The organism is Nitrospirota bacterium (genome assembly GCA_015233895.1).
Lineage (GTDB): Bacteria > Nitrospirota > Thermodesulfovibrionia > Thermodesulfovibrionales > Magnetobacteriaceae > Magnetomonas.
Genome location: JADFXG010000016.1, coordinates 1 through 57,671, shown reverse-complemented (window position 1 = coordinate 57,671; position 57,671 = coordinate 1). Strand labels below are relative to the sequence as shown.

The 57,671-nt window shown below is 41.1% G+C and carries 50 protein-coding genes (1 of these 50 running past the window's edge); 23 read left to right on the top strand and 27 right to left on the bottom strand.

The window, feature by feature from the left end:
• Together HQK88_11355 and HQK88_11350 are read right to left on the bottom strand one after the other, a co-directional pair.
• Nucleotides 1-86, bottom strand: partial view of a response regulator gene (locus HQK88_11355; GenBank protein MBF0617398.1) — the 5' end (the start) only. It extends 280 nt beyond the left edge of the window; the window shows 86 of its 366 coding nt (coding positions 1-86); it begins with the start codon at nt 84-86; the stop codon falls past the left edge of the window.
• A gap of 35 nt (nt 87-121) precedes the next feature.
• The gene (locus tag HQK88_11350; protein ID MBF0617397.1) at nt 122-1,450 is read right to left on the bottom strand and encodes a hypothetical protein; all 1,329 of its coding nucleotides are present in this window, start codon (nt 1,448-1,450) and stop codon (nt 122-124) included.
• 122 nt (nt 1,451-1,572) lie between these two features.
• Between HQK88_11350 and HQK88_11345 the strand changes: the two genes are divergently transcribed.
• Nucleotides 1,573-2,994 carry an FAD-dependent oxidoreductase gene (locus tag HQK88_11345; protein ID MBF0617396.1) on the top strand — a complete coding sequence of 474 codons (1,422 nt, stop codon included), beginning with the start codon at nt 1,573-1,575 and terminating at the stop codon, nt 2,992-2,994.
• Nucleotides 2,991-4,007, top strand: coding sequence for an NAD-dependent epimerase (locus HQK88_11340; protein ID MBF0617395.1), 1,017 nt, complete (start codon nt 2,991-2,993; stop codon nt 4,005-4,007). The genes HQK88_11345 and HQK88_11340 overlap by 4 nt, the downstream gene beginning before the upstream one ends.
• A gap of 16 nt (nt 4,008-4,023) precedes the next feature.
• Here the strand turns inward: HQK88_11340 and HQK88_11335 are convergent, their stop codons facing one another.
• The 4 genes from HQK88_11335 to HQK88_11320 form a co-directional block, all read right to left on the bottom strand.
• Nucleotides 4,024-4,785 (bottom strand): hypothetical protein, encoded by a 762-nt coding sequence (locus HQK88_11335; protein MBF0617394.1) that lies wholly within the window; start codon nt 4,783-4,785, stop codon nt 4,024-4,026.
• Entirely contained in the window at nt 4,754-5,977 is a 1,224-nt protein-coding gene (locus HQK88_11330; protein ID MBF0617393.1) for a radical SAM protein, read from the bottom strand. Before HQK88_11330 ends, HQK88_11335 begins: the two co-directional genes overlap by 32 nt.
• Nucleotides 5,965-7,068, bottom strand: a complete 1,104-nt coding sequence (locus tag HQK88_11325; GenBank protein MBF0617392.1) for a universal stress protein — start codon at nt 7,066-7,068, stop codon at nt 5,965-5,967. The genes HQK88_11330 and HQK88_11325 overlap by 13 nt, the downstream gene beginning before the upstream one ends.
• A gap of 311 nt (nt 7,069-7,379) precedes the next feature.
• Nucleotides 7,380-7,634, bottom strand: a complete 255-nt coding sequence (locus HQK88_11320) for a hypothetical protein (protein ID MBF0617391.1) — start codon at nt 7,632-7,634, stop codon at nt 7,380-7,382.
• Between the two features lie 296 nt (nt 7,635-7,930).
• Between HQK88_11320 and HQK88_11315 the strand changes: the two genes are divergently transcribed.
• From HQK88_11315 to HQK88_11305, 3 genes are read left to right on the top strand one after another with little or no spacing between them, the layout of a single operon-like run.
• The gene (locus HQK88_11315) at nt 7,931-8,353 is read left to right on the top strand and encodes a hypothetical protein (GenBank protein MBF0617390.1); all 423 of its coding nucleotides are present in this window, start codon (nt 7,931-7,933) and stop codon (nt 8,351-8,353) included.
• Nucleotides 8,337-9,953, top strand: coding sequence for a murein biosynthesis integral membrane protein MurJ (gene murJ / locus HQK88_11310; protein ID MBF0617389.1), 1,617 nt, complete (start codon nt 8,337-8,339; stop codon nt 9,951-9,953). The genes HQK88_11315 and murJ overlap by 17 nt, the downstream gene beginning before the upstream one ends.
• Complete coding sequence (locus HQK88_11305; protein ID MBF0617388.1) at nt 9,950-11,107, top strand: amidohydrolase; 1,158 nt, start codon at nt 9,950-9,952, stop codon at nt 11,105-11,107. The genes murJ and HQK88_11305 overlap by 4 nt, the downstream gene beginning before the upstream one ends.
• On the opposite strand, the gene HQK88_11300 is transcribed toward HQK88_11305, so the two are convergent.
• Together HQK88_11300 and HQK88_11295 are read right to left on the bottom strand one after the other, a co-directional pair.
• Nucleotides 11,102-11,503, bottom strand: coding sequence for a response regulator (locus tag HQK88_11300; GenBank protein MBF0617387.1), 402 nt, complete (start codon nt 11,501-11,503; stop codon nt 11,102-11,104). The two genes, HQK88_11305 and HQK88_11300, sit on opposite strands and share 6 nt — an antisense overlap.
• Nucleotides 11,500-12,855, bottom strand: coding sequence for a PAS domain-containing sensor histidine kinase (locus HQK88_11295; protein MBF0617386.1), 1,356 nt, complete (start codon nt 12,853-12,855; stop codon nt 11,500-11,502). The genes HQK88_11300 and HQK88_11295 overlap by 4 nt, the downstream gene beginning before the upstream one ends.
• Nucleotides 12,856-13,012: 157 nt before the next feature.
• Here HQK88_11295 and lpxK point away from each other — a divergent pair, with 157 nt between their 5' ends.
• Nucleotides 13,013-14,011, top strand: a complete 999-nt coding sequence (gene lpxK / locus HQK88_11290; protein ID MBF0617385.1) for a tetraacyldisaccharide 4'-kinase — start codon at nt 13,013-13,015, stop codon at nt 14,009-14,011.
• Here the strand turns inward: lpxK and HQK88_11285 are convergent.
• The 6 genes from HQK88_11285 to HQK88_11260 form a co-directional block, all read right to left on the bottom strand.
• Entirely contained in the window at nt 14,008-15,264 is a 1,257-nt protein-coding gene (locus HQK88_11285; GenBank protein MBF0617384.1) for an insulinase family protein, read from the bottom strand. The two genes, lpxK and HQK88_11285, sit on opposite strands and share 4 nt — an antisense overlap.
• Before the next feature lie 112 nt (nt 15,265-15,376).
• Complete coding sequence (gene pnp / locus HQK88_11280) at nt 15,377-17,464, bottom strand: polyribonucleotide nucleotidyltransferase (protein ID MBF0617383.1); 2,088 nt, start codon at nt 17,462-17,464, stop codon at nt 15,377-15,379.
• 11 nt (nt 17,465-17,475) lie between these two features.
• A complete protein-coding gene (gene rpsO, locus HQK88_11275; GenBank protein ID MBF0617382.1) occupies nt 17,476-17,745 on the bottom strand; it encodes a 30S ribosomal protein S15 in 270 nt (89 codons plus the stop codon).
• Nucleotides 17,746-17,866: 121 nt separating this feature from the next.
• Nucleotides 17,867-19,024 (bottom strand): glycosyltransferase, encoded by a 1,158-nt coding sequence (locus tag HQK88_11270; protein MBF0617381.1) that lies wholly within the window; start codon nt 19,022-19,024, stop codon nt 17,867-17,869.
• Nucleotides 18,979-20,583: a hypothetical protein gene (locus tag HQK88_11265; GenBank protein ID MBF0617380.1), complete on the bottom strand. Its 1,605-nt coding sequence runs from the start codon at nt 20,581-20,583 to the stop codon at nt 18,979-18,981. Before HQK88_11265 ends, HQK88_11270 begins: the two co-directional genes overlap by 46 nt.
• A 15-nt stretch (nt 20,584-20,598) precedes the next feature.
• On the bottom strand, nt 20,599-20,943 hold the full coding sequence (locus tag HQK88_11260; protein MBF0617379.1) for a hypothetical protein: 345 nt from the start codon (nt 20,941-20,943) through the stop codon (nt 20,599-20,601).
• A 458-nt stretch (nt 20,944-21,401) separates the two neighbouring features.
• Between HQK88_11260 and HQK88_11255 the strand changes: the two genes are divergently transcribed.
• Genes HQK88_11255 through HQK88_11245 form a run of 3 tightly spaced genes read left to right on the top strand, consistent with a single transcriptional unit; the run spans nt 21,402 to nt 23,822 of the window.
• On the top strand, nt 21,402-23,273 hold the full coding sequence (locus tag HQK88_11255; protein ID MBF0617378.1) for a carbamoyltransferase: 1,872 nt from the start codon (nt 21,402-21,404) through the stop codon (nt 23,271-23,273).
• A 29-nt stretch (nt 23,274-23,302) separates the two neighbouring features.
• Nucleotides 23,303-23,452 carry a hypothetical protein gene (locus tag HQK88_11250; protein MBF0617377.1) on the top strand — a complete coding sequence of 50 codons (150 nt, stop codon included), beginning with the start codon at nt 23,303-23,305 and terminating at the stop codon, nt 23,450-23,452.
• A 7-nt stretch (nt 23,453-23,459) separates the two neighbouring features.
• On the top strand, nt 23,460-23,822 hold the full coding sequence (locus tag HQK88_11245) for a hypothetical protein (GenBank protein MBF0617376.1): 363 nt from the start codon (nt 23,460-23,462) through the stop codon (nt 23,820-23,822).
• Here HQK88_11245 and HQK88_11240 read toward each other — a convergent pair.
• The 3 genes from HQK88_11240 to rsmA form a co-directional block, all read right to left on the bottom strand.
• Nucleotides 23,806-24,876 carry a glycosyltransferase family 9 protein gene (locus tag HQK88_11240; protein ID MBF0617375.1) on the bottom strand — a complete coding sequence of 357 codons (1,071 nt, stop codon included), beginning with the start codon at nt 24,874-24,876 and terminating at the stop codon, nt 23,806-23,808. The genes HQK88_11245 and HQK88_11240 overlap by 17 nt on opposite strands.
• Nucleotides 24,877-24,942: 66 nt before the next feature.
• The gene (locus HQK88_11235) at nt 24,943-25,611 is read right to left on the bottom strand and encodes a hypothetical protein (GenBank protein ID MBF0617374.1); all 669 of its coding nucleotides are present in this window, start codon (nt 25,609-25,611) and stop codon (nt 24,943-24,945) included.
• Nucleotides 25,612-25,716: 105 nt separating this feature from the next.
• On the bottom strand, nt 25,717-26,487 hold the full coding sequence (rsmA, locus tag HQK88_11230; GenBank protein ID MBF0617373.1) for a ribosomal RNA small subunit methyltransferase A: 771 nt from the start codon (nt 26,485-26,487) through the stop codon (nt 25,717-25,719).
• Between the two features lie 156 nt (nt 26,488-26,643).
• Between rsmA and HQK88_11225 the strand changes: the two genes are divergently transcribed.
• The 7 genes from HQK88_11225 (at nt 26,644) to HQK88_11195 (ending at nt 33,266) form a co-directional block, all read left to right on the top strand.
• A complete protein-coding gene (locus HQK88_11225) occupies nt 26,644-27,942 on the top strand; it encodes a beta-ketoacyl-[acyl-carrier-protein] synthase family protein (GenBank protein MBF0617372.1) in 1,299 nt (432 codons plus the stop codon).
• An 8-nt stretch (nt 27,943-27,950) separates the two neighbouring features.
• Nucleotides 27,951-28,694, top strand: coding sequence for a 3-oxoacyl-ACP reductase FabG (fabG, locus tag HQK88_11220; GenBank protein ID MBF0617371.1), 744 nt, complete (start codon nt 27,951-27,953; stop codon nt 28,692-28,694).
• A 2-nt stretch (nt 28,695-28,696) separates the two neighbouring features.
• Nucleotides 28,697-29,092, top strand: coding sequence for a holo-ACP synthase (acpS, locus tag HQK88_11215; GenBank protein ID MBF0617370.1), 396 nt, complete (start codon nt 28,697-28,699; stop codon nt 29,090-29,092).
• Between the two features lie 4 nt (nt 29,093-29,096).
• A complete protein-coding gene (locus HQK88_11210; GenBank protein ID MBF0617369.1) occupies nt 29,097-29,549 on the top strand; it encodes a beta-hydroxyacyl-ACP dehydratase in 453 nt (150 codons plus the stop codon).
• Nucleotides 29,550-29,568: 19 nt separating this feature from the next.
• Nucleotides 29,569-30,876, top strand: coding sequence for a hypothetical protein (locus HQK88_11205; protein MBF0617368.1), 1,308 nt, complete (start codon nt 29,569-29,571; stop codon nt 30,874-30,876).
• Between the two features lie 104 nt (nt 30,877-30,980).
• Complete coding sequence (locus tag HQK88_11200) at nt 30,981-32,765, top strand: trypsin-like peptidase domain-containing protein (protein MBF0617367.1); 1,785 nt, start codon at nt 30,981-30,983, stop codon at nt 32,763-32,765.
• Between the two features lie 21 nt (nt 32,766-32,786).
• Nucleotides 32,787-33,266: a hypothetical protein gene (locus HQK88_11195; GenBank protein MBF0617366.1), complete on the top strand. Its 480-nt coding sequence runs from the start codon at nt 32,787-32,789 to the stop codon at nt 33,264-33,266.
• A gap of 75 nt (nt 33,267-33,341) precedes the next feature.
• Here the strand turns inward: HQK88_11195 and HQK88_11190 are convergent, their stop codons facing one another.
• From HQK88_11190 to HQK88_11180, 3 genes are read right to left on the bottom strand one after another with little or no spacing between them, the layout of a single operon-like run.
• Nucleotides 33,342-34,736: a hypothetical protein gene (locus tag HQK88_11190; GenBank protein ID MBF0617365.1), complete on the bottom strand. Its 1,395-nt coding sequence runs from the start codon at nt 34,734-34,736 to the stop codon at nt 33,342-33,344.
• The gene (locus HQK88_11185) at nt 34,717-35,322 is read right to left on the bottom strand and encodes a hypothetical protein (GenBank protein MBF0617364.1); all 606 of its coding nucleotides are present in this window, start codon (nt 35,320-35,322) and stop codon (nt 34,717-34,719) included. Before HQK88_11185 ends, HQK88_11190 begins: the two co-directional genes overlap by 20 nt.
• On the bottom strand, nt 35,322-35,699 hold the full coding sequence (locus HQK88_11180; GenBank protein MBF0617363.1) for a hypothetical protein: 378 nt from the start codon (nt 35,697-35,699) through the stop codon (nt 35,322-35,324). Before HQK88_11180 ends, HQK88_11185 begins: the two co-directional genes overlap by 1 nt.
• Before the next feature lie 215 nt (nt 35,700-35,914).
• Here HQK88_11180 and HQK88_11175 point away from each other — a divergent pair, with 215 nt between their 5' ends.
• The 4 genes from HQK88_11175 (at nt 35,915) to HQK88_11160 (ending at nt 38,580) form a co-directional block, all read left to right on the top strand.
• Entirely contained in the window at nt 35,915-36,118 is a 204-nt protein-coding gene (locus HQK88_11175; GenBank protein MBF0617362.1) for a hypothetical protein, read from the top strand.
• Between the two features lie 108 nt (nt 36,119-36,226).
• Entirely contained in the window at nt 36,227-36,994 is a 768-nt protein-coding gene (locus HQK88_11170; GenBank protein ID MBF0617361.1) for a ParA family protein, read from the top strand.
• Nucleotides 36,979-37,623 (top strand): hypothetical protein, encoded by a 645-nt coding sequence (locus HQK88_11165; GenBank protein MBF0617360.1) that lies wholly within the window; start codon nt 36,979-36,981, stop codon nt 37,621-37,623. The genes HQK88_11170 and HQK88_11165 overlap by 16 nt, the downstream gene beginning before the upstream one ends.
• 30 nt (nt 37,624-37,653) lie before the next feature.
• The gene (locus HQK88_11160) at nt 37,654-38,580 is read left to right on the top strand and encodes an RluA family pseudouridine synthase (protein MBF0617359.1); all 927 of its coding nucleotides are present in this window, start codon (nt 37,654-37,656) and stop codon (nt 38,578-38,580) included.
• 7 nt (nt 38,581-38,587) lie between these two features.
• On the opposite strand, the gene HQK88_11155 is transcribed toward HQK88_11160, so the two are convergent.
• Nucleotides 38,588-39,796 carry an acetate kinase gene (locus HQK88_11155; GenBank protein MBF0617358.1) on the bottom strand — a complete coding sequence of 403 codons (1,209 nt, stop codon included), beginning with the start codon at nt 39,794-39,796 and terminating at the stop codon, nt 38,588-38,590.
• Between the two features lie 260 nt (nt 39,797-40,056).
• Here HQK88_11155 and HQK88_11150 point away from each other — a divergent pair, with 260 nt between their 5' ends.
• The gene (locus tag HQK88_11150) at nt 40,057-41,352 is read left to right on the top strand and encodes an adenylosuccinate lyase (protein ID MBF0617357.1); all 1,296 of its coding nucleotides are present in this window, start codon (nt 40,057-40,059) and stop codon (nt 41,350-41,352) included.
• Nucleotides 41,353-41,358: 6 nt separating this feature from the next.
• Here the strand turns inward: HQK88_11150 and HQK88_11145 are convergent, their stop codons facing one another.
• On the bottom strand, nt 41,359-42,306 hold the full coding sequence (locus tag HQK88_11145) for a glycosyltransferase family 2 protein (protein MBF0617356.1): 948 nt from the start codon (nt 42,304-42,306) through the stop codon (nt 41,359-41,361).
• Between the two features lie 112 nt (nt 42,307-42,418).
• On the opposite strand from HQK88_11145, the gene HQK88_11140 reads away from it, so the two are divergent.
• On the top strand, nt 42,419-43,993 hold the full coding sequence (locus tag HQK88_11140; protein ID MBF0617355.1) for an HDOD domain-containing protein: 1,575 nt from the start codon (nt 42,419-42,421) through the stop codon (nt 43,991-43,993).
• A gap of 307 nt (nt 43,994-44,300) precedes the next feature.
• Here HQK88_11140 and HQK88_11135 read toward each other — a convergent pair whose 3' ends face one another.
• The 5 genes from HQK88_11135 to HQK88_11115 all read right to left on the bottom strand — a co-directional run bounded on the left by HQK88_11135 (nt 44,301) and on the right by HQK88_11115 (nt 56,231).
• Nucleotides 44,301-45,605: a UDP-glucose/GDP-mannose dehydrogenase family protein gene (locus tag HQK88_11135; GenBank protein MBF0617354.1), complete on the bottom strand. Its 1,305-nt coding sequence runs from the start codon at nt 45,603-45,605 to the stop codon at nt 44,301-44,303.
• Nucleotides 45,606-45,643: 38 nt separating this feature from the next.
• Nucleotides 45,644-47,713, bottom strand: a complete 2,070-nt coding sequence (locus tag HQK88_11130) for a glycosyltransferase family 39 protein (GenBank protein MBF0617353.1) — start codon at nt 47,711-47,713, stop codon at nt 45,644-45,646.
• Nucleotides 47,714-47,833: 120 nt separating this feature from the next.
• A complete protein-coding gene (locus HQK88_11125) occupies nt 47,834-53,365 on the bottom strand; it encodes a glycosyltransferase (protein MBF0617352.1) in 5,532 nt (1,843 codons plus the stop codon).
• A gap of 10 nt (nt 53,366-53,375) precedes the next feature.
• Nucleotides 53,376-55,391 (bottom strand): ATP-binding cassette domain-containing protein, encoded by a 2,016-nt coding sequence (locus tag HQK88_11120; protein MBF0617351.1) that lies wholly within the window; start codon nt 55,389-55,391, stop codon nt 53,376-53,378.
• Between the two features lie 12 nt (nt 55,392-55,403).
• On the bottom strand, nt 55,404-56,231 hold the full coding sequence (locus HQK88_11115; protein MBF0617350.1) for an ABC transporter permease: 828 nt from the start codon (nt 56,229-56,231) through the stop codon (nt 55,404-55,406).
• 251 nt (nt 56,232-56,482) lie between these two features.
• Here HQK88_11115 and HQK88_11110 point away from each other — a divergent pair.
• A partial coding sequence (locus HQK88_11110) for a methyl-accepting chemotaxis protein (GenBank protein ID MBF0617349.1) occupies nt 56,483-57,671 on the top strand: 1,189 nt, incomplete at its 3' end.

The window sequence follows — 57,671 nt, the reverse complement described above, 5'->3', positions numbered from 1 at the left end:
ACGGTGTAGCCTGTTTTTTTCAAAGTCGTACCTAAAACCTCCCGTAAGGTTGCTGAATCGTCAATTAGCATTATGGTCTTTCCCATATAACCCCCTAAACTTTATTATCGTACCATATTTTTCAAAAAAACGTTACATCATCATTCTTGCTGTGAGAGACAGCCTTTTGTTTATTAGCCGTTTTAGGACTGTGCACGACCTCATGATGAATGTCCCGCTGTTTTTTCATCACATAATCTTTTATCATATCGTCTATATTGAAATCGGCAAATAAATTATCATAGAGCTCAGGGGGAGTTTTTAACATTTCATCCAGTTTGCTTATGTAGTTATCCATCGTGTCGTTTCCCTTAATAACTTGCTCAATCTGCTGGCGGGTTATGTCCTGAAACTGGATGTTGCTTAATGCCTCGATAATTTTCCCCTCCACCTCTTTACTGACCCCGCCTACCTGACCGATTATATTGTCGTTAAGGCTGCTGATTTTCTTATAACTTTCCCCTATGGCATCAAGCCTTTTTACAAAGCTTGTCAACAGATCATGCTCGGCTTTATGTGCTTGTTTATTTAAGTCAGCCTGAAACCTGTGCTCAATAATCTTAGCAACGTCCAGTATCGCAGTGCCTATCTCCACAGTGGATTCATGTGATTTCTGCGAAAGTTTCCTAACCTCATCGGCAACGACAGCAAACCCGCGCCCCATTTCACCCGCACGGGCAGCCTCTATAGCTGCGTTTAACGCAAGCAGGTTTGTCTGGTCGCTGATGTCTTGCAGGAGTTTTATTAGTCCCGACATGTGGTTGGATTTTTCCGTCAGATCTTTGCCCAGTTCAAAGTCCTTTTCTGCCTCTTCTAAACGATGGGTTATGTAATCATGTACGGTAGAGAGCGTCTTTTCGTTTTTTTCTATAGTAGTGCGGGACTCATCCGACAGCTCTTCAGATTCGCTTCTAAGTCTGGAAAGAGTCTGAAGCATCTCAGTTATTGACTCATCAATAGATTTAAGATGGGAAATTATCTCAAAAGATGCGGAATCCGTGGATTTAACAATGTCCTCCATCTGAGCGTTTGCAAGTTTGGTTAATTGCCTTTGTGAGGTAAAATAATTGCTTAACTTGGTTGTCATCAACTGGTAACAATGATCTGTTTTTCCAGTTTCATCCTCCATCCTTTTCTTACCCTTGTCAGAGGCCATCTTTAGCGCATAGTTGTTTACAAAATACATTAAGAAGAAAATGATAAGAAACCACAGTGCGTTATTGATGGTTTCTGCTGCGTTTTCTTTAATATTAAAAGTTTTGACGGTATATTCGGATAATACCGGATCCAAATAGTACATAACTATAAACGTAATTATTATCGTAGCAAAAGAAGCAAAGATAAAATGCCTCCTGACTGAGCTCAGTTCAACATACAATAAAGCACTTTCTCTGTCATTTTCGCTGATCAAAACATTGCCCCCTCAATAGAATAGTGTAATCATTTACTGCGACTCTTGTCATATTTTATAACACTAAAACCAGAAATTGTCAATAGGTAAAAATCAGTTAAAACAGATCTGGGGGTACGCTGTTGTTTGCCTCGTTTGACACTGATGCAACTGCTGTGTTAACCTCTATTCGTCTTGTGAGCGGTGTTATGGAAAATAAGCGGGATTTGACTCTGATAGTGGGAGCAGGTGTGGCCGGGCTCACTGCCGGATATCTGCTGGCTAAAGCCGGTAAAAGATGCTTAATAGTGGAGAAAGAGGGTGTGGCAGGCGGACAGTGCCGCTCATTAACGCTTGATGATATTATATTTGACTTAGGCCCTCACGTGCTGTTTCCTAATCCCGGAGCTGAGGCAGAGGATTTCATTTTCGATCTGCTAAAAAATGAGCCTTTGATTACCAGAATATGGAAATTTGGTATAGTTACCGGTAAAAAGTCATGGACCATGCCGGCAGGTTTTTTAGAATTATTGTTTTACCCATGGACCATAAAAAAACAGATACTTCAGTCATATCTTAAAAAAGGACATGTAAACCCAAAAGAGCTGATATCGGCAGAGTCAGACATAACGGCAAAATTCGGCCCTGTTTATTATAACGAGGTGCTTGGTCCTATGATTTACAAAAAAGCCCTTATGCCCGGCCATTTAGTACACGCCGACTGGATAGCAAGGGTGGACAGAGACATCCGTCACCGTAAGGAACCCTTTAAAGACCCCCACGTTGGCGGTATCCTGCATAAAATTAAGTACATCTTTAACGCTATGCGCAAAAAGTATGTGTATCCGGCTAATGGTTTTCAATCAATTCCGGATAAACTCCTGCAACGATATAAAGAAGCGGGAGGCGAGTTAGTTTTAAATTGTAAACAGTTAGAGTTTGAAAAAACTGAGGATCAAATAACTGCTGTAATTACCGGCGGCAACAGGTACAGTGTTGAAAATGTCGTTTGGACTGCTTCAGCAAATCAATTAAACAAGGTGTTGGGTAATGACTCTCTGAATTTCCATTATGCCGATATAACAAACGTATTTCTGACCTATGAGCAAAAACACCTCAAAAATAGACCTATGCTGTATGTTTACTACACTGAGCCCTCATTTATATTTAAGCGGGTTTATTATCCCTCAAACATTTTTGGCGATAAGACTCCTGACGCTAAAGAGGGGATATGTCTTACAATTCATGAGACAACGGAGAGTGCGGCCATGACGGATGTTCAACTTGTTGACAGGTGTGTGTCAGATATAGAAAGAGCAGGGATATTTAAAGCCATCGACCTGCGTAAGTCAATGGTGATCAGGCTTGGTAACTCCATGCCGCTATACGACCTTGATTACGAAACACAGTTGCAGAGAAATTTTAAGGAGATAGACGAAAAATATAAAAATCTGTACTCAATCGGGAGATTAGGCGGTTTTTTCTTTTGCATGACCCCCCCTGCCGTTTCACAGGGGATTAAGCTGGCTAAATCTCTGTTAAAAAAAGGAGTATCAACAACATGAACGATAAGGTACTTGTAACAGGAGCGGCAGGATTTATCGGTTATCACTTATGCAAAAGACTCCTTAATGACGGGAAATCTGTCTCAGGTATAGATAATATGAATGATTACTACGATGTTAAGCTAAAAGAAGACCGCCTTAGCCAGTTAACCAGGCACAGTAATTTCAGGTTTTATAAATATGATTTGACTGACAGGGCAAACATTGCTAAGGTCTTTGAGGAGGGTTTTGATACGGTTGTAAATTTGGCTGCACAGGCAGGGGTCAGGTACTCCCTGATAAATCCATACTCTTATGTTGATACCAATATAACCGGATTTTTAAATATCCTTGAGGGCTGCAAAAATACAGCCGTAAAACACCTTGTGTTTGCCTCATCAAGCTCTGTCTATGGGGCTAACACACTGATGCCCTTTTCAGTCACCCAAAATGTTGACCACCCTGTGTCACTGTATGCTGCAACTAAGAAGTCAAACGAGCTTATGGCCCATGTTTACAGCAGCCTGTATAGTTTGCCAACCACAGGGCTAAGGTTTTTTACCGTCTATGGCCCCTGGGGACGCCCCGATATGGCACTTTTTCTCTTTACAAAGGCAATTATTGAGGGAAACCCTATAAAGGTTTTTAACTTTGGAAATATGAACCGCGATTTTACCTACATTGACGATATTATCGAGGGGGTAATAAGAGTGATGGAAAAGGTTCCTGAACCATCTCCGGCATGGAGCGGTGAAAATCCCGATCCCTCCATAAGTTATGCCCCTTACAAACTCTACAATATAGGTAATAATAAGCCCATCAAACTGCTGAATTTTATAGAAATCATTGAAGAGCTGTTAAACAAAAAAGCCTTTAAAGATTTCTTACCGCTTCAGCCCGGTGATGTGTCCTCAACATATGCCAATATTGACGCTCTTACACAGAGTTTTGATTTCAGGCCACAGACTCCAATTCGCGAGGGAATTAAAAATTTCATTTACTGGTATGCAGACTATTACTGTGTGAGCCTGTAGTGTATTACTATATTACTTACTTAGCTCTTGACCACGGGGATTTGTCATGTACCTCTTCGACCTTTATCAGGTATCCAAACGGATAATCCGGCTGAAAGATATGGAACTTATCAAACTCAAATAGTTTCCGTGAGGCAAGCAGGTATCTGTAATACGCATTGTCTTTTTCAAGTATTTCAATAGCTCCGTTAACCTGAAAACTAATATATGAAATTCCGCCGTGCCCTGCCATGCTATGTGGGTGTTGATTCATATTGTGCGGGTGTGCTTCCGGGGCTGCCGCCGTTTCCTCCATCCCCACATAAAGTAGGCTTGTGTGGCCGTTGTTTCTTATATTTTTAAGCGCTTTGCCGCTAAATATTTCAAGTCCGCCAAGCAGTGCGGGGTCAAAATTAGCAGGGTTGTTATAAAGTGCTTCAACTGCCTCAACCCGCTCCCGTATGGTTTCACTGTGTGGCCTTGTCCGGGTATTTGCCGCTACTGATTCAAAAAGATCAGTAAAATGCTCAAGCTGTTCAGCCTTAGGGATTAACCCGATTCCTTTTACAGTCATATTGACAGGATATTCTGACTCAGAATCTTGCTCTAAATCCTCTGTCCATGTAATCATAACAGGTAAGTGGGCAGAAAAGTACCTTAGCATTTTTCCGTTCTTCATTTCATTTATAAACTTAAGCCGCGATGAGGCAAGCCAGTTGAGACAGAGCTCCGGCAGTCTGCTGTTTCTAACCGGTTCTTTTATAAAATTACCCTGGTCGGTGCATTGTTGAAAAATCACGTGATTTTATCTCCTCTACAAATGCCTCTGTGATTATTTTAACTCCCTTTTCCCTTGCCTTTTTCTCAATGGCTCCAATGACCATTTTTTTGATGAAAGCAGGCACCCTGTTTATTCTCTGTTTAGCGGCGCTTTCCCACGCTATATCGGATTGGGATTCATCTGTTAGCGTAAGTTTCCCCTTTCCCTGAGGCTCATAAAGACAGAGCGGGTCCTCGGCCATAAAGTCTCCGTGCTCTGCCCTTGCCCTCGCCCTGCATCCGCCGCATATTTCCGTAAACTCGCATCTGCCGCATCTGCCTCCGTACTCCCCGTCTCTCAGGGTTTGCAGCTTTTGAGAGTCTGCCCACAGTTTCTCTATGCTTGTATCTTTAACGTTTCCAACACTCTCTTCCATATACGGACAGGGAGTTACGTTTCCCACAGGGTCTATGCGCATGTAGGAGCGCCCGGCAAGGCAGCCCCGCGTGCCCTCAGGCAGTCTCACGCCATCCTCATGAAGCACCCGGTAGATGTGAGGAGCACACCGTGCCCTGACCATTGTCCGTGTCTCGGTTTTAGAGCGTCCAACAAGTTCCTGTATTGCAGCGTCATAGTGTTGAACCGAAATAAAAGTCCTCATGGCACGCCCCGTGCAGACAAGGAAAAAGAAGTTTAACGCTCTTGCTCCTAAACTTACCGCAAGCTCCGTAAAGTCCCCTATTTCTGTGTAATTCTCATCAGTAAGAGTGACATCCAATTGAGTCTCTATAGAAAGTTCTTTTGCAGCCTTTAAACACTCTATGGAAAGCTCCCATGCTCCCTTAAAATTACGAAACGCGTTATGGCTTTCAGGCTTTGTAGAATCAATGCTGACCCCAATGCCTTTTAAACCGGCACGCTGCAACTGTACCAGTTTCTCTTTGTTGAGCAGAGTGCCGTTTGTGCCCAGCACCGTTATAAAACCGGCATCCGAGCAGTATCCCACTATGTCACATATATCGTCTCTGAGGAGTGGTTCTCCGCCAGTTAACACTATCATCATGGCGGGATTAACTAAGGCAAGTGCATCTACAACCTCTTTTGCCTGTGCTGTTGTAAGCTCCCCGGCGCTGCGGCAACCTGCGTCCATGTAGCAGTGCGGACAGGAGAGATTACAGCCGTGCGTCAAATTCCAGGACACAATGTATGGCTTATGCTCTAAAGCTGCCAACCCCTGAAGTCCTCACTCCGTGTGACCACCACGTTACACGGACTGTAACGCACAACGTTTTCACAAACCGAGCCGATGTCAATACCAAGAGCGTGATGGCGTCCGGTTTTCCCAGTAAAAATCAACGACGCCCCCACCTCTTTGGCATAATCGCAAATCTTTTTGTATATATGCCCTGAGAGTACTGTTTTCTTTTTTGCACCGTTACCGTTGTCACCTATAAGGCCAAAACCGTGCATCGCTCCGTAAGCGGGTTGTGTGTCATGGGATGCGCTGTTGTTACCAAACACATCCTTTTCAGCCTTATTCAATATCATGTGTCCAACTCGTGCAAGGCCTTTATCAATAAATTCATCGTGGATTTTCTCTTGATCTTTTGTATTAAATTTAAACCCGCCATCATTAATTAAAGTGTCTTTTAACCGTTTAAACAAATCATTATGGAGGGCTGAGTCAAAGACATAGAGGAGGTGGAGTTTTGCCTTAAATTTTTCTGCCAAAGCGGCGGCAACCCTAAGTGAATAAATAGCTGATGAGCTGCCATCTAAAGCGACCACAAAGTCAGCGCCCTCTAATGCCTTGCCGTTTTTAACGATTAATAAATTTTTATTATCGCACTGCCTGAGCACCCTCAAGCAGACGCTTCCTACAAAACCGTCCCCGGTGTGATTAAACCCGGAGGCACCGATAACTACAAGGCTCTCTGAGTCCTCCTCATTAATTAGCTCAAGGAGGGCTTTAAAGTTTTTCCCCTCGCGCACTTTTGGGTTAAACGGGACATGAGCATCTCTAAATATCGGCTCAAGCGGCTTTAGATATGAAAGAGATATTTTTTCCATTCCGACACGAATAAGGCTTGCGTGAACCTCTCTTTGTTTTGCAAGGATCTCTTCAGTCTGGTACTCGGCAGGTAAAGTCGGCTCCATAATTCTAAAGGCACCCTCGTGCATAACAGCGTTGTAGCCGTGGAGGCCAAGCACAGGCAACTTAAATGTCCTTGCTATACTTAACGCAAGCTCTGCTGACATCTCAGAGATATCTCCATTGTCATGGCACAGGAGCACTTTGCTGATTTTAATAAAATCCTTCATAAAATAACTCTATAAATTCTATATTTATGATATTTTAGCCGTCAGTAACTTGTATCACAACCTCGGCAAATTAATAATAAGTTGAGAGCGTTGCGAAATCCTCAAAATGTAGAACGAGCATTTTCCAGTTAAGGGTTTTATTCAATTTACCTTCGGTCTCTATTCGGTATGATGCCTGTAAATTACGGTCTTGTCCTGGCAAAAGTAAAAAAAATGGGGAGTTTATAGAAACTCCCCATATACTAAATCCGGGATGGGGTCACATCCCTTTTGGGTGCAAAGGTTCCAAAAAAATACTAAACTAACTGTGTTTATTTAAGTCCTAACTCTGCTGCTGCTGCCTTAAGCTCGTCAGCTTTGTCTTTAAAAGACTTCATCATAGGGCTCTTTGACTCCTCTGCTGCTTTTACAAAATCAGCGGCTGTTTTGGACTTCTCCAACATCTTTGCTTTGTCAGGAGCTGTTTTGCCATTATGACATTTAGCGCACTTATCATCATAACCTGCCATTGCAACTGTTGCAAAAGCAAACACGAGGATAATCATTAATGCTACTGCTTTCTTCATTCCTTTCACCTCCTTTCGTAATTGAGCTGTTATCATAACAATGCTTTAACTACTATTACAAGCTTTAAATCACTCACACACACTCTCTACTATATATTGCATTTGCCGTGCCAAAACACATTTATCCTTTTTTTGCGCCTGTTCCAACATATCAGTAAGCTTTCTGATACTTATTTAAAGAATTTGTTCCTTATTTGAGGATTTCAATAATCCCTTGACATGTTAAATTCAAAATAAATATACTCTATCCATGCCAAAATCTTTAATACTGCTTTTGACAGAATACTGAGGTAACTATGGAATGGAATTTTACACCTTTTGAGGTACTTGCCGGTAAGGTATGCTACACACTGGAACAGTATAAAGCAGATCTGAGAGAGGATGTTGCCGAAACCCTGTCAGCATTAAATCTTGATGAGATAAGCATGAGTTTCTACAATAATTTTGTTTTTGTTTTCTTTTACTGGATGGCTACAAACCAGAGTATCCTTACATACAAAAAACTTGTGGAGCAGAACATTCCTGAGGACTCTCCTGTTAGGGAGGCTCTCACAAACATGGCTTTTCTTGAGTCAATGAAACAGGACAATGAAAACCTGATAGACATGTTGAGGGCCCTTATCGCTGATTTTACAGTAAACCGCTTGAAATCGGGCTTTGACATAGAACAGGCAAAAAAAGACCTCCAGTTGGAAATAGGTTTTGCAAGAACTCTCTAACGAGGGCAGCACAGCAAGAGCAGTTGAACCGTCATCGTCAGGTAAAATAGCCCGCAGCGCTTTTTCCATGTCGGTAGCCACTTCTCTTAGCAGGCTGCTTGGGTTTGTACGTGATATGCTTGTAGCCAGGGTTCTGGGCGCCTCTGACCTTTCCGACTCCTTTTTTGTGGCTTTCAGAATTCCCAACCTTATGCGTGAACTCTTTGCCGAGGGCTCTATGTCCTCAGGGCTGATTCCGGTTCTCACGGAAATCCGAACTAAGGACGGGGATGCTGAGGCAGCTCTTGTTGTCAGAAAGGCTTTCACATTTGTAGTCATATTTATAGGGATTTTCTGTGCTTTAGGGGTTGTTTTTGCTCCTCAGATAGTGTCTGCTATTGCGCCCGGTTTTTTACAAAATATTGTGAAATTTAAAACCACGATTATGCTTACTCGTATAATGTTTCCATTTTTGCTTTGCGTTAGCATTGCAGCTCTTGTCATGGGGGCTCTTAACACAAAAAGAGTGTTTTTTATCCCTGCGCTTGCATCGGCATGGTTTAATATCGCTATAATAGCCGCAATTGCAGTTTTTACCGCCATTAAAGTATCTCCGGCTGTGGCTGTTGCTCTTGGGGTTACGATAGGAGGAGTAGTACAGTTTCTGTGGCAGCTACCAACATTTTTTAAACACAATTATTCCCTTAAACCCAGCACCGGATTTAACCACAAGGGATTAAAACGTATGGGGAAATTGATTTTACCGGCAACAGTGGGAACTGCAGTGGCTCAGGTAAACATCTTTGTAAGCACCATATTGGCCTCATTTCTGCCCGTTGGCAGCATAACCTATTTGTACTATTCTATGAGACTGATACAGTTTCCGGTTGGCGTATTTGGAGTGGCAGTGGGGATGGCTGCCCTTCCTGCACTATCAGAACATGCGGCAAAGAAAGACTTTGAAGCTCTTGCCGGAGATTTCGCATTCTCTCTAAAACTCCTGTTTTCTGTAACCGTTCCTTCAATGCTTGGGCTTATTGCCCTGTCAAAACCCATAGTGGCAGCTTTGTTTGAGCATGGTAAGTTTGGACCGGAGGCTGTTAAGGGAACGGCAACCGCACTTATTTGCTATTCACTGGGAATATGGGCGATGGTAGGAGTCAGGGTGCTGACAGCTTCTTTTTACTCCCTTCAGGACACCAGGACTCCGGTTAAATCTGCCGTGTTGTCTTTGACTCTGAACGTGCTCTTAAGTTTAACCCTGATGGGTCCCTTTAGTTATCTGGGGCTTGCGCTAGCAAATGCCGGAGCTTCTGCGTTTAATTTTTCGATGTTGTTTTTCCTTCTAAAAAAACGTCTTTCAAACATTGATTTTAAAGGAATAGCGGTTTCATTTGGAAAAACTCTTGCAGCATCGGTTATTATGGGAGTATTCGGTTATTTTCTGACGGCTGTTTTTGACGGATTTATGGTAAAAAGCCATTTGGTTAAAGCATGGTTTTTGTTTGTAACCATTGCCGCAAGCACAGGTGTTTATTTTGGAGCAGCACTTATCCTTAAAAGTAACGAGGTTGGATATTTTCTACGAACTTTAAAACGCAGGTGGAATAAGAAAAAATGAAAGTAAGCGACAGTCTTTTTAAGTGGATGGTGGAAATCAGGCGCACTATCCATAGAACACCGGAATTGGGTTTTACTGAACATAAAACCAGTGCTCTTATCTGTAGAAAGCTGCAGGAGCTGGGGCTTGATTACACAGCAGGAGTTGCCGGTACCGGCGTGCTCGGCAGGATTACAACCCGCTCAGGCTCAAAGACGATAGCTGTCAGAGCCGATATGGATGCGCTTCCGGTTTCAGAGGAAACCGGTCTTGAGTTTGCCTCATGTGTGCCAGGCGTGATGCACGCCTGTGGCCACGACGGCCACGTGGCAATAGCGCTGGGAGCTGCAGCCCTGCTCAAAGAAAATCCGCCTCCTGGTAATGTGCTCTTTGTGTTTCAGCCCGATGAGGAGGGCACAGGAGGGGCAAAGCCAATGGTCGAGGCCGGAGTTCTTAACGGAGTAAGCGCCATATTTGGCGGTCATCTGGATTTACACTATAAAACAGGAGAGATTGCCATTAAACCCGGGGTTAACACGGCATTTACAAATGGCTTTGACGTGGAGATAACTGGCCGGGGCGGCCACGCTGCAAGACCTCACGAGGCGATTGATTCGGTTTTGATAGCCTGCCAGATGGTTTTGCAGATTCAGACCATAGTCTCACGGATGATTGACCCGCTTTCGCCTGCCGTTATAACTATCGGTAAAATTCAGGCTGGTACGGTTAATAATGCCATAGCAGAGAACGCTCTCATAAAAGGAACTATACGCACCATAGACACAATTACACGTGAAACGATTTTTAATAAGTTACATGCGCTTGCTGGGAGCCTTGCTGGGTTTTACAATGCTGAGATTAAAGTAACCATACACAGCGGATATCCCTCGGTGGTCAATGACCCAGGTATGTATGAAATAGCAAAGGAGGCTGCAATTTTAGCAGCCGGCAGGGAAAAGGTTATAGAGTTTCCAAATCCGGTGATGGGGGGTGAGGATTTTGCTTTTTTTGCGCAGATTGTGCCCGCATGTTTTGTGCGGTACGGCGCCCTCGGCAACACAAATGAACACGCAGGCAGTGCCCATAGCAGCCGTTTTGACTTTGATGAAACCGCTATGATTACCGCAGCCGGGTTTATGGCTAACGCTGTTACTATGGCATTAAAAAAATTATGATGCCTCATTTTCAGGACTCATACCCACACAAAACAAAATACTCTCAGTCAAATACTCCAGATTGATTGGTTTAAATATATTTCTGCAAACCCTGTCGCTTGTGTGAGAAGAGTCTTTATACGCTGTGGTTATTATAATAGGCTGTGCTGCATCTTGTATCAGGATTTCCTCTATCATCGCCATGCCATCCATAACGGGCATTTGAATATCGGTTATCACTAAATCAATCTCTGATTTGTGTGATGTATAAATATCCAAACCCTCTTTGCCATTTTGCGCTTCATAAACGGCTGCAACCCGTCTTTTTAAAAAGCGTGTAATCAGTTCCCTGATATTAACCTCATCCTCAACATACAGTATTGTCAAATTTTTCAATAATTCATCATTATGTGTCATATCTCTATCCTAAAGTCACACCATCCATCATTGTTTCTGGCAGAAAGTGTGCCTTTCATGTTTTGCTCCACTATTACCTTTGACATATATAACCCCATTCCGGTTCTCTGTGCCTTATCTTTAGTGGTAAAGTATGGCTCAAATACTTTGTTTATTATATCATTTGGAATTTCACCACCATTATCTAAAACAGATATAATCATTCTGTCAGTAGCAGCATCTTTATTCAATTTCACCCTGATAATTCCATCGGGTATACTCTTCTGTTCAAACTTATCTTTTGCGTTAGTCAAAATATTTAAAATTATCTGGGTAAACTCATTCTGAAACCCTTTTATAATCAAACTCCTGTCTAATTCTTTTTCAATTCTAATACCCATATTTTTGATATATCCGGAGATAAGAACCTCTGCTTTGTCTATTGCTTCTGAAGCGTTAAATTCTGTCTGTTCTTTTTCATATGTATATAAATTTCTGAATTTATCTAATGTCTCTGATAAATCGTTCAGGTCAGACATAGCACTTTTTATATTATTATCCAGATATTTCCCATCTAACTCACCATACATGTATGCTTCTTTTATATCCTGAATTGAAAGCCCGATTGAACATAGTGGTTGCCGCCAGTGATGAGAGATATTCATCAGCAGTTCCCCCATGGATATATGCCGTGATTGTTCAAACATCAACTGATCTTTAGTGCGGTTTTTTGCTACCTCCTCTACCACCCTGTTTTGCAATTTCTGGTTTATAGTCTTTATCTCTTCATCCATTTGTTTACGTTTAGTAATATCATGAATTATCCCTAACTTTGATAGATCTCCATTGTGGGTGATAACTGAAGTATCAAAGAGTTCATAAGTCTTATTGTTTTTAGAGCAGAACACTTGTGTATGTATCTGTTCCCCGGAAAAAACCTTTTGAGTATTACACCATGGGCAAGGTTCAGCTCTGTCATGGAGATAGTTGTAGCATTTTTTCCCATCTTTTTTCCCAAATTCTTTTTCAATGATTGGATTAATATACTCAATATTATAGTCTCGGCTTATAATATATACACCGTCCTCCATTGCATTTAGTATATTGATAAACTTTTTACGTTCTAAAGATAACATATTTATTAAAGATAACAAAATAGAGAGAACCACCAGAGACACTATAAAAGCTGCTACAAATCCAGTGATAAGATAATCATAATAAACTTTTCTATGGAACAAAAAACTCATTGTTGGCGTAATAATTGCGGTTAGAATCTCAGCTGCAAAAAGAAAAACCAACATTAACCACACGGTTTTAAGCGTCGCCAACTTATAAAAAATTTTACACGGTTGTAAATCTTTATGATTTTCCACTATTTTTCCTGATATCGTTGTTTACAGAGTTCTTATCCCAGAGCAATTGTAACATAAATCCAAATCGCATAACAAAAGTCTTTTTAACAATAATTTAAATTTGCAGGTGTTTGAATATTATAGTTCTGAGCTTAATTTGGTATAATTCAATAGTCAGATGAACGTTGTTGAATACATTTACTATGCTGGGTACAGGTTAAGCCGGAGGCGGGGGCTAAGCAAACAGCGGCAACTACCCCATAAAACCATAAGCGTGGGCAATCTCACCCTTGGCGGAACCGGCAAGACCCCCCTTGTTATAGCCATAGCTGAGGAGGCAAAAAAATACGGATATTTCCCGTGTATATTAACAAGAGGGTACAGGGGCAAAGCTAAAAACCCAGTGTTTGTCTCAAAAGGGGACGGCCCGCTTACAGAGTATCACCAAAGCGGTGATGAACCGTACTTGATGGCGCTTCGGCTAAAAGGGGTTGAAATTATAAAGGGCGCTGACAGATACGAGGCAGGTGTAATGTCTGAAGGCGCTAACCTATTTATAATTGACGATGGTTTTCAACACTGGAGGGTTAAGCGGGATATAGACGTGGTTTTGATTGATTCAGTGTCGGGTTTTGGAAACGGCAGACTGTTTCCTATGGGACCTCTGAGGGAGCCCGTTAGTGAGCTAAGGCGTGCTAATGTGGTTGTGCTGACAAAAAGTGCCTCAAATGGAAAAGCCGTAAGCAGTGACCTGTACCGCTTTGACAGAACTGATACGCTTAAAAAAATAGAAATCACTGACCATATATATAAAGCCTCGCACAGGGCAGCTTATTTGATAACACCGAACGGAGAGAAATTACCGCTGAACTTGATGACCGGTAAAAGAGTGTATGCTTTTTGCGGAATAGCTAATCCTCAGTCATTTTCAGATTCTCTGAAAGAGCTTGGCGCCAATGTCTTAAAACTAAAGACATTCCGTGACCATTATGGCTATAAAGCATCGGATATCAAAAGTATTATGGCACAGGCGCACTCAGTATCCGCTGAGGCCATTATAACTACCGAAAAGGATTTGATAAAACTCAGAAATTTCGATAACAGCAGCCTTTTTGCTCTTGGGATTGATTTTATAATTGATGATGAGTTTTATAAAGAAATTCTGCTTGGTATCTAGACCACGCCCTTTAATTTAGCGGCATCCGCAGGGCCAAAAACCGTAACTGCTTTAGGCACATTGTCTATAAAAGCCTCTATTATGTCATAAACATGTTTCATCTTCACACGCTCGATACCTCTTATAATCTGCCCCGGACTGTAGTACCTGCCGTAGTATATTTCCTGCCGGGCTATGTTTTGCATACGGCCGGATGTGGACTCAAGACCCATCAGAAGGTTACCCTTTAGCTGATTTTTTGCCCTCTGCAATTCATCGTCTTTTATATTGTTCTTTAATGAATCCATCTCCTTTATTATTGTATCTATGACCTCAACGTATTTTTTCTTACCAGTTGCCGCATATACCCCAAACACACCAGTATCAGCATATGAAGACAGAAACGAAAATATGGAGTACGCAAGCCCGCGCTTTTCCCGCACCTCCTGAAACAAACGGGAGCTGACCCCTGCACCGTATATAGTGTTAAGAATAAGAAACGGATACCTGAGTGTACTGTTTTGTTTTACCCCCTCTATGCCCATACATATGTGCACTTCAGAAAAGTCCTTCTTATACACTTTTAGTGAGGCCGAAAAGGGTTTCTTTTCAATGAGTTTAGTTTCAGCGGACGGGTTGGAATCGGAACGGATGGCAGCGATTTTACTGTTAAACAATGTTAGCATTGCCTCGTGGTTAATGTTTCCGGCACAGGAAATTACCACATCCTGAGTTCCGTAGTGAGCGCTTAAGTGTGCTGTTATATCGTTTCTTGTTATTTCGTGCACTGTTTCTTGTGTGCCAAGCACAGGCAGACCCAGACCGCTCTGTCCCCATATATCGGTATAAAACAGATCGTGAATGTAGTCATCAGGGGTGTCTTCCACCATTTTTATTTCCTCAGAGATTATCTCCTGCTCTTTGAGAATATCCTGCTCCCTAAATAATGAATTTAAATATATATCCGTGAGAATATCCACAGCCTCATTGACATGCTCTTTTAGCACTTTTACGTAGTAAGTGGTGTTCTCTCTGGTTGTAAAAGCGTTTAAATCACCTCCGAGATAGTCTATTTCTGTTGCGATTTGTTCCTGAGTCCGGTTCTTTGTACCTTTAAAAAACATATGTTCTATAAAGTGAGATATCCCGTTTTTTTCACACCTTTCAACTCGAGCTCCTACCTTTACCCATATCCCTATGCTGACAGAGCGCATACCCGCCACTGTTTCTGTAACTATCGGAGTTCCATTTTCAAGATAACCTTTTTTGTACATTTTCCCTCACAGGTTCATTATTTATTAACTATTCTATAATAAAAAAAGGGATAATTTACTATCCCTCCTTTCGTCAATACGACAGAACATGGCAACCACTAAGGCACTATAACTATTGCTGCTGCTCCAGTAATACCTCTTTCCGGCTGAGTTTAATCTTTCCGGCTCTGTCTATCTCTATAACCTTAACATCTACCTCATCGCCCTCTTGTAACACATCCGTGACCTTATTTATCCGCTCTTTTGCTATCTGAGAAATATGCAAAAGCCCGTCCGTGCCAGGTAGTATCTCAACAAAAGCGCCAAAGTCCATGATTTTTTTGACTTTGCCATGATAAATCCTGCCGACCTCGGCATCCTCTACAATACCCAGAATTATAGCCTTTGTCCTTGTAAGGGATTCCTCGTCACTTGAGGCAATGGTGATAACACCGTCGTCATTAATATCAATCTTTGCACCGGTCTGTTCAACAATACTCTTAATTACCTTACCGCCTGAGCCAATTACGTCTTTTATCTTGTCCATACGTATCTGCATCTGGTGGATTCTTGGAGCATTCGGAGAGAGATTCTCTCTCGGTGCGGCAATAGCCTCCGTGATTTTCCCTAAGATATGCAAGCGGCCATTTTTAGCCCTCTGAAGCGCATCAACCAAAATCTCTCTTGTGACGCCCTGTATCTTAACATCCATTTGAAAGGCTGTAATTCCGTGCTGCGTGCCAGCTACCTTAAAGTCCATATCGCCAAGGTGATCTTCAAGACCGAGAATATCCGTAAGCACTGCCACTTTATCGCCTTCTTTAACAAGTCCCATTGCAATACCGGCCACTGGGTTTGAAATCGGAACTCCGGCATCCATAAGCGCAAGCGTTGCTCCGCACACTGAGGCCATAGAGGAGGAGCCGTTTGATTCCAAAATGTCCGATACAACTCTTATAGTGTATGGAAAATTCTCTGATGAGGGAATTACCGGTTTTATTGACCGCTCGGCAAGAGCTCCGTGACCGATTTCTCTCCTTCCGGGTGACTTTAACGGCTTTACTTCTCCAACACTAAACGGAGGGAAATTATAGTGAAGCATAAAGGACTTATATGAATCCCCCTCAAGTGCATCCACACGCTGCTCATCCGAGGACGTCCCCAAAGTTACGGCAACAAGGGCTTGTGTTTCGCCTCTTACAAACAGAGCCGAACCGTGCACCTTTGGTAAAAACCCAACTAAACAGTCTATGTTTCTTACTGTGTTAAGGTCTCTGCCGTCTGCGCGTGTTCCCTTGTCTAAAATCATGCTCCTGATGATATCTTTTTCGATGTCCTCGAAAATGGTTGCGATTACTCTTTCTTTCCCCTCATTATCACCAATACAGATTGCCTTTATGGTATCATCAAGTAACCCATCAAGTGCCTTCTGCCTTATGAGTTTACCGGGGATAGCTACCAAACCATTCATCTTTTCAAGGCAGAAATTTTTGACGGCGGCAATCAACTCGCCATTGTCTTTGACCTCAGGCACATCACGTTTGGGTTTACCAACCAACTTGCGGAGTTCTTCCTGAGCCGCACATATTTTTTTGATTTCCTGATGAGCATAGTCTATAGCTTCTATGAGTACCTCTTCAGAGACCTCAAGCGCTCCACCCTCAACCATTGTCACGGCATCTTTGGTTCCTGCGACAACAAGACTCATGTCAAGACCTTCAAGCTCTGACAAAGAAGGGTTAATCACGAGCTCACCGTCTATGCGTCCCACTCTGACTGATGCTACAGGCCCCTCAAACGGAATATCCGATATTGTTAAAGCAGCTGATATTGCAGTTATCCCCAGCACGTCGGATACGTTTTCATCTCCAAAAGACAAAAGTGACACCACTCCCTGAGTTTCTGAATTAAACCCCTTTGTAAACAGAGGTCTCAGAGGTCTGTCTGTCAGACGGGAGGTCAGCACCTCTTTTTCAGACGGTCTGCCCTCTCTTTTTAAAAATCCGCCTGGAATTTTCCCTGCTGCATAAGCCTTTTCCTGATAATCTATGGTGAGAGGAAAAAAATCCTTACCTTCAACTATCCGCTTGTCGGCCACTGCCGTAGCAAGCACTATCGTGTTGCCGTATTTTGCAACCACTGCCCCATCTGATTGTTTGGCCAAAAGGCCGGTTTCAAGCACTAACTTCTTTCCGCGTATCTCCACCTCTACTGATTTCAAATAGTCATCTCCTACTTTCTGATACCAAGACGCTCGATTAATGTCTTATACCGCTTGATATCCTTTGATTTTAAATAGTCAAGAAGTTTTTTCCTTCTTGCCACAATTTTTAACAGACCCCTGCGTGAATGATGGTCTTTGGTATGAAACCTGAAATGCTCAGAAAGATACTTCATCCTGTCATTCAGAAGAGCTATCTGAACCTCCGGAGAGCCTGTATCTTTCTCGTGAACCCTGAACTCTGTTATCATAGCCAGCTTGCTCTCTTTAGTCTGAGTCAATTTATCACCCCCTCTTCTTCATAGTGTCTTTAATATTTATTTATAATAACCTGTGTGATGTTAACATAATATCTAATCCCTTGTAAAGAATAAATGTTGCGATGTCTAATTTGATTTCTTATCAGGCAATCGGCTTTTTAAATCCTGTTGAATCCAGCATACGTTTTATTTTGTTTTTTCTTTTGCTGTCGGCTATAAGTATGGCATCAATGTCAGCAAAGCATCTATCATCTGTGCACTTATTGAGATCATACAGGGGAAGCCCGTTAAAGGAATCGGCCTCAACTGATATATCTATGAAAAATTTAACATCCACGCTCTTTCTTCTGCACTTTATTAGGAATTTTTCACCCTCCGGGCTTGCCCCAAATATGGCAATATTCTTAACAAAATTAAGAATAAAGAACCTTTCAAGAAACTCCATAGTATCAATGATTTGAAACTTCACAAAATATACGAAATGTGCTGCCTTACCGATGAACCGGTTAAAACGGATAATATCTATGCAGTTAAATTCGATAAATATCTTCACACGCTCAAAAACTGGCAGGTATTTCCAGTACACTTTGGAAAACGTAAAAAGATTATTTTCAAAACATATGTTTTCTTTGGACTTTGTGCCGTCAAAACGGCGATAGGTTGCAAGTAATACATCAATTTTACAAAACTTATAACGCAAGGCAGACCTTAGCAGGAAATCCCAATCCATAGTGTAGTGGTTTTGGGTATCGAAAAGCCCGACTGTATCAAGCACCTCCTTTAGAAAGAAATACCCCCCTGGGTTATAGCAAAATGAGTTAAACCTCCACCACCTGAGCATTGAACTAAAATCAACATGAGGCTCATTTATCCAAAAAGTTCCATTTTCACTAAGTACCCGCACATTGCCTACGACAAATTTCCCGCCTCTTTCAAAATATGGCAACACTGCACTGAAAGCCCCCGGCTCTAAGTAGTCATCGCTGTTTAAATAAACGACAATGTCCCCCCTACACATAGAAAACCCCTTGTTCATTGCATCCGACTGCCCACTGTCAGGCTCAGATATCCATTTAAGGTGGGGATAGCTTTTGAGTATTTCTAACGTTTCATCCGTTGAGCCGCCATCCACCACAATGTGTTCAAAATTCGGATACCCCTGAGAAAGCACACTTTCAATGGCATCTTTGATGTATCTTGCACTGTTTAAAGACGGTGTTATAACTGATATGAAAAGTCCGGACATCTTTGTGTCTATTTGTCCTGCCGGTTGTTTGTCAAACCGAACTGTTCTCTCCAATTTTGCAGGGTCTCAGGGTTATCGGTTACTTTAAAAATATGAAACCTGTTTTTGGCAGTGGATTGGGAGTCAACCTCCAGGATGTATTTCCAGTTTGACAAAAGCTCCGGATTGGGTGTTACGTTTAAGATTGTGGTAAAGTTATATTTTTTGAAAAACTCCCCCATTTCCGGCCTGTACTTGTCACGCAGCATAAAACCTTTTCTGTTTGAGTAGTATAAAATTCGAGAGTTCCAGTCAACATCAGTAATAATTATGTATTCGTTTTGCCCGGTTATGGATGATAGAAAATTTGTAAGGGACATTCTGGAATTGTATTCGTTTTGAGTAAGAGGGAACCGTAGCTTAGTAATTGCCACTGGAAGCACTGTTAATGTAATAAAAGTGACTGCAATAAAAAGAACAATTTTGTTTCCTCTTATGAATTTATAAAAAAATGCATAAAGAGAAGTTCCAATCACTATAGAAACCATCGGGCTTACTGCCATCAGGTAATAGTTATGAATTACGTACAGATTGAAAAAGGAGGAAATTTCAAAAATAATCCCTGTAAGGCTAAAGAGAAAAAAAAGTGCGGTCTTTTTATTTTCTTTCAGAGTGTACCAAAAACCAAATGGGATGAAAAGCGCTAAAAATCCAGGCACCATGACGTGTAAAAAGCCTGATATTTTTAACCAGTTTGTGATGTCAAGCCTTTGTTTGAGAGTGCCATAGTTCCAGTCTGAGAGATTTTTTGAGGTCAGCCATGCGGTAAAAGGTGATGAGTTTTTAACGTAGTCAGTGTAGAGCACCCATGCGTAACCCAAAATAAGCGGAATTATAAAAACAAGAACAATCAGAGCGGCAATTTTTTTGTTTTTACTTAAGAACTCACCCGATAACAAAGCATTGCTGTTATCAGCTCTGACCCAAAGCTGATATACTGAAAAAGCAGCCATCAAAGGAATAAAAACAAACACGGTAGTGATTTTGGTTAAATACGCAAATATTCCAAAAATTAATGAAAGATAAAAAAAAGCAGAGGAAAGCGGCTTTTCTCTGCTTTCAAGCCACCTGATGAGAAAAAACAGATAACCCGTGGAAAACGCAACCGAACAGTAATCAATCATACATGTGCGGCTCCAATATATGCTGTAGGGATTGAAAAGATAATAAAACAAGATAAAAAATGGCTGTTGTTTTTCCTTAAAAAAGCGTGTTGAAATCAGATATAAAAACAGTGCTGATATATAAAAATAAAAAATGTTGGTAATCCGACCCGCAACGTCAATATTTTTGATACCTGATCTATTAAGGAGAGCTGCGGATATTTGAAAAGTTGGAAATTCAAATGGCACTCTCCACGGAGGGCCAAAAAGCGGGGTTTCATATTCAAAAAACTTAATCCCCTCCTCTACAAAATTCCGGATGGTTAAGGCGGTCTGAGTTTGCCTGAAATCATGCTCCTCAAAAAGAGGTGAGTTTATATTAACAACCCTGATTGCAATGGAAAGGACTATAAAACAACAGACCATCACCACCGTACGGCTTTTAAGTTTAAATCTATCGGAGGTTGTCAATTTCTCAATCAGACATTAAAAATTAAGATTCAGGATAAGTTCGACCTCACCCTGAGTGATGCCCAAAATGTCGGCTATCTCATCAATCTTAAGTCCTCTGCGAGCAAGCGCCACTACCTCGTACCGGCGGTTTGATTCCGATGGCTGACTGCTGAGACAATCGTTGACGTGCATGAGGCGCTCAAGGTTTGCGATTTTTGACTCAACCGAGGCCTCTATTGCCTCCAGAATCTCCACCTGCTTGCTTAACCTCTTAAAGGCGCTGTCAATAAATTTCTCAAACCTTGCCATCTCAGCCCTTATGTCATCTGCAGATGCTTGCTCAGTTTTAGTCTTTGTACTAACAGTTTGCTTATCCATTAAAATTACCCCCCCTTTTTATCAATTAACGTTAAGGGTACATATTATTACTTACTAATAGACAAATTATAGCAATTATAGTGCCAAAAATGAAATAAAACCGGTTTTTTGGTAAATTTAGGAAATATTTTCTGTTGTGTGGAATTATTCTTTTGTTTTCAATGTGTTATCTGATTGAACAAAATATCGCTACAGGTACTGATTATGATTTTAGCTGGACGATAAGCATCGTCTCGTCAATTAAATGACGGGGTCGCTAAAATTTTTTTGAGTTATAGGGCAGTCACAGGGGGTTGCCCCCTACTGTTCATAGCGGCTATAGTTGTTGGTGTTATCTACCTAATTTATAAGAACAAGAAAAAAGGAATATGATAGCCTTTTAGTTTCAATGTATAGTACAATTTCCTTGCAATGAGCTCAAGAACTCGTATAGTGTTTGCTTCTAAGAAGACTAACCAATGGGTAAAGTAATACTGGGGATTTCTGCGTTTTACCATGACTCTGCTGCCGCTTTGTTAAATAACGGATATATCGTTGCGGCAGCTCATGAGGAGCGTTTTACCAGAAAAAAGCACGACCCGTCTTTTCCCAAACATGCTATTGAGTTCTGTCTGAAATACGGAGGATTTGACATATCTGAGGTTGACATCGTTATCTTTTACGATAAGCCGCTGCTTAAGTTTGAGCGCCTCCTTGAAACCTACTATAACTTTGCGCCAAAGGGAGTGCGCTCTTTTATTTCGGCGATTCCGGTTTGGCTTAAAGAAAAACTGTTTTTACGTAAACTCCTGACTGATGAGCTTTCAAAAATTGGCAAACTCCAGAAGGAAAGACCTCTTCTTTTGTTTTCTGAGCACCATTTGTCTCATGGCGCCTCAGCGTTTTATCCAAGCCCGTTTTCAGAGGCGGCTGTGTTAACCGTGGACGGTGTTGGAGAGTGGGCTACGGCCTCCATTTCTTATGGGAAAGGCAATAACGTTACAATGCTTAGGGAAATGAAATTTCCCCACTCCCTTGGTCTCCTATACTCGGCTTTTACTTATTTTCTTGGCTTTAAGGTAAACTCCGGCGAATACAAACTAATGGGACTTGCCCCGTATGGCAACAGACAAAGCTCTCAAGTTGCCCGGTTTAAAGACATCATCCTTAAGACGCTGATAGACGTTAAAGAGGACGGCTCGGTGTTTTTAAATCAGGATTATTTTCAATACGCAACAGGGCTATCCATGGTTAACGATACTCAATGGGCAAAACTATTTGGTTTTAAACGCAGGGGTGCTGAGGAGGAATTAGTTCAGTGTCACGGTGACCTGGCACTTGCCATTCAAGAGGTAACTGAAGATATTGTAATAAAGATGGCACAAACGGCAAAAAAACTGACTGGTTCAAAAAATCTCTGCATGGCCGGAGGTGTGGCGCTTAACTGTGTAGCCAACTCTAAACTCCTGCTTGAAAAAGTGTTTGAAAATATCTGGATACAGCCTGCCGCTGGGGATGCCGGAGGAGCTCTTGGCGCTGCATATGCCGCTCATTTTATGTATGACGGGCAAAACCGCACAGTTGATTTTTCTGTCATGGACTTGATGCAGGGAGCGTACCTTGGCCCCGAGTTTAGTGATTTGGATATTAAACTAACTGCCCGGAAATATAAAGCGCCATATACATTTTATGAGGACTTTGATGCGCTATGCCAACAGACCGCCTCAGCTCTTGCCGATGGCAAAGTGGCCGGATGGTTTCAGGGACGGATGGAGTGGGGGCCGCGCGCTCTGGGCAACCGCAGTATAGTAGCAGACCCCAGAGACAGGGAGATGCAAAAGCGGCTTAATCTAAAAATTAAATACAGGGAGGGATTCAGACCCTTTGCCCCATCCGTTTTGTATGAGGATGTGTCTCAGTACTTTAGCATAGAAACTCCCTCGCCATACATGATGTTTGTTGCCGATGTTGTTAAGGAAAGGCAAATTCCGCTGCCTGTGGGTTATGAAAACTTATCGGTCAGGGATAAACTCTATTTTATACGTTCTGATATTCCAGGCGTAACTCATCTGGATTATTCAGCAAGGCTTCAAACCGTACACAAAGAAACTAATCCGCAGTATTATTCGCTGATTCATAAATTCAAGGAAAAAACCGGCTATTCGCTCGTTGTTAATACAAGTTTTAACGTACGAGGGGAGCCAATTGTGTGCACTCCGGAGGATGCTTACCGGTGTTTTATGAGAACCGATATGGATTGCCTCGTAATGGGTAATTTTATGTTTGATAAGTCAGCTCAGCCACCTTTGCCTGAGAAAGGAAACTGGAAAAATGAATTTGTACTGGATTAGGATATAATCTACAAATTAGGAGGTAACTGATGGGGATTCTGAAAGAGCTTTGGGATTTTTTAAAAGAAAGAAAGAAGTTTTGGCTTTTGCCTATAATAATCGTACTGTTACTGATAAGTTTGTTAATCGTGTTTGCGGGCGGCTCTGCAGTGGCTCCTTTTATTTATACACTGTTTTAGAGATAACATGAAAGATAAAAATGAAATATTAAAAACGATAGACGTTTTGGCGCTGGCATCGTTGGTAGCGTTTATAGTGTTTAAAAAACCGGCTTTTCTGTTACTTGCGGTGTTTTTTATTGCTATAAATGTGCTGGAATTAAAGCTTGGCGCAAAAATAGCTGAGCTTTGGCTTAAATTAGCCCACCTTATCGGCACGTTTAACAGTAAGATTCTACTCTCACTTATATTCTTTCTGTTTCTGTACCCACTCAGCATTCTCTACAGGGCGCTGAACAAAGGGTCAGTTAATATGTTTAAAAACAAGGAATCACATTTTGACCCTGTCAATAAACCTTTTGATAAGGACTCTTTTAAGAAGCAGTGGTAATAAGTCTGAGCTGGTCTAAAACGTCATTGACGGTTATTTCTCTGATGCACTTTTGCGCAAATTTACATGCCGGAGTGTAGCCAAACTTTGTGCATGGGCTGCAGGGCAGGTTTCTATTCAAAATAGCATGAATTTTACCCTTTGGCCCCCATTTCTTTTCAATACCGGAACCAAACAGCGAAACCGTAGGAACACCAAGGGCTGCGGCAAGGTGTAGAAGTCCTGAGTCTGCTGTGATTAATGCCCTTGAGCCTTTTAGCAGCATGGCAGTCTCTTTAAGCGTTGTTCTGGCACAGTAGTTAACTGCCCCCGTGCACTGTTGCATAATTATATCGGCATCCGCTGTGTCGGATTTGCCTCCAAGGATTACCACATTAAAGCCCATATCCATAATTGTTTTTGCAGTCTTAGCGTAATTATGACCGCCCCAGCGTCTTTCTTTAACTGTTGCTCCGGGAAATATGCACACATAGTTACCGTATAAATGGCTCTCAGGGTGTGCCGGAGAGTTAAGAAACGGGACGTCGGTAGTAAATTTATAATCTTTACCGGTAATTGTGGTGATAAGTGAAAGAAAACTGTCTGCCTCGTAAGTATCATGGCTGTAGTCGGTCTTGTGAGTGAAAAACTTTCCTCTTTCGTTAGTGTTAAACCCTACTTTTATGGCGGCTTTCATAAAATAACTCAACAGTGCCGACAATCTGTGCCATTGTTCGGTATCTATAATGATATCGTAACTGTTTTTAAAACAATTGAGCAAATCAGTGGCTTTGTCGTAGAGATAGAGTTTATTTACACCGGTATAGATAGTGAAAATGCCTGAGTTTCGTTTTTCGCAAAGAATATCTGTTTTAAGATCAGGATATTTCTTTTTTAGCTCCTCAATCGCAGGAATCAACAATACGGCATCCCCAATACCTCCCGGTCTTATAATTAGCGCTGATTGGGGTGATTTCAGACATCTATGCGGTTTTTTACGCACCGCTGGCAGCATAACGGCAAGTGCTCTGCCTAACACAGAATCAATGGTCTTTAAAACCGTTATATTATTCACTGCGAGCTGAAAAAAAACATGTAAGGTGTGTGGAGGAAACGGTAAGCGAGGACATCGTAAAACTAATTAATAGCTGTCATCGCCCTTTGCGACTTCAGTTAACTCGTGTATATCGTTGTATCTGCTGTTTAAGTGCTTAAGTACCTTAGTTCCAAGCGGTGTAATGGAATAGCCCTGAGCTTCACTGCTGGATATTAGTTGCAGTTGTTTTAACTTAACCATAAACATTTTTATCATATCAGAGGGAATGTCAACCGGTTTTTCAAGGTCTTTAAAGCGCACATGCCCTTGCTGTTTAAGCAGTTGTAATGTTTTTGCTATCCACGGCTTGAAACTCTTTTGCTCCAGCATAAGCAACTGCTCTTTTATATTGAAGATATCTGACTCCTTAATATTACCCATAGCTCTTTGATAGTCTTCAATATTCTCACCAAGATATTCAAACTCAATGCGGACAGCCCTTTCCGTCTCATAACTGCACTCAATGTCCACATCAAGGGCTTTCATAAAATGGAATCGGAAATCCTCAAACGTCTCGTAACCAGCGCACCGTATCTCCTCTTCTGTTATATCAGCGATATCTTTAAAGTTAACATCAAGCACTCTAAGATAACCGACATTTTGTGCTCTGTAGATTTTACCCTTCAGAAACTTAAATGTATCCCAATACCTAAAAGCAAGCGTCACCGTTCCGGCTCTTATGCCATCCCGCCGTATCCTATCAAATACCAACATCGTCCTAAGCTAAGCATAACATATATAATAAAAAAAATCAAGCTGTTTTATGTACTTAACCTAAAATTATTTTTGATAATAAATGGGAGTATTTCAAATCTACAACTAATGAGAATTATTATATAAATTGTTAGCTATAGCTGCAAACTCATGTACTGAGAGAGTTTCGGGCCTTGCCATTTCATTTATTTTTAATTCAGAAAGGACATCTCTTACGGAGGGAAACAGTGTTTTAAGGCTGTTTAAAATGGTTTTTCGCCTTTGTGAAAAAGCGGTTTTTACTGTTTTGTAAAATATTTTTTCATTATCAACCATTGCAGCCGGTGACTTTAACATATCTATCACGATAAAGGCAGAGTCAACCGCAGGGGGCGGCCTAAAGGCATTCCTTGATATGATAAACTTTATACTGGGTAAGGCAATGTACTGAATCACAACAGACAGGGCGCCGTAGGACTTATTGCCCGGAGGGGATGCAATCCGCTCTGCAACCTCTTTTTGCATAGTAAACGCCATTGAGCTCAGACGGGGTCTTTCCTCGAGAAGCCTGAAAATCAGCGGTGTTGTTATGTAGTAAGGGATATTCCCCATGGCTTTAAAACTCGTAATGCCTGAATAATCAAACTTCATGGCGTCAGCGTGGACTAACTGAAAATCAGCCCGCGGTGGAAAACGCTTGCAAAGACGGTCATAAAGCAGACGGTCAAGTTCAATCGCTATGACTTTACCGGCAGTCTCTACAAGCTTCTGTGTCAGAGAACCTGTCCCCGGTCCGATTTCAACAACCACGTCCTCATTCGTTATACCTGAGGCAGAAACTATATTCGAAAGAATCCCCTCATCATAAAGGAAATGCTGGCCTAACTTTTTTCCCATGGGCTGATTAAACTCCTAATTCAATATAAGAATGCTTTAATATAGACTAAGTTACAAACTAAGTCAAAATAAAAATGTAGTAATTAAGCAAAATGAAACTTGATTACCTCCATAATCCTCTTGACCACTCAAAATAGAAAGTGCCAAAATAACACCATGACAACACCGGGCAAAAGACGTGTTGTGGTGACAGGGCTTGGGCTTGCCACTGCTCTGGGACTTGAAGTCAGCGAGTGTTGGGACAAGGTACTAAGTGGTGTCTCCGGAGTTCATAAACTTAATCTAAATGGCGCTGAAAACTCACCGGTTCAGTCTGTAGCGGCTGTTTCAGAGAGTGATTTAAGCCGCATAGAGGCTGAGTTTCATAAAGACATTGAGAGAGCCGGAGAAAAACGGACTCTGTTTGCCCTTTGGGCAGCTAAACGGGCGCTTGAGGACGCTGTCCTTTTACCTTTTTCCGGTAATAGGTGGCGATTCGGTACGGTGCTTGCGGCAGGCGCTCCTGTAAACAGGCTTGAAGATATTTATTGCCATGTTAGTACCGGCAAAAAGTTTGATTACGAGAGCTATTTGCAAATCACAAAGGAAATCCATCAGGAATCAATGCTTAAAAACAACTCCAACCGGGCAGCCGCTTTGATAGCTAAAAAGTTTAACTTAAACGGTGTAAATGCTACCGTTACAACTGCCTGTGCCTCGGCTACACAGGCTATAGGTACGGCTTACGGATTGATTAAACGCGGTGAGCAGGATGTGATAGCGGCAGGCGGAGCAGATTCTATGATAAACCCCATAGGGCTTGTATTTTTTGTGCTTTTGGGAGCTGCCTCTGTATCAACAGATAAACCTGAGCTTGCGTGCCGGCCTTTTGATAAAAAGCGCTCAGGGCTGGTTATGGGTGAAGGCGCTGGAATTGTAATCCTAGAAGAGCTCCAACATGCTCTAAGCAGGGGTGCTAAAATCTACTGTGAAGTCGCCGGGTACGGCTCCTCTATGGATGCCTTTCAGGTTACAGCCCCTCAGCCGGATGGCTCAGGAGCTGAGGCCTCCATGCGCGCAGCGCTGACAGATTCCGGTATCGCTCTTGATTCCATTGACTATATAAACGCTCACGGTACCAGCACAAAACTTAACGACACTGCTGAGACCATTGCCATAAAGAGAGTTTTTAATCAGCACGCTAAGGACATTTGCATTAGTTCAAGTAAGTCTATGACAGGACATTTGCTTGCAGCCTCTGGGGGCCCTGAATTCATATTTACAGTGTTAAGCACTCATAACGACGAAATTCATCCTACTATAAATCTCACAAACCCCGACCCTAAGTGCGACCTTGATTACGTCCCTAACGTCAAACGCATGAAAACTGTAAGAGCCGCTCTTTCCAACTCGTTTGGCTTTGGCGGACAAAATGCCTCCGTTATTGTAAAGAAGTACCCCGATAAGTTAGTATAACTGTGCTTATGAAAACTGATTTAAATGGGCAGATTGCTCTTGTTACTGGGGGCGCAAGAGGTATAGGACGGGAGATCTGTACTGCTTTGAAAGAAGCCGGAGCATTTGTCATCATTAACTACGCAAAGTCAGCCGATGCCGCTCAGGTGCTTAAAGATGAGCTTTCACCGATGGCTGATGTAATCAAAGCAGATGTCTCAAACTATACCGAGGTGATTGCCATGTTTAAGGAGATTACCGCTGCACATAAGGGCCCGGATATCTTAGTTAACAATGCAGGGATTATCAAAGACACTCTGCTTATGGCAATGGAGCCCTCAGACTGGGACAAAGTGTTGGATGTAAACCTTAAGGGCACATTTTACTGCACTAAGTTTGCCTCAGAAATAATGATGGGTAAACACAGAGGAGCAATCATAAATATTTCATCCATATCGGCTATAAAATGTTCACGCGGGCAAACTAACTATGCAGCCTCTAAGGGTGGTGTTGTATCATTCACAAAAGCGTGTGCCGTTGAGCTTGCTCCTAAGGGGATAACAGTAAATGCGATTTTACCCGGTATGATTGAAACCGATATGAGTGCAAGGGTCAGAAAGCGGGCAGGGGAGCAGATTCTTAAAACAATTCCTATGGGCAGATTCGGCACACCCTCCGATGTTGCAGGAATTGTAGCATTTTTAGCCTCCTCCAGCGCCTCATACATAACCGGACAGATTATAGCCGTTGACGGCGGCATGAGTGTGTCTTAGAAATGGTGCTATATCAGGGCATAGACATTATAAACATACCAAAGTTTAAGCAGTTTTGCGAAAGACATGCAGCTGCGGCAGGTGATATTTTTACAGCCTGTGAAATCGCCTCCTCAAAAGAATACAGGAAATCTGTGGACAGGCTTGCTGGCAGGTTTGCGGCTAAAGAAGCATGTCTGAAAGCGCTTGGCCTTGGGTTTACAGGCACTTTCGCGTTCGGAGTTTTAAATCAGATTGAGATAAATAACAAACCTTCAGGAAAACCTGAAATTACTCTGCATGGGTTTGTAAAGAGCGTTTCTCAGAGAAAGAAGATTAACAGCTTTAACGTATCCATTAGCCATAGCGGTGATTATGCCGTCTCTATGGTCACATTAATATCGGCACCGGAGGCATAAAACCATGCGGTTTTTACTGATAGACAGAATAGTCGAGGTAATTCCCGGTAAATCAATCAAGGGGATCAAAAACGTCGCCATGTCTGAGGATTTCCTGGAGTTTCATTTCCCTCGAAATCCTGTGATGCCGGGCGTTATGCTTATTGAGTCGTTTGTTCAACTGGCTGGCTGGCTTGTTGGAGCAACAAGTGAGTTCAAAGAGTGGTTTTTGCCTGAGCAGATAGAAAAAGCGAAATTTTATAGTTTTGCCCTTGCCGGCGATCAGGTGGAACTTGAGGTTACTCTTACAAACAGGGATGAAAACGGGAGGCTGACTTTCTCAGCAACCGGACAAGTTTTAGGAAAAAAGAAAGTAACTACCGTGTTTTCAGGTACTACTGTAGAGTTAGACCAACTGGAGACTCCCTCCGACATAGAGCATATGTATAAGGTTTTAAGGCGGGATTTTCAGCTTTGAGCTTGGAGGCACATTAAAATTGAAAGAGGCAGCAATCACAGGGCTTGGAATAATCACATCTGTTGGAAAAGGAGCAGATGAGCACATAAGAGCTGTTAAGGACAAACAGACCGGTATAAAGGAGAGAGCAGGCAGCGGCGGGATATATAAGTATCAGGGAGTTGTTAATAACTTAAGTTATGATTTTGAAATACCTGCTAAACTTGCCGGTCAGATGAAGTTTTTAAACCGAGGCTCAACTTTAGGCCTAAGTGCCGCACTAAATGCAATTAAAGATGCCGGTTTGACTCCTGAGAGCTGCTCTGTCGGAATTTCTCCCGGTCGCCGGGCACTTTACATAGCAACCGGAGATTTCACAAAAGTCGGTTATGATTTCATGTATCCTGCCACACAGGCGGCTGCAGCAGTGACAGGTAATGTAATAGATTATGAAAAACTCAACAAATCGGCACTGGCTAAGGTTAGTCCTTTTTTCCTGCTTGAATCCATATCAAATAACTTGTTCAGTGTACTTTCTGCTGTGTTGGATTTTAAGGGGCCAAACACAACGCTTTCAAGTTTGTCCCCTTGCGGGGGGCAGGCTCTTGAACTTGCGCTGCGCAGTATTAATCAGGGGCGTGCCGATATTGCACTAGCTGTGGGCTGTGGTAGTTGGCTTTCCCCTGTGCCGATGTATGAGATGGAGGGTCTTGGTTTGCTATCGGCCTGCAGTGCAGGGGCAGCATCATTCAGGCCATTTGACAGAAGACGTGATGGTTTTATTGCTGGCGAGGGAGGTGCTGCCATATTGCTTGAGCGCTACGATATTGCCAAAAGCCGTGGCGCTAAAATTTACGGTTTTATCAGAGGGGTTGGAAACTTTGTGGAGCTCTCCGATACTCCCTCTATAAGTGTCCCGGAAAAAGTCATAGAAAAGTGTATGCTTACGGCTCTCCGGCAATCCAACACAGAGGTATCCTCTCTGTCATTTATAAGTCCTCACGGAAGCGGCACAAAAAAAGGTGATGCCTCAGAGATACGTTCAGTACTTTCAATCATAAACGGAAAACCAACACCCGTTTGCGGTATGAAACCCTACACAGGACACATGGGAGCTGCCAGTGACATAGGAGAGATAATCATAGGCATAAAAACACAAGAGGCCATGATAATTCCGGCTACTCCCAATTTCTCCTCGTTAGATAAAACTTTTATTGACTCTGGCGATAATAAGACAATACTGATTTCTGATGACCATATACAAGCCTCTGCAAAAGGAAATTCGTTTCTGTCCGTAAGTTATGGCGTAGGTGGCCAGTCCTCTGCTGTTGTTGTTGAAACCTGCTAAAGAATTTTATACTTTCTGCCGAATTTAAAGTGTGAGCACAGTACAATTACTATATCTCCGTGATACGGTTCCATAGCTTGTAACATTAAAATTGAGGCTTTAATATGATATTTAGTAGAAACTGCCAATTAACGGCTTTTTTAATTGCGCTTTTTTTAATACCGGCAGCTTATGCTGAGGCTATAAGCACCTCACCAAGCAGACGGGTTACCTCTGCGCCTGTAAAGGCTGATCCTTACATACAAACACTTAATTTTAACACTCAAAGACAACCCTCTGAAACGTTAACGATACCTATTCCAACTGATAAGGTGAATAAACTGAAATCTGAATCCTCTACGGAAACTAAACAGTACCAGGTTTCCACTCATATTGATATACCAGAGGCTGGCAAGTCTATGTTTACACCATATATGAGACAATTACAAACAAAGGGCGGTTTAAGTTCAAAGCGCGTAGCCATCTATGCTAAGGATGCTGTGTTTATCAGGCCACACTTTTTAACAATTCCATCAAATGTCAGCGTGTTTATTTATGGTGTGGATGGACAGTCCTCGGCACGCGGGCCTGTGACAGACAATAGCACCAAACATAAGGGGGACGGATTCTGGGGACCTCCGGTAGCAGGGGATTTTCTTTTTGTAGAGGTAGTGGGAGACAATTTTGCCGATGTCTCAGACCTTGTTATTGATAAAATAAGTTATGGTTTTATTAATCCTCTAAGTACGGGCACAAACTCCTCAGAGCTCTCTTGTAATGTTGACGTAAATTGCTCATCCTCGACAGCCGCATCATATAAAAACGCAGTGGCTTTAATTTATTTTGAAAAAAGCGACGGTGGCTACCTTTGCTCAGGCTCCATGATAGCCGACACAGCCGCCTCTAACACAAACTGGTTTCTCACAGCCAACCATTGTATATCCTCCGGCACAGAAGCCAGCACTCTTGTTGCCTATTTCGGTTACAGAACCAGTTTATGTAACGGTACAGTACCAAGTATTTCAAATACATCATGGGTAGATGGTTCTGATTATATTGCAGGCACATCTGCTTCTGACGGCACTGACTTTACGCTACTTAAGCTTCATAGCAACCCTCCTGCGGGCACATATTATCTTGGCTGGACTACTAACGATATTAGCGAAACAGTGGATGGTATTCATTATCCGAAGGGCAGTTATGAAAGAATTGCCGAGGGCTCAGTTTACTCAACTTCTATTTTATGGAGTGGCATAAATAATGAAGGTTTTGCAACAATAAATTTTACCTCAGGGATAATTGAAAATGGGTCATCCGGCTCCCCTCTTATGTTAAAGTCATCCGGTAAAATTGTCGGTCAATTGTATGGCAGTGATACATCCAACTCCTGTAACAGCTCTACCAGAATTGCTATTTATGGTAAGTTTGCAAAATCATACTACAACTATGGGCTTTCCGCGTATCTTAACTCATCTTCAGCTAATAATGCCGGTTCCTCAGTCACATACAACATACCGTTTTTAAATACAAATTCCAATGTAGCCACTTACTGTTGGCTTTCAAACACCCTGACGGAAACCGCTACCGCGACCTTTACTGTTATGTCAAACAACTCATCTGCATTGCCGTCTCAGACTGCTAGTTCAACAAATATTTTCATAGCCGGGAAAAAAACTACAATGTTAACTTTCAATGGTCTAAGTATTACATCAGGCGCAACATCTGTTGATTTATCAAACGACATAAGCGGAAACAGCATATCTTATGCGCTTAAAATGCTCTTAACAACAATCGGCACAGATGCTACATGTGAATCAATAGGGATGTCATGTTTTCAGGGCACTACCAGCCCCAGAAGAAACCTTAAGGGATATACCTGTAATGACAACAAAAACCATTACGATTTTTAATATTAAAGCAGGAGGCTTGCTATGCTAAAAATTCTTATAATTATGATACAAACCTTAATTATTTTTACATCCTGGCAAATGGATGTAAAAGCAGGCACCGCAACGTACAATTTACCTTTTTTGAATACTCATACCAATTCAGTTACTTACTGCTGGCTCTCAAACACTACAACAGGCAGCGCTACAGCCGCCTTCACAGTAATGTCTAATAATTCATCCACATCGCCTGCTCAGATTGCTAATTCAACAACAATTTCTATATCAGGCAAACAAACAGCACTATTAACTTTCACAGGCCAAAGTATTCAATCAGGTTCAACCTCAGTTAATATAGCAGGTGATACAAGCGGTAGTAGTATCTCATATGGCCTGAAAATGGAAATAACCGGTAACTCTGTAACATGTGAATCATTAGGGATGTCATGTTTTCAGGGCACTACCAATCCTAAACGCAATCTTGCTGGATATACTTGTAATGACGGTAATCACTATGGTTTTTAGATTAACAGGAATTATTCCAGATTTGTAAGAGAAAGAGGGGTTAAGGGAGAGTATAATGACCTCTCCCTCATTATACTATTCTACGTACAATTCCATGCACACCCCGTTTTCTGAATAGGCAGATGTGCCTGCCGGCACTATCTCTTTAAGCCAGAGAGCCGATTTTGAAGGATGTGTCTTAAATTGCATCGTGTCATTTGTTGCCCATGTACCGCCCCAGGCATTTGTAGGGACTGAGAAGTACTTCTTAGCAACGTTGCCATTATTAGGCGTAAACGTAGAGTTAATGCTACCTGTGCCAACACTGCCTGCATATGTACCCGAACATGTAAACGCTGTTGCTGATGTAAAAGTAAAAGTCCATGTGTCCTCGATTGTGCCCTCATTGTCGAGTGTCAGTTTCGTTAAGTCAAACGTTCCAGAACCCGATATTGATTTGTTGTCTGCAGAAGTTTTTATATCTCCCAGTGAAAGTCCCACAGCACTGTACGTACCTGATGTGCTGTAGCTATTAGCAACCTGTTCCACAGTTTTAACCGTTAACACATTTCCGCTCCAACTCCATGACTGTTCTGTGTAGTCAGCAGTTACATTTGTGCTGTTATCAGGTGCTGTTGAAAATGTTATTGAATATACTCCGGCATTTGAAATCGTACCTGAACTTATGGATGTCCCTGAAATCGTACCTGAACTGTTTGTTGTGGCTTGATATTGCACGCTCCCAATTGAATATTTTATGACTACAGTGGATTGTTTAACCGGCGTATGTGATACTGTGCCGGTAAAAGAAGTTTGGGAACCCGTACCAGCGCCTAAAACCTCGGCGCTGTGGCTGTTATTTTGCGATGTAAGGTATTCAAGGTTTCCATTTGTGTTATAGCTAAATACCTTGTTGCTGCCCAGATATGTTCCGTACGGATACATATCTTCATCTTCGGTGTCTGACGGGGTTTGTTTTATCCACCTGGAGCCATTATAATAAACTGAGTCAAAGGCTTTAACATCAGAGTCCATTGTCTGCGATGTCAGAAAGTGGCTGTTTATAACAATTACCTGTCCGTTGTCAATGTAGAAATCATTGTTTTCAAACAGGATGGATATCTGTTGTGCTCCGGCTGTAATAGCCGAGTTAAGGGAGCCTCCGCCTGCCCAGTTGTAGCTTGAGTCGAGATCATTTTGTGTATCTGACTGAGTACCTGCCGCTATGTAAAATCTGTCTCCAGCCGGGGATGGAAAGATTAAGTAAGACAGCACTGAGGCTGCAGTTTCGCCGCTGCTGTTTTTATTCCACAAAAAGAACTTCCGATACCGAGTCTTTCCATCAATACGTTCCGGCCGTGTTACGCGCGGAAACAGGTTATGCTTTTGACGGTTTGTTATTGTAGTATATCCAGCCCTCCCTCCGTTTGCTGTTGTGTCGGTTACAGTTGCCGGTTTAACATAAGATATATCACTCCTTGTTACTGACATTTGTTACTCCTCCTTTATCTACTACATTTTCTAAACTGACACTCCCTTTGCCACAGCCGCTGCAACCTTTTTTCAGAGCTACAGACACGGGGGTCGCTGACCCCTCAAATTGTGAAACTGGTACACCTCTAAAGCCGCGAGGCATTCCTATAAAGGTTTTCTGTTCAACACTGAAAATTGACGACAGTGATACCGGATACCGCGTATCAAATAATATTTGAAGTGCTATCACGGGTTTAGTCTCTAAACCAGCGTTATATAAAAAGCTAATTGTAGCCATCCGCCTTGCATCGTAGTATTCAAATACGCCAATCATGTTTGTATCTGTGTTTTCTGCTGCAATAGATGCCTTCATATGAGATGGGAACAGTCCATTTCCAAGATTTATGATTTCTGAAAATGGGAACGGGTTGCTTTTAAAGCAAAAACTGATACTCTCTAAGACATCGCTCAATATGCCTGGGGTTGCTAACCCCACGTTTGTTTCACGTCGCACAATTGTAACCTGCGCGCCTTTAATTGTGTCAAAATAACTAATGATTTTACTGTCGTCACAGTTATCACCCCATACAATACTTTCTTTCATCAGACCTCCATAAGCTTTATAACACCGTAGAAATAGTCATTGTCTATGAACTCAGCCGCATCTGTTACCGGCGTAAACTCTAAAACAGGGGAATCTTCATGGCGAAAGCGCACGGTAAATGTATCTCCATTATAATTAAGCTCATAAGTCTCTCCATAAACACTTGCCATATCAACAAGCATCTTTAAGTCCTTGTACGTAATCCATCCGTAATCGCTGCCACTGGTAAGGTCTATGATTTGTCCGGTAATCTCAGTTCCATAAATAACGACGTCACCGCTGAGAGTTCTTTCCACTGTCTCAGATATCCCTGTCCACTCAAACCAGTTAGGCCATGTCAAGTCATTTGGCAATATTACGTCACCTAATTTTATCACTGTTACTTAACCCTTCCTTTTTTTTTTACGTGTACTCATACATAATTATTTACAATCTTGAATTGGTTTTGTGTAAAAACTGATAAACAGCCAAAAAAAATTGATTGTTAAAAGAAAAAATTTTCATAAATTAAAGTTTGTGCTCCGATCAACCGATAGAGGATTAAAGACTTTACGGTAGATCTTTATTGCTAACAACAGGGGGTGACGGTTAAATGGATGTAAGCGGAGCAAATATTTCGGCTTCACTTGGTGCTCAGCAGGGCATGTTGGTAGCTAAAAAAGCTCTGGATCAAATGAAAGCCGAGGGTCAGATGGCTTTGAAATTAGTGCAAAGTTCAATGGCAGCAGGCCAGCCGCAGGCACAAAATGCGCAGAACCCTGAAGGAACCGGTAATATTGTTGATGTGCGCGTTTAAGTGATGCACTAAACATAATTTGCTTAAATTCAAAGTGTTATTGACAGCTACTGCAAATTTTTGTTACTATAAGGTTGATATATAAATCTGTGCAGAGGGGGATGCTGTTTGGTAACCATATGCCTAGCTAACCACAAAGGTGGTACAGGCAAGACGTCGTTGACAATTAATCTGGGAACTTATTTTGCTAGAAAAAAGCTCAAGGTTCTGCTTGTTGATATGGACCCGCAGGGACACGTAGCACCAGGCATAGGCGTGGAGGTTGGATACAATGACCGTTCGATGGCTGATATCCTTTCAAATCAAGAGGATATTTCTAACATAATACAGAAAACTCCTGTAAAGAATCTCGATATTGCTCCTGCTAACATACGCTTAAGTCTTGTTAATGAGACACTTTATAATTCTTTTAAGCGTGAACGCCGTCTTATGAAATCAATGGATTCAATTTATAAAAACAAAACCTACAATCTGGTAATTATAGACTGTCCGCCGTCACTGGGCCCGCTTATTGAAAACACGCTTATGGTGGTGGATTATTGCCTTATACCGTGTGAACCCTCAAGCCGGTCCATAGACGGTCTGGCTGATTTTATTCTGAAATTGAAGGAGGTCAGAGAGGGTGCACTGGATGATAACTGGAGCATTGTGTTATCGAGAGTAAAAAAGGCCGCAAGACTAACAAATGAGGTCATAGAGGAAAAACTCTCTGACTATAAGGACAGAATATTGAAAACCAAAATATATGAAAGGGAATCAATCAATCAGGCACAGATGGCTGGTATTCCGGTGTTTGACTTTCCTCGGGGAGCGCAGGCTTCTGATAATTTTACTAAATTTGGGAAGGAAGTTTCGATACAGTGCCGAATAAAATAAAAAAATTGATGATTGATGGCGGCTCCCGCTTAAAAAAACAAAACAAGAAAGCCGAAACTCATAAAGCAGCGAAGAGTGGTGGAAAGGGCTCCGTTGTGAAATTGAAAAGTCCGGTAAATAAACTAAAGGACTCCGGTAAGACCATTACATATAAGGACTTATCAACCACCGAAAGTGCTCTTTTAGATGATGCAGTGGACAAATTAAAAGCTGCTGTCATGGCTGATGAAACAGATAACCTCTCAGAAGGTAATGATGATTCCTTACATACTGCAATGCCAGAGAATCCGGATGATTTCATAGCAAGGAACATAACTCCTCAGATGAAGGAGAGTTTAAAGTTTGTCCTGAAGTCAAACATCAGCCTTGACTGTCTTGAGGTTATCGAACAGGTTTCAGTTGAAAACAAGAATCTGGTTAATTTTTTAAAGAAAATTGACAAGTATGATCTGGCAAAAATTTGTGAAATAACAGATGAAGATAACTACGTGATAACTGCAAAGATGCTGGTTATAGCACTATTAAACAAAATAAGTAAAAATGAAATAATCCACAAACTTCTACGAAGAACCGGAGCTCTGATACAAGCTCTGAGACGTCTGAAAGAACTCCTTCTTGCCAACCTTTAAAAGTTCCGTGCATAAGTTCTATTACAGCTAATGGAACACTGTTTTACAATAGAACCTGCCGATGCCGGAGAGAGACTTGACGTTTTTTTAGTAAAAAAGACAGGCCTTACCCGTTCAAAAATCAGCAAACTTTCTGGCTTAGATGCTGTCATGGTAAATGATGTTGCTGTTAAGTGTGGGTACAGTTTAAGAGCCGGTGAGATGGTAACGGTTTCAGATGCAAGCTCTGACGAAACTGAGCAATTAATTCCTGAGGACATATGTATTGATATAGTGTATCAGGACAATCACGTTGTTGTCGTCAATAAACCGCCTGATATGCCGATGTATCCGGGGGCGGGCCATAGCAGTGGCACCCTTATGAATGCGCTTGCTATGAAAGTAAAAACTCATGCTACAGTGGGCGCACCACTTAGGCCGGGTGTTGTGCACAGGATAGATAAGGACACCTCTGGGCTTGTGGTAGTAGCATTGGATGATGAGTCCTATTATGCTTTAGCAGAGCAATTCAAAAATAAAGAAGTTATCCGTTCTTACAAGGCGTTGATTTATGGCAAATTTAAAGAAAATGCGGGTGTTGTGACACTCCCTGTTGGCCGTTCAACAACTGACAGAAAGAAGATGTCAACAAGGTCAAGGTATCCCCGTGCTGCAGTAACAAACTGGAGAGTTTTGCGGCAATATGCCGGGGCAACGCTGATTGAGGCGAGGCTCTCTACCGGACGAACTCATCAGATACGGGTACACTTTTCAGCCCTAGGGCATCCACTTTTAGGTGACACCTGCTATGGCAATAAAGACAGCATCAGGATAAAGGGGATTACAGTAGCAATACCCAGACAGATGCTTCACGCAGCACAGCTAGGGTTTATCCATCCTGTGACAAAAAAACTCCTTGAGTTTGAAAGCGAAATCCCCGCTGATATGGCCTCTGTACTGGATTTGTTTGAACAGTGAACAAGCTCTATTGATGCCTCTCAAGAGCGTGAATTGTCTCTCGTGTAATCATCCGCTCCTCATCCGCCGGAACTATCAAAATACAGGGAGACGAACCATTAGCCGATATATCAACCACATTACCCCGTACTGCCCGCGCCTCTTTATTGCGGGCCCCGGAAAGATGTATCCCTATATGTTCCAGCCCAGTGCAAACACGGCTGCGGATAACATCTGAGTTTTCTCCGATACCACCGGTAAAGATAAATGCGTCAAGACCGCCCAAAATCGAAATATACGCCCCAGTGTATTTTTTTATTCTATAGACAAACATGGAGACTGCTAACATAGCCCTCTCATTACCATCCTCTGAAAGACTCAACGCCTCTCTCATATCATTGCTTAAACCGGTTATTCCCTTTAGCCCGCTTTCTTTGTTAAGTAGCGAGTCTATTTCTGCGGCAGTGCTGCCCTCTCGCATTAGATATAGGAGAACGCCTGGGTCAATATCACCGCCCCTTGTACCCATTATCAGCCCCTCAAGGGGAGTAAGCCCCATGCTTGTATCAACGCTCAGTCCGCCGTCTATCGCACACATAGAGGTGCCGTTACCGAGATGGCAGCTTATTAATTTTAACTCCGTTATTGGTTTTTTCAAATACATAGCCGCCGCAAGTGAAACATACTTATGGTTTGTACCGTGAAAACCATATCGCCTTATGTGTTTTTCATTACACAGCGCATACGGCAGAGCATACCTGTAAACATGCTCAGCCATACTTTGGTGAAATGCCGTGTCAAATACAGCAACGCCGGGAACACCGGGAAGGAGCTTTTCCATCTCCTCTATCCCAGCAAGATTATAAGGATTATGTAACGGGGCAAACACACTGCAGTCCCGTATGGCATCTTTAACCTGCTTGTCTATAACAATGGAGGCTGAAAACCTGTCCCCGCCATGAACCACTCTGTGTCCAGCAGCCTGTATTTCATTTAAGGATTTCAGAGCGCCGAACTCATCACTGATAAGGGCATGTTCCATTTTCTGAAACGCCTCAGCAATATCTTTTACATCGCACGGTAACTCTTTGCTCCCTCCGGCTGTTGTAATTTTATGGAGTGGCGTAGCTGAGCCTATTTTTTCAATCAAACCCTCAAAAAGTGGACGGCTCTCAGGTATATTAAACAGTGAATATTTAAGCGACGAGCTGCCGCAGTTAATGACAAGGACTTTCATCTGTGATTTGGCTGATGCAAAATTTAGATCATATGGATCATCCTGAGGCAGTGTGGTTTTGAAAACATCTTTAGGGTTAAATCCCATTATGAAAGTCTCCTCATACGTGCTGTTTGTCTATCCTGTAAAACTTATTATAATTAATTTATCGAAGTTTTTGTAATAGTTTACCGTATGTAGGTTAAAAAACTTTAATTTGCAAAAGATTCAAAATATAGAATACAATATGACTTTAAAATAATGAGGAGTGTTACAGAAAGATGATACCACGATATACAAAACAGGAGATGGGCAAGCTGTGGGAGCTTGAAGCTAAGTATGAAAAATGGCTGCAGGTGGAGCTTGCTGTGTGTGAGGCATGGGCTGAAGCAGGTGAAATTCCAAAAGAAGCCCTGAAAATTATTAAAGAAAAGGCTGGTTTTGATTCAAAGAGGATTGATGAAATCGAACTTCAGGTAAAGCATGATGTTATTGCGTTTTTAACTTCTGTAGCCGAGTTTGTGGGGCCTGAGTCAAGATACATTCATAAGGGACTGACATCGTCCGACATTTTAGACACTGCTAACGCTCTTTTAATGATTGATGCAGCCAACATAATCATAAATGACATAAAGGCTTTGTCAACCGTTCTTAAGGAACAGGCGTTCCAGCATAAGGAGACTGTGTGCATCGGCAGAAGCCACGGGATTCACGCCGAACCAATGGTGTTTGGGCTTAAGTTTGCCCTTTGGTATGAGGAAATGAAAAGAAACCTGCAAAGGATGGAACAAGCAAAGGAAACAATCTCTGTTGGAAAGCTTTCCGGTGCTGTCGGGACATTTTCCTCTATACCGCCAAAGATAGAGGAAATGGTTTTAAGTAAACTTGGGCTTACACCAGAACCCGTTGCCACACAGGTGGTTCAAAGGGACAGGTACGCTCATTACATGTCAACCCTTGCGATAGTGGCAGCAACGGTGGAAATGATAGCGGTTGAGATACGTCATCTTCAGAGGACTGAGGTTGGGGAGGCTGAGGAGCCTTTTAGTAAGGGTCAGAAGGGATCCTCTGCAATGCCTCATAAAAGAAACCCGATAGGGAGTGAAAATCTCTCAGGGCTAGCGCGTATTGTCAGGGCTAATGCCATTGCAGCGCTGGAAAATGTCGCTTTGTGGCACGAAAGAGACATAAGCCACTCCTCAGTTGAAAGGGTCATAATACCAGACAGTACCATTTTGGTAAACTACATGTTAAACAGATTAAAGAGTATAATGAGCGGACTTAACGTTTATCCTGAGGTTATGAAGAAAAACCTAAACAAAAGCTACGGCTTGTTTAATTCCCAAAAGGTGCTTCTGGCTCTTACAGAGGGTGGACTCACACGTGAGAAATCCTATGAAATTGTGCAGAGAAACGCTATGAAAAGCTGGGAGGAGGGGATTGATTTTAAGGAACTTCTTAGTCGTGATAGCGAAATAAAAGCTGTTCTTTCTGATGAGATACTTGATAAACTGTTTGAATTAAATGAATATTTTCAGCATATAGACCATATATACAAGAGGGTTTTTACTAGTTAATAACTTCTATTTAAAATAAGACGGGTGACCACTCAGGTGTTTTCTCAGTGGCTTTGAAATTTTTTCGTAGTGTGTGCCAGCTGTGTAGCCTATAAATCTGAAAATTGTCTGCAGTATAAAGTAGATAAGCCATAATAACTTGTGGGTAGGGAGTTGAGTATCATCATTAAGGAAATGTCTGAGTCCGGTCATAAAGTACCTCAGTCCTTCACCATCAGGGCGTACGTAGTTAAGCAGATTATTTTCCTTTAATGAGACTCCAATATCAAAGTGCCGCTTAAGCTGTTGCATCAGCGAGAAATTGTGTGAATGGTACACAAGAGCGCTTGGCTCATAGACGACATTATAGCCGGAAAAAATCAGTTTAGATGACATCATCATATCCTCATTCATGATGACCGATGGAAAACCACCCGCCTCTGTAAATGCCTCCCGTTTGATGGCAGAGCAGACATTTGAAAAGAAAAATGTCTTAATACCAAGTAACCCTATGACATCTTTACTTTTAACCATTCCTATGTCAGGGTAGTTAAACGTTCTGCTAAAGCACTCTACCGGATTCGCATTTTTTTTAGGAATCTGTCTGGCAAAAGCGGCAGCTGTAAGGGGGTCAGTGAGAGGTTTTAAGATAGCTGCAAAAAGCGTGTCGTTAACGGGCAAGGCATCCTGAGTCATAAACATGAGGACTCTGCCAGAGGCTATTGATGCTGCACGGTTCCTGGTGTCCCCATGGTTAAATTCGCTGACAGGGATTATAATTGTTTTGCAACCTAAAGCTCTTGCAATTTCAACCGTATTGTCTGACGATGAGGAGTCTATCACAATTACCTCAGTGCTTATCGGAGTTCCGTCTTCATACTTTTGGTTAAAACACGAGGCGGCTACTTTTCTAATTGAACCTGCGGCGTTGATAGTTGGAATTATTACACTTACATCCATGTGAGTTAATGCCATTTCAAAACTGCCATTATTAATGTTAGCTTACAACAAATTTGACAGACTTGACAATATGAATTTTTTAATTAAATAATGTTAAAATTGCTGACAGGCAAGTTAGACAATAAATATGGATAAAAAAATACCGATGATAGAGAAGTTAAACAGTAAGATACTCTCTAATAGTGACTTTCCAGCTATGGGACGCACTGTGGCACTGGTTAATAAACAGACATCCTCGGAGAGTGACGTTTCTGTCACAGAACTTGCCAACACCATCCTGAACGATTATGCTCTATCTAATAAACTGCTAAAAATGGTTAATACTGTGTTCTACATTAAGTATCAACTTGAGGGGAAAATCAATACAATTTCAAGGGCTGTATATGTATTGGGCTTTAATCAGGTAAGAAACGCTGCACTGTCACTTATGTTGTTTGAGCATGTAAGCAGTAAAGGGATAGCAAATGATTTACGTGAGGGGATGGTTATGTCTTTTATGACAGCAATAATAGCCAGAGAGGTTGCTAAACAAACATCAGTGGAGGATGTTGAAGCAGCGTTTCTTTGTGCCTTCTTCCACGATCTTGGCAAACTTCTTACAATTTTCTATTTACCTGATGAATTCCTTAAAATAAAAGATCTACAGGCGAAAGATCCATCCTCAGAGGATGCAGCAGTGCTCTCTGTATTGGGAACTACATTTGAAAAAATCGGTGCTTATATAGCAAAAAGCTGGCATTTTTCAACCGACATAATATATTGCATGGACACCACAACACAAACACAACACAGTGTCCTTACTCAACTGGATAAACTGCGTTGCTTAACAGGATTTTCCAGCAAGATATGCAGTATCACTTATAGAGCAAATCAGACACCAGAGGTTTGGGCACGTTCTGTTAGTTCACTTCTCACAAGTTATAAAGGATGTATTGACTTAAAAGAAGAGGATATCATAACAATTCTCGAATCGTCTTTTAAAGAAACCCTCGATTACGCTAAAAACTTTAAATTTGGCATAAATGACAGTAAATTTTTAAAGAGACTTTCTTTTTATTTGGCACATATGGGCAGCAGCATTTCATATCCTGAAGATATTATAATTCCTCAAAAACAATATGAAGACATCGGTGGGATACACCTTCTTGAGATACAACCTGGGGACTCTGACGACGTAGTTGACGACAACCCTGAAGCAGTGCTAATGAAAGGTGTACAGGAGATAGCAAATACACTGCTTGAGGATTATAATTTAAACGATGTGCTCAGAATGATACTTGAGGTGTTGTTCAGAGGATTTAAGTTTAACAGAGTTATAATTTGTATAAGAAACTCTAAGGAACCTTTTATGGATGGCAGATTTGGCTTTGGTCCGGATTTAACTAAAATTGGCAAAAGCTTTAAATTCGCAATTGATAAAGACTCTGACGATGTTTTTAATTTAGCGCTGAATCAAGGGGCGGATATACTGATTTCAGACATTACTGATTCAAGAATAATATCAAAAATACCAGCATGGTTTACAAACTTAATAGATGCACAGACGTTTGTATTGATACCCATAATAGTTCTTAAGACACCAATTGGCCTTATCTATGCTGAGAAGCTTAACGCAAATGAAATCTCAATAAGCCACCAGCTTTTAAGATTCATAAAAACCCTCAGAAATCAGGCTGTGTTAGCAATTAAACAAAGAATGTAAAGTTGCAAATTCATTCCTTTTATTTCTATAAAATGAAACCTGATTATTAATTTTCTCAAATACCGCGAAAAATCATATGCGTATAATCATTGCTGTTGAGCTAAAATAGTATTGTCCATATAGAAGTTCATCCTGAGCTTTAAGTTCAATAGCGTCAATTACAGAGAGGTTGGCGGTGTGTAATAATTTTACATACGAAATGTTCCACGTGGAACACCTTTTGACTGCAAGTTTTAAAAATTGTTCCACGTGGAACAATTAATAGGCATAGGTGAGAGATTTATAAGATTTTTTTGGTTTGTCTGAGTTATCTGCGGCCTACTGAAAAATGTATGAACCCATGTTCTGTTAGTTTTTTAGGTTCATAGACGTTTCGCAAGTCAAAAAAGTATGGTCCTGTCATCAAATTCTTTATTATTGTAAGGTCAAGATTCCTGAACTGGTTCCATTCAGTGGCGAGTACGGTAGCATCGGCTCCCTCTATAGTACTATAAACATCGGTACAAAAGGTTACGGCAGATATTATTGATTTTGCGTTTTCCATTGCTGCTGGATCGTATGCTCTTATTTTAGCACCTCTTTTTAACAATTGTTCTATTAAATATATGGCTGGCGCATCTCTTAAATCATCGGTATTTGGTTTAAATGCAAGTCCAAGAATGGCTAGTGTTTTATCATTGACATCATCGTCCATAGTTGCAATAATTCTTTGAAGCATTATATCACGCTGCTTATAATTTGTTTTAACGGTTGCGGTTACGACATTCAGGTCAACGTTGTATTCATTAGCTATAGTGATTAGCGCTCTCGTATCTTTAGGAAAACATGAGCCGCCAAAACCTGGTCCCGGATGTAAAAACTTCTTTCCGATTCTTCCGTCAAGTCCCATTGCTCTTGAAACATCATGGACATTTGCATTGACTTTATCACAGAGATTTGCGATTTCATTTATAAATGATATCTTTGTTGCTAAAAAAGCGTTAGCTGCGTATTTAATCAGTTCGGCTGTTTCTATGTTAGTAATAACGAAAGGGGTTTCTATTAAATAAAGAGGGCTGTAAAGCTCTTTCATGACAGATATAGCACGGTCTGTCTCTGCGCCGATAACTATCCTGTCCGGGCGCATAAAATCTTCAATTGCTGCTCCTTCCCGTAAAAACTCAGGGTTTGAAACTACATCATAATCAAGTTTTGAGCCTGATACACTTGCTATCAATTCTATAATTGCTTTACCTGTGCCAACCGGTACTGTACTCTTTGTGACTATAACTTTATAGTTATTTATATGTTCTGCAATAGATTTGGCAACAGTAAAGACGTGTGACAAATCAGCCGTACCGTCCTCATTAGGTGGTGTTCCAACTGCTATAAACACAGCTTGTGAATTCAAAACCGCTTCAGAAATACTTGTACTGAAAAAAAGACGACCTTGTTTAACATTTCTGTTAACTAGATCTTTTAGCCCTGGTTCATAAAACGGAATCTCACCTTTATTTAATGATTTAATTTTTTTCTCATCTTTATCAACACACGTAACAGTTACACCGAACTCTGAAAAACACGCTCCTGTCACTAATCCAACATAACCGGTTCCGATCATTCCTATATGCAACTTTCCTGTTCCTCCATAATCTGAATATTTATAATTGTTTAAAACGAATTAGGGCGCATTTCGTTTATTCCCTTAAAATTATAACACTTAAATATAGAATATGTTCTGAGAGTTTGTCCACGTTCTGTTGCGTTAAAAACAGTCTGTTCACATCTGTCAAACGCTTGTGAGACTATTGGGTTAACAGCATCAGCGGTATCTGTAACATAAAGAGCGTTTATTTTTACGTCCGGTTTGTGTGCTCTTAACCTTTTAGTGCTTTCATTAATGTCTGGCCACATGTCATACTCACTCATCCTGCGTCCGAGCGCTGCACAGTAAACATTAGGATTTCCACTAACATAAAAAGCAAGCTCAGATGTCACTTGATACTTATCTGAAAAAATCAATACCTCATCGCCAGTTCTTTTTAGCTCTGTAAGAGTTTTATCCACAGCATGACCTAACACTTTCCAGCCACGTAAACGTGATGCAGGGTCTAAGTCAGCAGGAAGTCTAAGAATTTGAGGGTAATGACTGATGGCCGTTATTATAACGGCAACAATCACTGCTGATTTTACAAATCTACGTGTGTGTTTGAATGTCATCATCCAGGGCAGGCCTTCTGACTTGTATAAATAATAGCGGCAAAACGCTATAAGTGCAGTAACATAAGCTGTCATAGACCAGTTTGCCTGTACTTTTCCTTGTATGCTTTTTATTAGAAAAAATATGAAAACAGGAGCTGAAAACCAAAAAAGGAATCTGCTTTCTGTGTCTTTGTTTCTCCTGTAGAGTTTGATTAATGCAATACACATAAGTACAAAAATAACAGGAGTAACAACACCCAACTGAGAACCTATAAATTCAAGCAACTTCATTGGTGATATTGTAAAGCCATCAGCAAGATGAGCATGTCCAGCAGTATGTTTTAGCGTTACCCAGTCATGTTGATAATTCCATATTATTACAGGGCTAAAAAATATAAGACTTACTAATAATGATATATATGGCTTTAGTGTTTTTAGCATTTCTTTTCTGCCAGTAAATATGAGAAACAAAAAAGAACAAATATAAAAAAAGCCCATAATATATTTTGCCGAAAGTCCAAGTCCAACACACATGCCAAGTAAAACCCAGCCACCTTTACCTTTCACTGCACCTTTGTAAAGAAGGTACATTGAAACTATCCAAAAAAATACAAAAGGTGAATCTATTGTAAAAACAACTCCGTATGTAGCAAACAAGGGTATGAACTGAAAAATTAGGGCTGATGATAAGGCAACAAAATCATTCTTTTCATAAATTTTTTTAGTGCTGTCATTTTCAATATCTTGACCGTAGATGAGTCGTATAAGTTTGAAGATAAAAACACTGCTAAGGGCAGTAAAAATAACAGCAGGCAGACGGATAGCTAAAACATTTACACCAAACAAATGAGTAAAGACATACATAACATACATAACAAACGGGCCTTTTGAGTAGTAACTAAGCTCAGGATGTCTGCTGCAGTCCCAGTACAAAGCTTCATCAGCGCTTAAATCAAGCGGGCCGTCTAAAATATAATATATTCTGAATATGCTAATGGCTAATAATGAATAATACAAAATTGTTTCAAAGGGTGATTTTTTATATGACGTTTGAGCTGACCTGTAAAGCATGATAACTAAAGAGGCTATAGCAAGGGCAGAGAAAAACCCGCCGATAACATCCAATGGATAATGAACTCCAACATAAACTCTTGAAACTGAAATCAGAGTTGCCATAAATATTGGATAAATAAGCAAGATTTTTTTAAAACGTCCACTCATAAAATAAACCAAAGATATAGCAAAAGAAAAAGAATTAGATGCGTGTCCCGAAGGAAAAGAATAAGATTGTGTGCATCCTACAAGCAGGTGCACACCTGAAAGAGCTGTACATGGCCGTATTCTATCCACATTGACTCTGACAATGTTTGTAAGCCAATCGGTAAGTATAAAGGTTAAGAGAGGGATTGTTAGTATCTCAATAAAGGTTCGTGTGTCAACAGGTATTTTGTTTTTTATATCTTTTTTGATTTTTATTATTAAAATTATGATTACATATAAGATAAAAAATAAATAAGGCTTTGATGTTATAAAGGGCATTACAGAGTCAAAAAAATTATTTCTAAGTCCTATGTTTATTGCATAAAAAACCTTTCTGTCAAATAACCAGATATTTGATATATTAAAAATGTAGCTCTCCTTGCAAATTATCTGTAGTGTCTATATCCATTTCATAGAATAGATATTGGTAAAGAAGTCATTTCTGTTAACATATCGTGCACGTTTAAGCTCTATGAGTATTTCACGGAAATAAAGCGAGGCAACAATGATAAAAGGCCGAGGTGATGTGTCATCTAAGCATATTACTTTTTCATTAGGTGAATAAACTGTAAGATCCTCTGTTTTAATGCCCCATTTATTTTTGTCACTATCAACAAAAGCAGTTGGCAAGATGTTAAGTCGTGATAAAATAGATAACGTTATTCTACCGGCAGTTCCGGCACCCCAAATATAAATTGGGCGCTCAGTATTTTTCAATTTTGCTATCATCTGCTTTATATACATTTGCTGGTACTTTTTGTGCGCTAGTTCGCTCTCCGTTTCTGGTGTTTTACCCTCCATTGATAAGGCATCAGGAGCAAGCCAGTAAACCCCCGTATATTCTGGGACACTCATAAGCTCATACCGGCTGCCAAGGCGAATGAAAAACTCCTGATCACCGTTAGCGACAAAGGTTTCGTCAAAAAGTCCTGTCTCAGAATGTACAGAGGCTCTCCACATAGGATGAGGCCCTACCATATTACACTGCAATAGCTCCTCGTATGAATACTCCTGCCAACTAAACTCACTATGAATTGAGTGTGAGTCAAAACTATCTTTTGGATTTTTTGTCTTATATGTGTTTCCATAGACAAGAGCCACATTTGGAAACTCTTCAAGATACCCAGCAAGAATTTCATATGCATCAGTTCTTATCCTGTCGTTTGTACTCATCGGAGTTATGTACTTTCCTCGTGCAAGTTTCACCATAATATTCCATGCGCTATAAACACCAATTCTGGTTCCCGTTCTTATATAGGTAATGTTTGAGTGAATTTTCTGAAACTCAGCTACAATTGAGCTTTCATTTTCCGGAGAGTTTGCATCAAGAACAATTATCTCAAGGTGATTGTAAATAGTTTGGTTGCATAAATCAGTCAAACACTGTCTTAAGAATCTTTCTGACTTATAAGTTGAAACGATAGCAGTGGCAAGAAATTCATAAGGAGTTTTGTTAAAAGAGAAGTGTTTATTCATCTTCGGAGTTTCATGAGTATATATTATTTTGAATTCATTTAAATTAATGTAATCATCAGGCAGTTTCCATCGTGGCACTTTTATGTTAGTGTCCCAGAGGGATGGTGATTCAAAGATTATCTGTGGTTTGCGGTTGTCTGCTCTGAGTTCATCCAACTGCCAGCCTGTTGTCACTCCCCACTCAGGGAGCTTATTTTGTTTGCTAACAAAAGCTTCAGACAATGCTTTTTTAATGGCATAATTAACAGTCTCAGGTTTTATGTTCTTTATACAATAATATGTGCCATATCTGCAGTCCCAGTTGCAGCCATAACAGTTTATCGGCAGTGAGACAGCCGTAGTGGTTTTATGATATGGCAAGAAACGCCCAGGATGACCTCCTCCCAGCATTACCACGTTTGGAATATCAAACGCACAGGCAATGTGTGCCGCCATCGAATCAGGACCCACAAACAGGGTGGAGTTTTTTATAACGGCGGCGGTTTGTCTTAGCGTTGTTTTAGTGGTTAGATTAAACACGCGGCCTTTGAAGCGTCGCTCGATTTTCTCAGCTGAAGGTGCAGCATCATCAGTGCCTAAGACGCAGATGTCATAATCATCGAGACCGTCTAATGCCTCATCGAGCCTGTCATAAACTTTACAGTTAAACTGAGCAGCAGGGGCAATAGTTATCAACTTTTCTGGAAGAACGTTATACATATTAAACATGTCTTTACAAAAACGCTCATCCTCCTCGGTTAACCACATCTGTGGTGTAAGAGGTTTTGTATTTATTGCAAGCGATACTAAAAATTGCTCGTTGCGTCTTAGCTCGTTTATTTTTTTGTCGTAGATTTCAATAATTTTAGAGTGAGCAAGGTTATTTTTTTCGCGTATATCGACAGAGAGGTGATTACCTGAATCACCAAAGAAAGCGACCTTTTCTCTTGCAGCGCTTTCGATTGTGAAAAAATCGGAAAGCTGCTCTCTTGAGTATTGTGAATTAAGCGCAATTACCGGGTTTGCGTCTCGGATAGTTTTAACCACTCTATTTCTGTAAACCTCGTCATGAGCTGCCTGATGTTTATTTATAGTGATAATGTTATCAACAAATGGACAGGTTTCATAAAGATCCTTTACATGACTTTGGCATAAAACTGTTACCCTATAGCCATCATACTTTTTCCTGATTTCTGAAAGCATACCGATAGAAAGTAGTGCATCTCCGATTGAATCTATCCTCACCCATAAAAGAGATGGGGGAGTAGGTTTAGATTTGGTTTTATTAAGAATGCGCCTTTTACCAAATGAATTTGAATTAAGGTTTTTGATAAACGCTGTATTTAAAAATCCTCTTTCTCTCAGGGTTTTGATTACTATTTTTTGAGTTAATTTTATCTTATTATAAAGCCGCTCGCCATTTGAAAGAGCGTTAAGTATTTTGACTTTGGAAATGTTTTCAGGCCGTCCCGTGTGTAATCCATTAAACTCATTAACGAGCTCAATCAGTTTATCGCCTCTTAAAACAGAGATTGGCACAGTGCCGGCAAGGATGCTGAAAACCGTAAAATGGTATCTGAAGGAGATAGTAAAACGGCAAAAGGAAAGCATGGAAATCATCTGTATAGGCGTATAGTAAATGTTGGGAACAAGGGTAGCGGGGTTTTTCATCAAACTTATAACTGAAAGTGCCGCTTCTTTATCGTAGTATTTTCCCTCTCTGGTTTCGTTACAAAAAAATGCTATCTGAAACCCGTGTTTCTCTATCAATTCATCTAGGGTTTCAGCTATTTGCTCTTTAATATGTTGTGCATCAGTCCACTTCTCATTGACAACATTAACCCCTATAAGAGGTCTTGCCACATCAATACCCAAAGACATAAGACAGTTTTTTGCCCAGTCAGGGTCAAAACCATCCATAGGAGTATGCCATGCTAAATCAGCAGCAGTAATTATTTTATCAGGACTTATACCAAGACCCAATAAAACCCGCCGGCTTCTTTCACTTCTGACTGTCCACGAATCTATTCTATAAAACCCTTTATAAAAAAGGCTTTTAGCCTCCTCGCTAAAAATCATATCGACTCCAGTGCCGATAACATGAAGTGGAATGCCGTGGGTTGAACAGAAATCGTACTTGTCTCCCAACACTCTTAAAGGCCAATCGGTACTTAACATCTCGGTAACAATTGTGGCGCCAACTACAAACACACAGTCAGCATTTAGACAGAGTGTCTGACAAGTTTCAATATCAGTATAATCCACAAACTCAAAACGCTCTGTAAACACTTTAAGAGCAGGTTCTTTTTTGTCCCACACTTCAATAGTTGTTCCTTGTGGTAATTTGTAAAGCGATAAGAACCCGAGCATCATAGCCTCATCGCCAATGTTGCCAGCGCCAAGTCCTGAAAACGCGACATGAATTTTTAGAGACTTTTTACTAATTTCTAAATCGTTTGGTATGTAGTTGTATAAGAGGGTGTGGCTAAGAGTGTCGGGTATAATGATCTCCGGGGGCGATAAAAGAGGTTCCCCTGATTTTTCGTAAAATTCCCTTTCTCTTTTAAGAATCTGCTCAGCCTCTTCGTTATATAAGCTTATGCCCTCCTGCCAGGTCTTTTGGTTGGGATGAGACCTAATGCCACCTAAAAGTGCATCCACGCTATAAAGCCTGGCGTACCGGAAAAACCTTGTCCATAGTTCTAAGTCCCCTGCGTACTTAAGAGTGGGATCAATGTAGCCTCCGGTTTTTTTCCAAAGTGACGATTTCCAGAAGGTAGATTCTTGTTGAATGTGAGGGGGGCCGATTTTTCCTTCTAAATAGTACCCTCTGCACCACTGAGGAATGGGGTTTACAACATTAGCTAATTTACCACTAGCTGCCCACACTGTGGGTCTGCCCATTATCCATTCAACGTGTACGCAAGCAGTAAAAACCCTGGCTACTGTCCAAAGAGCTCCCGGGTGAAGTTTATCGTCAGAGTTAATCCAGCCCATTATCTCACCATCGGCAAGTTTAAAGCCCTCATTTATTGCCTCGTACTGTCCGTTATCAGGAGCGCTCTGCCAATGGCTTAAGTATTTTTCGTATCGTTGTATTATTTCCACAGAGCCGTCAGAGCTGCCGCCATCCATTATTATGTATTGCAAATTGGGATAGCCTTCAGAAATCACAGACAGAATACACTCCTCAAGAAAAGCTGCGTGATTAAAAGATGGCGTTACAATGGTTATCTTAGGCAAATGCTGTTTAACAGCTTCATAAGAACCTGGTATGTTATAAATTTCCTCGAGGCTTTCAGGTATGTTTATAATATCAACGTCTGAGACTAATTTACCAATAACATCCGACACTGCTACATCCGGATTTAATAAGCCGCTTTGCAGATAAATCTTAGGTTTTAGGGTGATACCATTAAGAGCTAGCCTTGCTGCATAGATGACACTCTTTGGCTCAATATCTTTTAAGCACTGAAAGGAATCTTCATGAGTACATGTCCATCCGCAGCCATAGCAGTTAAGGGGCAGTGAGACGGTAGAAGTCAGGTTGGAATATGGTATAAACCTGCCGAAATGGCCTCCGCCAAGTATGACTACATTTGGGGTGCCTACGGCACATGCAATATGTGCTGCTGCAGATTCTGAACATATTGCAAGTCTTGATTTACAGATAAGAGCGGCAGTTTGTCTTAAAGTTGTTTTACCGCAAAGATCAAAGCAGGTGCCTGAAAAGTCCTCAGCGAGTTTTCGTCCGAAATCAACCATATCTGTGCCGCCTGCTATTATAAGCGGGAAATCCTTAAGTCCCTCCATTACTTCAAGAAACCTTGGATAAATCCTGTAAGAACTCTGAGCAGATGGCAAAATCACTATGGGTTTGTAGGTTTTTAATCCAAAACTATCAAATATTTTTTCAAAGACTATTTTTTCGTCATCAAGATTTGTGTAGAGACGGGGTTTAAGAGAGTTGACAGTTATTCCAAGCGCTGAGAGAAAATCTACGTAACGTTTAAGTTCACTTTTATGAGTTTCGCCAGATGTTATCAGGTCAGTGTAGAGTGCGTTATTTGCATCTCTTTCAGTTTCCTCCATATTGCACGTGTTACCGCTAAACCCTGCGATGTACTTAGCGCCGCTATAAACAGTAAAAGTATCTGAGATGCTTTCTCTTGAGTATTGACTGTTAAAGGCAAAAAGCGGTTTAAGTTGGTGAATGCTCAGGATTATATCGTCCCTGTAGGGAATTTCAGCAAGAGCCCTTTGTTTATCAAAAGTAATAATATGATTAACATGAGGGCATGGTTCATAAAGTTCACGTATACTGTTTTGACAAAGTACTGCTATTTTAAGCTGTGGGTACACTTTTTTTATCTCATCAAGCATAGTGATTGATAGAACTGTGTCACCTATAGAATCAGTTCTGATCCACAGGATGAACTCATTGTTTGCATTTTCTAATGCCTGAATTAAATTCAAAACTATCTCTCTACGGTGTAAACACAACTACACAAAAGCCAAACCCATCCTCAGAAACCTTAATAAATTCAAATCTGGGGTCGGTCTTCATGTAAAGATAACTGCTGTAGTGTTTAACGTGAAAACAATCACACAAGATTATGACACAGGTAGCAAGCAGGCGTTTTATCAGGTACTCAAACTCCACATACCCTATATGTGCGGCAGTGTCAAGGAGCACGAGGTTTGGCATATAAGAAAACTCTGTAAGACACTTTCCAAGTAAATCATCTGTAAGGTCAGGGAAATTAGTTTCCTTAAAATATCGCTCCGCTCTTTGGGATTCTGTATAATCAACAAAAATGCCAGAATAATGCAGATTTCTGACAAATTTGTCCTCTATTTCGTCTTTTGTAAGGAGAGACACTCGTGGTACTGACAGACCGTTTAAGAGCTTAACCTTGTCTATAAGGCTGTTATCAGTAAGATGTTGAATGGCTGCTTTGTAATAATCCGGGTTTATCTCGATAGAGTAAAACACGGCATCATCAAGTCCGGTCTCTTTAATAGCCGATGCAATAATCGAAGTAGAACCATGGCCGAGATATGTACCGGTTTCAATTATTTTTTTAGGGCGATATTTCTTAAATAGTTCAGAAATGGTTGATGCAAACTCAGGATTTGTAGCAGTTAATGGCGCCTCACCATTTGTGTTATCAGTGCTGGCTAATTGCACATTTGATGAGTTAGAGGGTTTAGAAAACCAAACCTTTAACGGAAGCTTAGTGAGACCGTGAAAGGGGAGCATTTCGGAGGGATCCTGCGTTACTGTGATAGGTCCCAGGGAATCCACTCTGTCGTGGCTGAATGCCTCATCAATAAAGTTGTAAGTCGGTTCTGATATTCCAGCGCCAAAGGTGTATTCTCCAGGTTTTATTGTAAATTGTATATCAATGCAAACAACACAGACAGCGCCGCGATCCATATCAGGAAGCCGCATTCCAAGCTGTCTTGGCCCTCCACCAAAGATGAAATTTGCCATCCTGTCAAACAGTGTAACGGCTACATTTATATCAGTTACCGGCTCCTTGATTCGAATCAAAAAGTTAAACATAAGCGACTGCATCATGTCCACATGAAGTGTATCAAGTCCGTCAGAGTTTGTAACCCGGAGGGCAATTATTTCAGCACCGCCACCTGTACCGTGACGCGGTGCACCTGCTGGGATAACATTGTGGGCAATAATCTCGTCATGGCTCATAAGTCCAGGTGATGATTGAGAGACAGGTTTGACAGAGCGTTTCTTAACAGAGCGTTTTTGGTCAAAGGATCCAGCATACCGGCTTACTGCTTCAACAGATTGCCCTATGTAGTCCACCTCTCCGTTTTTTAGCAGCACTGCCCTGTCACAGAGCTTTCTAATTGACTCAAGATCATGGGATACAAAGAGACAGGTAGTGCCATTTCCAATTATTTCCCTTATAGTTTTCATGCATTTTTGTTGAAAAAATATGTCGCCAACTCCAAGTGCCTCATCTACAACCAAAATATCCGGTTTAACATTAACTGCACATGCAAATGCAACACGTATAAACATACCGCTTGAGTATATTTTCATGGGTTGGTCAATGAATTCGCCGATGTCTGCATACTTTTCGATACTCTCTATCCGCTCATCCATCTCAGCTTTATTAAAGCCCATTAGAGCGCCGTTCATATACACATTAGCCCGGCCTGAAAACTCCGGGTTAAATCCGGCACCAAGCTCCAGCAGTGCTGAGATTCGTCCGTTAGCCTGTACCTGTCCCTCAGTAGGTCTTATAATACTGCAAATTATCTGAAGAAGTGTGCTTTTACCTGAGCCGTTTCTACCTAAAATTCCTACCGCCTCTCCACGTTGCACATCAAAAGAAACATTTTTTAAAGACCAAAACTCATGATGGTATTTTTTCCCAAAAGGATGAAACATTTCTTTTAGTCTGTCACGCGGAGATGAAAAAATCCTGTATTTTTTGCTGATATTTATGACAGATATTGCTTTATCCATGCACTGTCGTCCCTACAGTAATTCAGCAAAATCAAGTTTCAGGCGTTTAAACACAAGAGCTCCCAAAATAGTAATAAAAACACTTGTCACTCCAACAACAAGCATACCTTTCCATTGCGGATGCTCTAAACCAAGAAATGCTAGGCGATAACCATCCACTACAAAGTACATAGGGTTCAGTTTCAAAAAAAACTGCATATTAGCCGGCACCATAGACGGCTCATATACGATAGGGGTATAAAAAAACCAAAGGTTAATTAGCACGATGATAATCTGTCCAATATCTTTGACATAAACGTTAATGCTTGATATAAGCCAACTGATTCCCAAAGAGGCGAGACTCAGGAAAAAAAGATAAACCGGAAAATAAAAAAACAGCAAGGTAATGTTTTTTTGATAAATCAGGACGGCTATTACAATTATAACTCCCATTATGAGGTGATTAACAAGATTGGAAAGCAGTATGCTAAAGGGTAATAGTTCTGAGGGGAAAAGGCTTTTAGTTATTAAATTTTTGTTTTCACTAAGAATGCCGACAGAGCGTATGAGGTTTTCAGAAAAAAACAACCAGGGAGATAATCCGCAGAGAAGCCACAAGACAAAATTCTGTGACCCTGCAGCAGGCCCTAACCTAACCTTTAGGACAAAAGAAAACACAAAAGTGTATGTAATAACAGTAACAATGGGTTGAATGACCGCCCAGAAAAACCCTATAAATGACCCAGTGTAGCGGCTTTTAAAGTCTCTCACAACGAGGCACCAGAGCATATATCTGTTGTTTTTTACATCCGCTAAGAATCTCTTAGCTGGTTGTATCAAAAATTCACGTTTAGCTGACATTAAAATATGCAGGATTTCTTAAGTTGCCAAAATCCGTATACATTTTGTGAGAAATATCCATCGAATCTGTAGTATATCAGAACAATGATAAAAAAGAAAAAATTTTTTAATGAATAATTTGCAAATGGTTAAACAGAAATGTTAGCATTTTTGAGGCGATAGAAAGTGAAACAATTGTTGTTTAGAAGATGTTTCAAACTGAAAAGGGTAGGTGCAAATATAACGTAAAGATTATCTTATGGAGGGAGTAAATGTTTAAAAATCTAAGAATCAGTACCAGGCTGTATTTGCTTGTGGGTTTCATGTCGGTAATAATTATTGTTCTCAGTGTATTAGGGATAACTTCATCAAAGAGCATAAAAGCTAATTTCGACAACCTGTACGCTGACCGAATGGTACCTCTTGAGCAGTTAGCTGTAATAAATGACAAGATGCGTGAAAATGTACAGCAGTTGCTTCTTGCCTCGTTTCACGACCCTAACATAGAGGTGAGCAAGGTTCATAACGCCGACCACCCCATAACTAAACATACAGATAAAGTAGATGCAAATATTGAGGATATTTCTAAAATTTGGAAAGATTATATGGCTACAAACTTAACTCCAGAGGAAAGCGAACTGGCAAAGAAGTTTTTAGAAACCAGGACTAAATTTGTAAATGAGGGGTTAAAGCCTTGTGCAACATTTCTAAAAGAGGGGAAATTTAATGATGCCAACCTGTTTGTCGTTAAAACCGTGTTACCTCTCTACGCTCAGGCTAAAGCAAGTGTTGACGATTTGGTAAAACTGCAAAAACGTGTGGCAAAAGAATTGGAGGCGGAAAATGAGAAAACTTATTCTAATTCCCGTACGTTATCAATAACTGCCGTGATATTGTGTCTGCTACTTTCGCTTGCATTTGCATGGTGGATAATCAGTAGTATCATAAAACCTATAAACAAGGCTGTAAATGTTGCTAATAGTTTAGCTGATGGTGATCTAACATTAACCATAGATGTTACCGGTAAGGATGAAACAGGACTATTGCTGACAGCAATGGACACAATGGTGGAAAAGCTAAAAGGAGTTATAGAAGATGTAAGTGCATCAGCAGAGAATGTATCCTCTGGCAGTATGGAGTTAAGCGGGACATCCAACACTGTCTCCCAGGGTGCTACGGAGCAGGCGGCTTCAGTTGAAGAGGTCTCCTCATCAATGGAGGAGATGGCCTCTAATATTAAACAAAACGCTGACAACGCCCACCAGACAGAGCGGATGTCAGGAAAAGCGTCACAGGATGCTCTTGAAAGCGGAAAGGCTGTTGACGAGGCGGTCGTTGCTATGAGAGAGATTGCAAGTAAAATATCTATTATAGAGGAAATCGCGCGTCAAACGAATTTGTTAGCACTTAATGCGGCAATTGAGGCAGCACGAGCCGGAGAACATGGAAAGGGCTTTGCAG

Bases quoted from the DNA above. Each gene is read 5' to 3' on its own strand.
- HQK88_11340 (MBF0617395.1), top strand. From the start codon at position 2,991: ATGAACGATAAGGTACTTGTAACAGGAGCGGCAGGATTTATCGGTTAT.
- HQK88_11325 (MBF0617392.1), bottom strand. From the start codon at position 7,068: ATGAAGGATTTTATTAAAATCAGCAAAGTGCTCCTGTGCCATGACAAT.
- HQK88_11320 (MBF0617391.1), bottom strand. From the start codon at position 7,634: ATGAAGAAAGCAGTAGCATTAATGATTATCCTCGTGTTTGCTTTTGCA.
- HQK88_11315 (MBF0617390.1), top strand. From the start codon at position 7,931: ATGGAATGGAATTTTACACCTTTTGAGGTACTTGCCGGTAAGGTATGC.
- HQK88_11305 (MBF0617388.1), top strand. From the start codon at position 9,950: ATGAAAGTAAGCGACAGTCTTTTTAAGTGGATGGTGGAAATCAGGCGC.
- HQK88_11300 (MBF0617387.1), bottom strand. From the start codon at position 11,503: ATGACACATAATGATGAATTATTGAAAAATTTGACAATACTGTATGTT.
- lpxK (MBF0617385.1), top strand. From the start codon at position 13,013: ATGAACGTTGTTGAATACATTTACTATGCTGGGTACAGGTTAAGCCGG.
- HQK88_11285 (MBF0617384.1), bottom strand. From the start codon at position 15,264: ATGTACAAAAAAGGTTATCTTGAAAATGGAACTCCGATAGTTACAGAA.
- HQK88_11260 (MBF0617379.1), bottom strand. From the start codon at position 20,943: ATGGATAAGCAAACTGTTAGTACAAAGACTAAAACTGAGCAAGCATCT.
- HQK88_11255 (MBF0617378.1), top strand. From the start codon at position 21,402: ATGGGTAAAGTAATACTGGGGATTTCTGCGTTTTACCATGACTCTGCT.
- HQK88_11250 (MBF0617377.1), top strand. From the start codon at position 23,303: ATGGGGATTCTGAAAGAGCTTTGGGATTTTTTAAAAGAAAGAAAGAAG.
- HQK88_11245 (MBF0617376.1), top strand. From the start codon at position 23,460: ATGAAAGATAAAAATGAAATATTAAAAACGATAGACGTTTTGGCGCTG.
- HQK88_11235 (MBF0617374.1), bottom strand. From the start codon at position 25,611: ATGTTGGTATTTGATAGGATACGGCGGGATGGCATAAGAGCCGGAACG.
- rsmA (MBF0617373.1), bottom strand. From the start codon at position 26,487: ATGGGAAAAAAGTTAGGCCAGCATTTCCTTTATGATGAGGGGATTCTT.
- HQK88_11225 (MBF0617372.1), top strand. From the start codon at position 26,644: ATGACAACACCGGGCAAAAGACGTGTTGTGGTGACAGGGCTTGGGCTT.
- fabG (MBF0617371.1), top strand. From the start codon at position 27,951: ATGAAAACTGATTTAAATGGGCAGATTGCTCTTGTTACTGGGGGCGCA.
- acpS (MBF0617370.1), top strand. From the start codon at position 28,697: ATGGTGCTATATCAGGGCATAGACATTATAAACATACCAAAGTTTAAG.
- HQK88_11210 (MBF0617369.1), top strand. From the start codon at position 29,097: ATGCGGTTTTTACTGATAGACAGAATAGTCGAGGTAATTCCCGGTAAA.
- HQK88_11200 (MBF0617367.1), top strand. From the start codon at position 30,981: ATGATATTTAGTAGAAACTGCCAATTAACGGCTTTTTTAATTGCGCTT.
- HQK88_11195 (MBF0617366.1), top strand. From the start codon at position 32,787: ATGCTAAAAATTCTTATAATTATGATACAAACCTTAATTATTTTTACA.
- HQK88_11190 (MBF0617365.1), bottom strand. From the start codon at position 34,736: ATGTCAGTAACAAGGAGTGATATATCTTATGTTAAACCGGCAACTGTA.
- HQK88_11185 (MBF0617364.1), bottom strand. From the start codon at position 35,322: ATGAAAGAAAGTATTGTATGGGGTGATAACTGTGACGACAGTAAAATC.
- HQK88_11175 (MBF0617362.1), top strand. From the start codon at position 35,915: ATGGATGTAAGCGGAGCAAATATTTCGGCTTCACTTGGTGCTCAGCAG.
- HQK88_11160 (MBF0617359.1), top strand. From the start codon at position 37,654: ATGGAACACTGTTTTACAATAGAACCTGCCGATGCCGGAGAGAGACTT.
- HQK88_11155 (MBF0617358.1), bottom strand. From the start codon at position 39,796: ATGAAAGTCCTTGTCATTAACTGCGGCAGCTCGTCGCTTAAATATTCA.
- HQK88_11150 (MBF0617357.1), top strand. From the start codon at position 40,057: ATGATACCACGATATACAAAACAGGAGATGGGCAAGCTGTGGGAGCTT.
- HQK88_11145 (MBF0617356.1), bottom strand. From the start codon at position 42,306: ATGGCATTAACTCACATGGATGTAAGTGTAATAATTCCAACTATCAAC.
- HQK88_11140 (MBF0617355.1), top strand. From the start codon at position 42,419: ATGGATAAAAAAATACCGATGATAGAGAAGTTAAACAGTAAGATACTC.
- HQK88_11130 (MBF0617353.1), bottom strand. From the start codon at position 47,713: ATGCCCTTTATAACATCAAAGCCTTATTTATTTTTTATCTTATATGTA.
- HQK88_11120 (MBF0617351.1), bottom strand. From the start codon at position 55,391: ATGGATAAAGCAATATCTGTCATAAATATCAGCAAAAAATACAGGATT.
- HQK88_11115 (MBF0617350.1), bottom strand. From the start codon at position 56,231: ATGTCAGCTAAACGTGAATTTTTGATACAACCAGCTAAGAGATTCTTA.